Origin of the sequence: Micromonospora sp. RTP1Z1 (assembly GCF_033804685.1) — a bacterium.
Taxonomy (GTDB): Bacteria; Actinomycetota; Actinomycetes; order Mycobacteriales; family Micromonosporaceae; genus Micromonospora.
The window spans coordinates 172,189-227,094 of sequence record NZ_JAPFQV010000001.1 but is presented as its reverse complement, the minus strand read 5'-3'; the positions used below and the strand labels follow the sequence as shown (position 1 = coordinate 227,094).

Below are 54,906 nucleotides of genomic sequence, written 5' to 3'. Positions count from 1 at the left end.
ACGCTGGCCAGCGCCGGCCACCCGGCGCCGCTGATCCGGCGTGGCGCGACGACGGACGAACCGGTCGCCGAGTACGTCGACGTACCACCCGGCCCACCGCTGGGTCTCGGCTGCCAGCCCCGTACGACCACGGTGCCGTTCCGGCCCGGGGACACCCTGCTGTTGTTCAGCGACGGGGTGGTCGAGCGGCGCTGGCAGGATCTGACCGCCGGGCTGGACGGGCTGGCCGCCGCGGTGACCGCCGCCAGCAGCGGCGACCCTCGGGCGCTCTGCGCGGTGGCCACCGCCGCCGTCCCGGGGGCCACCGAGGACGACGTCGCGGTGCTGGCGGTGGAGCACGCGGTCAAGCCGAGCCGGTCGGCCGGCATGGAGGTCCCGGCCGAGCCGACCGCGCCGAGCCGGGTGCGGCACTGGCTGACTGCCCAGCTCACCGAGTGGCGGGTGCCGGAGGCCGTGGTGGGCGCGGCGGTGCTCTGCACCAGCGAGCTGACCACCAACGCGTTGCTGCACGCCGGCACCGCCGCCCGGGTGGATATCGACCTCAGCGCCGAACGGCTGCTGGTGTCGGTCGCCGACTCGGGCACCCGCGGCACGGTGAGCCGGGCGCAGACCGACATGCTGAGCAGCCGGGGACGCGGTCTGGGCCTCATCGAGGAGCTGAGCGACGCCTGGGGCACCGACCCGACGGTGCGCGGCTCGACCGTGTGGTTCGAGATCCTCATTCCCTCCGGGTGAGTCACGCGTCGGCGCGGATTCGGCGGGGTAGGCAGACGGACATGCGCCAGGCCGATCACCGGGCGGCCTCGCTCCTGGACGGCCTCGCCGACAGCGGCAGCGCCACCGCCGGGCTCGGTCGCGGCCGAGGCGCGATGGGTGACGGGTCCCACCCGGGACAAGCCGGACACCGAGGCATAGCGGACGGAGGTACGGGGCACTGGTGACCACCTGCTCGCGCCGCGGGCGGCGGGAGGGTGGTGCGGTGGAACCGGTGGACGTCGCGTTCGCGCTGGTGGGTGTCAGCGCGCTGCTGGCAGGGATCCTGCCGCGCGTGTTGGAACGGCGGCCGCTCTCCATGCCGATCGCCTTCCTCGGCCTCGGCATGCTGGTCTTCCTGCTGCCCACCGGGCTGCCCACGCCGGATCCGCTGCGCTGGCCCGAGCTCACCACCCATCTCACCGAGATCGGGGTGATCGTGGCGCTGATGGGCGCCGGCCTCAAGATCGACCGACCGTTGAGCTGGGCCCGCTGGTCGTCGACCTGGCGGCTGCTGGCCATCGCGATGCCGCTGTGCATCGCGGCGGTGGCGCTGCTGGGCTGGTGGTGGGCCGGACTGGTGCCGGCGGCGGCGCTGCTGCTGGGCGCCGCGCTCGCCCCCACCGACCCGGTGCTCGCCGCCGACGTGCAGGTGGGTGAGCCGACCGACGTGGAGGACTCCGAGGACGAGGTGCGCTTCGCGCTGACCTCGGAGGCCGGGCTGAACGACGCCCTGGCCTTCCCGTTCGTGTACGCGGCCATCGCGATCGCCACCACCAGCCTCGCCCCGGCAGACTGGCTGGTGCACTGGTTCAGCGTCGACGTGCTCTACAAGCTCACCGTTGGCGTGGGGGGTGGCCTGCTCGTCGGCTGGCTGCTCGGCAAGCTCTTCTTCCGGGCGCCGAGTTCGCTGCGGCTGGCCCGGCACGCCGAGGGATTCCTCGCGCTGGCCGCCACTTTCCTGGCGTACGGGCTGGTGGAGGTGGTCGGCGGGTACGGGTTCCTGGCGGTCTTCGTGGCCGCCCGGGCGATCCGGGCCGCGGAGCGGACCCACGAGTTCCACTCGGTGCTGCACGACTTCGCCGAGCAGATCGAGCGGCTGCTGACCGTGCTGTTGCTGCTGCTCTTCGGCGGCGCGGTGATCGGCGGTCTGCTCGCCCCGCTGACCTGGCCGGCGGCGCTGGTCGGGCTGGCCCTGGTCTTGGTGATCCGGCCGCTGATGGGCTGGCTGTCACTGCGCGGGGCGCCCGGCCGGCCGGCCGAGCACTGGGTGATCTCGCTCTTCGGCATCCGGGGCGTGGGCTCGTTCTACTACCTGGCGTACGCCACCAGCAAGACGGACTTCCCGCAGGCCGAGCTGATCTGGGCGACGGTCGGCCTGGTGGTGATCGTCTCGGTGGTGGTGCACGGGGTCGCCGCCACCCCGGTGATGCAGCTGCTCGACCGGGAGGGCGAGCGCACGCGGGATCATTCCGAGCGGGGGCGTACGGAGGAGCCCGCCCTGGGCGGCGCCCGGAGCTGACCGGGGCGGCCGGGCGCCGGAGCCGGTGAGTCCCGCGGGGCGAGCAGCCGGTCGACCAGCGCCCGGCCGAGGTCCCGCCCGGAGAGCCAGGCGCTCTGCACCCGGGGCTTGCCGAACGCGTCGCCGGCGATGCCGATCCCGTCGTCGTCGAGGTGGTACGTCCCGTCCCCGCCCGAGGCGGGCTTCGCGTACGTCCAGCGGTGCACGTGCACCAGCTCGGCCGGTTCGGGGAGGCCGAACAGGTCCCGGACCGCCTGCTCGATGGCGGGGCCCGCGGTGGTGGGCTGCAGCAGGTGACTCGAGGCGAACTCGGGGGTGGTGTGGGCGACCAGCACCGGCGCGCCGTCCCCCCGCCGGTCCCCGTCGTCGCAGATGAGGCTGAGCACGGGATGCCCGTTGACGAAGGCACCGCGGAAGTCGGACCAGCGGCGGCCGGGGAAGCGCAGCACCCCGGCCAGGGTCGGGGACCAGCGCTGGCCGGTCGCCACCCGGGTCGCCGCGCCGAGCGCGGGATCGAGCAGCAGGGCCGCCTGCGGACCCGGCATGGCCAGCGCGACCGCCTCGCAGGCCCGGCCGTCGACCCGGGGCCCCGGCTCGACCGTCAGCACCAACCGGTCGTGGACCACGGGCAGGTCCCGGGCCAGGTGCTCGACCAGCGAGCGGAGCCCGCGCGGGGCGGCCCAACGCGTCGGGCCTGGCAGCTCCTGCCGGCCCTCCGGCCCGTACGCGACCAGGGTGTCGGTCCACTGCCGGGCCAGCCCCGCCGCCCGCCACCCCTCGACCACCTCGGCGAAGTCGGGGTGGCTGACGGTGAGGTAGGCGGCGCCGAGGTCGGCGGGGCGGCCGTCGAAGTGTTTACTGGCCATCCGACCGCCGGTCACCCGGGCCCGCTCCCGGACCTCGACCGGGATGCCGGCGCGGACCAGCTCGGCGGCGCACGCCACCCCGGCGATGCCCGCACCGACCACCACCACACCCGCCCGGTCCACTGTCATCCGATGATCGTATGCGCACCCGGACGGGCGGCATGACGGACGCGAACCCGGGGTATTGGCACAGGTGTTCGAGGATAGGTGATCGAGATGCGGGCAGTGAGTCAGCGCGGGGGCAGGCGGTGCAGTTCGACCTCGTCGAGCCGCCCCGCCGCCACTCGGGCGGTCAGGTAGGTCGCGTACGGCTGGGCCCGCCGGTCGGTGGGCGACCCCGGGTTGAGCAGCCGCAACCCGCCCGGGGCGACGCTGTCCCACGGGATGTGCGAGTGCCCGAAGACCAGCAGGTCGCGGTCGGGGAAGCGGGCCGCGCAACGTTCCGCACGGCGGGTCTTCGGCCCGGTCTCGTGCACGACCGCCACCTGCAGCCCGTCGAGCTCCACCCGGGCCACCTCGGGCAGCCGGGCCCGCAGCTCCGGGCCGTCGTTGTTGCCGTAAACGGCGACCAGCCGGCGGGCCCGCGCCGCCAGCGCGTCCAGCAGCGACACGTCCACCCAGTCCCCCGCGTGCAGCACCACGTCGGCGGCGTCGATCGCGGCCCAGAGCGGCGCCGGCAGGTCGCCCGCCCGCTTCGGTACGTGGGTGTCGGCGAGGATCACCAGCTGCATCCCCCGATCCTCCCCGCCGCCGCCCGATCTGTCGCGCCGGGCCGCGGTCTCCTGACCCGAGGGCGGCTCAGGCGCCCTGGCCCTGGTTCTGCATCAGGCCGCCGTCCATGAAGTACGTCGAGCCGGTCACGTACTCGGCGTCGTCGCTGGCCAGGAAGACGGCCAGCTTGGCGATCTCCTGCGGCTGCGCGGCCCGCTTCCAGGGGATGCTCTGCACCTGTTCCTCCAGGTACTGCGGGTCGTCGATGGCCCGCTGGTTGAACGGGGTGAGCACCATGCCGGGGCCGATGTTGTTGACGTTCATCCGCATCGGGGCCACCTCGAGGGCGAGGCTCTTGGCGAACTCCAGCATGGCGCCCTTGCTGGCGTCGTAGTCGGCGCCGCCGGCCCGGGCCACCTCCTGGTGGATCGAGGTGATGTTGATGATCTTCCCCTGCCCGCCCTGGTCGCGGCGGTGCCGGACGAATCGGCGGGAGCAGAAGAACGTGCCGTAGACGTTGGTCCGGATGGCCCGGTCCCAGGTCTCGGTGTCCAGGTCGGCCACCGGGATGCCGGAGGCGTCCACCCCGGCGTCGTTCATCAGCACGTCCAGCGTGTCGAACTCGGCCAGGGCCTCGTCGAACATCGCCTCCACCTGGTGTTCGACGCTGATGTCGCCCTGCACCACGACGGCGCGGCGGCCGGCCTTCTCGATCTCGGCCCGGGTGTGGTTCGCCCCGGCGTGGTCGTGCAGGTAGTGCACCACCACGTCGGCGCCCTCGCGGCCGAACTCGATGGCGGTGGCCTGCCCGATCCCCGAGTCCGAGCCAGTGATCAGGGCGGTCTTCCCGGCGAGTCGTCCGGTCATCTGCGTGCTCCCTCCGTGGTTCCCGCACCGGTCGGTACGGCTTGTCGCGCGGACGTCCCCAAGCGTTCCTGGGCCTCGGTGAGCTGGCCCGCGGCGTTGATCAGGCCGATGTGCGAGAAGGCCTGCGGGAAGTTCCCCAGGTGCTCGCCGGTGGCCTGGTCGATCTGCTCTGCGTAGAGCCCCAGGTCGTTGACCCGGGCGGCGAGCCGCTCGAAGAGCCGATGCGCCCGGTCCACCTCGCCGGCCTGCGCCAGGCAGCCGACCAGCCAGAACGAACAGATCACGAAGCCGGCCGGATCGTCTTTCCAGCGACGCAGCAGGCCGTCCCGGGAGAGCCCGCGTTCCACCACGTCCATCGTTGAGCGCATCCGGGGGTCGTCGGCGGGCAGGAAGCCGACCAGCGGCATGATCAGCACCGAGGCGTCCAGTTCGTCGGAGTCGAAGGCCCCGGTGTACGCCCCGAGCCCATCGTTCCAGCCGCGGGTCAGCACCGCCTCCCGCACCTCGTCCCGGGCCGCCGCCCAGCGGGCCACGTCACCGGCGTCGCCGATCCGGAGCCCGAACCGCACCGCCCGGTCCAGCGCGGTCCAGCACTGCACCTTGGACGACACGTAGTGCCGCTCGGCGTCGCGGGCCTCCCACATCCCGGCGTCCGGCCGGCGCCAGTCCAGCACCGCCTGATCGGCCAGGGCGTGCAGCAGGTGGTGCACGTCGGGCGTCATGGGGTCGAGGTAGTGCCGCATCAGCCAGGCGGCGTCGAGGATCTCGCCGAGCACGTCGGTCTGCCGCTGCTTCCAGGCGTCGTTGCCGACGAAGACCGGCCGGCTTCCGGCGTACCCGGAAAGGTGGTCCAGCGTGTGTTCGGTGAGGTCCCGCTCGCCTTGGACGCCGTACATGATCGGCACCGGCTCGTCGTCGATCCGGCCCATCGCCCGGGACACCCAACCGAACTGCCGGTTCGCCTCGTCCGGGCAGGCGGCCCGCCAGAGCGCCCGGAGTGTGAGGCTGAAGTCGCGGACCCAGACGAAGCGGTAGTCGTAGTTGCGGTCACCGCCCAGTTCCTCGGGCAGCGACGTGGTGGCCGCCGCCACGATCGCCCCGCTGGGCTGGTAGGTCATGCCCTGCACCACCATCGCGCTGCGCCGCACCTGGTCCCGGTAAAGGCCCCGGTACTGGTCACGATGCAGGTCGACCCAGGACCGCCACCCGGCGATCGCGTCGGCCACCACCCGATCGGCGTCGGGCATAGCCGGCGGACCACTACCGTAGGTCTCGGCGTACCCCAGGGTGAAGTGGTGGCTGGTGCCGGAGCGCGCGGTGAACCGCGCGGTGGCCTCGCCGCCGCCGAGGTCCAACGGAACGTTGGCGCGCAGGCTCAACCGGCAGGCGCCAGCGGTGGCGTCGACCCCTCCGTCGGATCCGGTGAGGTACGCGCGGACCCGTCCATACTCGAAGCGAGGCTCGTACTCCATTCGCATGGGGACCTCGCCGGTGAGTCCCTCGACCAGCCGGGCGAGAACGCGGGGTGAGCGCAGACCGATCTCGTGGCCGCGCGCGTCGGGCTCCAGCGCCAGGGTGTCGGTCACGGCAACCGAACCGGACCGGGTGGTGAAGACGGTACGCAGCACCAGCGTGTCATCCAGATAGGACCGTTCGCTGGTGAAACCGTCCTCCGGGCGAATTGTCCAGTGCCCCGCCTGGTCGTCCAGCAGCCGGCCGAACACGGAGGGAGCGTCGAAGCGCGGCGGGCACCACCAGTTCACCGAACCGGCCCGGTCGACCAGCGCCGCACTGTGTCCGTCCGCCAGGAAGCCGTGCTCACCTATCCGTCCGCTGTCCACGCCCGTGTCTACCCGGGTGCACCGGCGGCATTCGGCGTGGCCGGCATCCGAGCTGCGCCGAGCGCGTGTCCCACCGGCCCACCACCGCCCGGCGGGCATCCGACGCCGGAGGTGCGTTACCGCTCGACGGCGGCGGGAACCCGGGCGGTTGACGAAGGAGGATGCTCATGACCAGACCCTCAACTCCGACCGCGGCCTGGCGACCCGGGATGCCGGGCGGCGACAACCTCCCGTCCGGTCCGGCCGGCCGGCCGGCGGCGCCCAGCGGGGACGGACACGGACCAGAGGCGGGTGCGCCGACCGTGACGATCGGCTCGTACCCGGACTATCCGTCCGCGCAGCGCGTGGTGGACTACCTGGCGGACAACCGGTTCCCGGTGGAACGCAGTGCGATCGTCGGCACCAACCTGACCCTCGTGGAGACGGTGATGGGCCGAATGACCACGGGCCGCGCCGCCCTGGTGGGCGCGGGCACCGGCGCCTGGTTCGGACTCTTCATCGGGTTGCTCTTCGGCATCTTCACCGCCGGCAACTGGGTGGCGGTGATCCTGGTCGGGCTGGTGATCGGTGCGATCTGGGGCGCGGTCTTCGGCGCGGTGGCGCACGCCATGACCGGGGGCCAGCGCGACTTCACCTCGGCCAGTTCGTTGCGCGCCAGCCAGTACGCGGTGACCGTGGACGCCGACGTGGCCGATCAGGCACGGCAGTTGCTCGGTCGGATGCACCTGACCCCGACGGGCGCGACCACCCGTTGACCGCACCGACTGACGCCCCGGCGCCCAGCCCGCGCCGGGGCGTCAGTCGTGGTACGCCAGTTCCCCGGCCCGGATCGGCACGTCCACCCGGTTCTCCGGCGGGGCGAGCGGGCAGGCCCACCGGTCGTCGTACGCGCAGCTGGGGTTGTAGAGGTAGTTGGCGTCGAGCCGGACCCGCCCGCCCGGCAGCACGGTCAGTCCCCGGCCGAAGGTGCCCTTGACCGTGTCGGTCAGGTACCGGCCACCACCGTAGGCCTCGGTGCCGCAGGTCCCGTCGCGCAGCGGCACGAACAGCCCGCCGCCGTACGCCTCGATCCACCAGAGGGTCAGCGGCCCCCACGGAGTCTCCGCGATCGCGACCCGCCGGTAGCGCACCACCCCGTCCGGCCCGCCGGTGTCGATGCTCTCGGTTCCCGAGGCGGGGCGCAGGGGCGCCTCCACCACCGCGTCCGGGTTCGCCGGGTGGTAGCGCAGCCCGGTGAAGCCGGGTCGGTCCTCGGCCGGCAGCGGGCTCTGCGGGTGCCGGCGGAACAGCTCGTCCCGGTCCGCCCGGAACCCGTCCAGGTCGAGGTCGGAGAGGTACAGCCGAGCCACCTGTTCGCGCCAGTCGAGCAGTTCGAGATCGTTCATGACCCGAGCTTAGCCAGCGTCGCGGTCAGGCGTCGGTGGCCAGCCGGGCGTGCAGGTGCTCGTCGTACCGCCGGCCGTCGCCGTACCGGTAGGACTCCCGCAGGGTGCCTTCGGCCCGGTAGCCGGCCCGCTCGGCGACGCGGCAGGAGGCCGGGTTGGCGACCGCGTGGCACAGCTCGATCCGGTGCAGCCGAAGCTGGGCGAACGCCCAGGTGGTGAGGACGGTGACGGCTGCGGAGGCGACGCCCCGGCCGCGGGCCTCGGCGACGGTCCAGTACCCGATCGAGGCGTCGCCAGCGTCGATCCGGTGCAACGACACCGAGCCGAGCGGGGCTCCGCCGTCCGGTCCGGTCACCGCCAGGGAGACGTGGTCGCCGGCGGACCAGTCGGCGCGTCGGCGGATCCAGTCGCGGGCCCCGGGCAGGTCGATGCCGCTGTGCGACGGGTTCCACTGAGTGATGGCCGGCTCCCGCAGCGCGGCGAGGACGGCCGGGGCGTCCTCCTCCCGCCATCGTCGCAGCAGCAGCCCGGGGGCGGTCAGCTCGAGGTGGTCCACGGCCGCAGTGTGGCAGGCCGCGCCGGCCGGGTGCCATCCATCTCCCGTCAGCGGTTTCGTTCAAATTGCAAAGGCTGCCCCCCGGGTTCGCCCTTCGGGGCAGCTCTGGCGGCCGAAGAGGGCTTGTTGAAATTTGAAATAGTGCTACTCTCATACCCGTGACCGACAGCCTGAGCCCCGAGCGGATGGCCTGCTGGCGCGCGTACATCGAGTCGAGCCAACGGTTGTTCACCCAGCTCGAGGAGGACCTTCGCGCGGACAGCGAGCTGAGCTTCGCCGACTACCACGTGCTGGTCCTGCTCTCCGAGGCGCCGGGGCAGCGGCTGCGGATGGGCGAGCTGGCCGGCCGGCTGGTCTTCTCGCCGAGCCGGCTGACGTACCAGATCTCGTCCATGGGTAAGCGCGGGCTGGTCTCCAGGGAGTCCTGCCCGGAGGACCGTCGGGGCAGCGAGGCGGTGCTCACCGCCGCCGGCCTGCTCGCCCTCCGCGACGCCGCGCCGCACCACCTGGCGTCGGTGCGCACCCACCTGATGGACGACCTCGACGACGCCGAGGTCGCCTGCCTCACCCGGGTCTTCGAGCGGCTCGGTCGGCGTCTGCCCGCCGCCCGCGACGCGTCGTCCACCCCGGCCGACAACTAAGGAGCCACGATGCCCGCGATCACCGTCGACGACGTCCTCGTCCTGCCCCGCCTGCCGCGGCTCGACGAGTCCACCAGCTTCCGGCCGGTCCGCCGGCTCACCACCGCGCCGAGCGGCTTCGAGGGCGAGGGCTTCCCGGTCCGCCGGGCCTTCGCCGGGGTGCCGCTGACCGAGCTGGACCCGTTCATCCACCTCGACCAGATGGGCGAGGTGGACTACGCGCCGGGCGAGCCGAAGGGCACCCCGTGGCACCCGCACCGCGGCTTCGAGACGGTGACCTACATGATCGACGGGATCATGGACCACCAGGACTCGCAGGGCGGTGGCGGCACCATCACCGACGGCGACACGCAGTGGATGACGGCCGGCAGCGGCCTGCTGCACATTGAGGCGCCGCCGGAGCACCTGGTGACCAGCGGCGGCCTCTTCCACGGCCTCCAGCTCTGGGTCAACCTGCCGAAGGTGGCGAAGATGAACCCGCCGCGCTACCAGGACATCCGTGGCAGGGAGTCGGCGCTGCTCACCACCCCGGACGGCGGCGCGCTGATCCGGGTGATCGCCGGCGAGGTCGCCGGGCACCGCGGGCCGGGCTCCACCCACACCCCGATCACCATCACCCACGTGACGGTGCAGCCGGGGGCGGAGCTTGAACTGCCCTGGCGGCCCGACTTCAACGCCCTGGTCTACGTGCTGGCCGGCCGCGGCACCGTGGGCACCGACCGGCGACCAATCCACACCGGGCAGCTCGCGGTGCACGGCCCGGGCGATGCGCTGCGGGTGACCGCGGACGCGAAGCAGGACGGCAACACGCCGACCCTGGAGCTCTACATCATGGGCGGCCAGCCGATCCGGGAGCCGGTGGCGCACTACGGGCCGTTCGTGATGAACACCCGGGACGAGCTGATCCAGGCGTTCGACGACTTCCAGGCCGGCAAGCTCGGCGTGATTCCCGCCGAGCGCCTGCCGCACACCGGCGGCCAGGGCTCGCGTCCCTGATCGACCCGCACGAGGTGGGCGTCCCGGTTCGTCCGGGGCGCCCATCCGGCGGTCAGGACACGGCGAAGATGCCGGCCACCCCGAGGATCACCATCAGCAAGACCGCCAACACAGCGCCCCGTTCGCTCTCGACCGCCGGCTCGCGGTACTCGGTCACGGCGTTCGTCGTCTCGGCGGGCATGCTGTGGCCTCCTGGATTGTCGCGTGTCGGGTTCCGGCGGCCACCACGAGGGCTCCGACCTGTGTCGTCGGCGTGCGCACCCGTCGTGGGGGTCCTACCGTGAGGACGGTTGTCGACCTCGGGAGGCTGGAACGTGGCGATGCAGGACTGGTTCCTCAGCGCGCAGGAACGTGCCAACCCGACGTCTGAATTACCCGTCTGGACGACGGGTAACCTCGCCGAGCCGTTGATTCATGGCGCGGCGTACTTCGACCGGCTGGTCAGCGAGGTGGAGGCGCTGAAGGCCGGCGACCATCTCTTCTTCACCGACTGGCGGGGCGACCCGGATCAGCGGATGCGCCCGGACGGCCCGACCGTGGTGCAGCTGTTCGCGCAGGCCGCGCAGCGCGGCGTGGTGGTCAAGGGCCTGATCTGGCGGTCCCACCTCGACGCGCTCTCCTTCAGCGAGGCGGAGAACCGCGACCTCAGCGAGGCCGTCTGCGCGGCCGGCGGCGAGGTGCTGCTGGACCAGCGGGTCCGGCGCGGCGGCTCGCACCACCAGAAGCTCGTGGTGCTGCGCCACCCGGACGACCCGGAGCGGGACGTCGCCTTCGCCGGCGGGATCGACCTGTGCCACAGTCGGCGGGACGACGCCGAGCACCGGGGCGACCCGCAGGCGGTCGGGATGTCCCCGAAGTACGGCGACCACCCGCCCTGGCACGACGTCCAGCTCGCGATCCGCGGCCCGGTGGTCGGCGCGCTCGACACAACGTTCCGCGAGCGGTGGACCGATCCGATGCCGCTGGACTCGGAGAACCCGCTGGCCTACCTGCGGGACCGGCTCCGCGGCTCGGACCTGAGCCCCGCCCCGCTGCCCGACCAGCCCGCCGATCCCCCGCCGTGCGGCCCGCACCAGATCCAGGTGCTGCGCACCTACCCGGCGGTACGCCCCCGGTACTCGTTCGCCCCGGACGGCGAGCGGACGGTGGCCCGCGGCTACACCAAGGCCGTCCGCCGGGCCCGCCGGCTCATCTACCTGGAGGACCAGTACCTCTGGTCGACCGAGGTGGCGGAGCTCTTCGCGGCGTCGCTGCGGGAGCAGCCCGACCTGCACCTGGTCGCCGTCGTTCCGCGCCACCCGGACGTGGACGGCCGGCTCGCGCTGCCGCCGAACATGGTGGGCCGGGAACAGGCGCTGTCCCTCTGCGAGCGGGCCGCCCCGGACCGGGTGCACGTCTTCGACGTGGAGAACCACGAGGGCACCCCGGTCTACGTGCACGCCAAGGTCTGCGTGGTCGACGACGTCTGGGCCAGCGTCGGCAGCGACAACTTCAACCGCCGCTCCTGGACGCACGACAGCGAGCTGTCCTGCGCGGTGCTGGACGACACCCGGGACGAGCGGGCGCCCGTCGATCCGGCCGAGCTCGGCGACGGCGCCCGGGTATTCGCCCGGGACCTGCGGCTGCGGCTGTGGCGGGAGCACCTGGACCGCGACCCGGACGGCGGGGAGGATCGCGACCTGCTCGACCCGGCCGCCGCCGTCGCGGCGATCACCTCGGCGGCCGACGAGTTGCAGCGCTGGCACGACTCGGGGCGGATCGGTCCGCGCCCGCCCGGCCGGCTGCGCCCGCACCGGCCGGAGCGGCTGCCCTGGTACACCCGCATCTGGGCGCTGCCCGCGTACCGGCTGGTCTACGACCCGGACGGCAGGCCGCTGCGGGCCCGGCGGGCCGGCACCTGGTGAGCCGGTTCGGCGGCGGGCGGCTCGTCGAGCGCGTGGGGCCCGGCCGGGTACGCGAACGACACCCGTGGGGAGTAGAAGCCCGAGCAGATGATGAGCGGGTTCGCCGGGCGTAGCGGATAAACCGGGTGCTCGGGTGCGAGGAACTCCACCGACTCGACCTCGAAGGGCGTCACCGGCTCGGCCACGTACGGGTAGTCGGCGCTGGTCAGCTCCCCGTCCCGCCCGGTCAGATAGCGGTGGTGGCCGCCGTGCACGACGTGGCTGGTGTGGCCGACCCGAGCCACGGTCCGGATGATCGGCCGACCGTCGGCGTGGGTCTCCGCCGTGAGCTGCTCGCCCCGCACGTCGACGGTGGTCTCCCCGGCCACCGCCGGGACGCCCCGGCCGGCGGCGTACTCGCGGACCCGGGGGCTGGAGGCGAGGTAGTGGCTCCACCATCCGCCGGGGCCGTCGCCGTCGGCCGGGTCCACGTCGTCCAGCGAGATCCCCAGGTAGGTGAGCGAGTACGCCCCGAAGCCGGTGGTTTGGCTCTCGTCGTCCACCACGTACTGGCAGAGGAAGACCTGCCGGTCCGGGCGGGCCCGCAGCCCGGTCGGCAGCAGCGCCGCAACCGCGTCGGGGTCCGCCGGCAGCCAGCTGAACTGCAGCACCCGGGCGTTGACGACGAGTTGCGGAGCGGCGGGATCCAGCACGTTGCCTCCGTAGACGTGTACCCAGCGACGCTACGGGCGGTCTCGCCGACGGGACAACGACGGATAGCCGACACTGCGCGCCGTTTGTCGGGTTCTTCGTTGACGGTCGGTGAGTGCGGCGGGCCGAGTGGTCACCACGCCTGGGGCGTCCGGCGACGACGGGTCGGGCGGCCGGACCGGTAATCGTGATCACAAACCCGAAGAGTTATGTCCGTTACTAGGCGTTCGTGCCGCAAAATTACTTAAGTACATCGTACTTTCGGCTAGATATCCCAGAGCCGATCAGGTTAAGGTGAGTCCCGAACGGACCAGTTGAAGCTAAACCTAAGCGTCACGTCTTTTATCCGCGGACGAGGTGCAGGGAGGACCACCCATGACCGCGCCAACGATCAGCGAGCAGGCGACCACACCGCCGTCCACCACCGAGAAGCTCGACCCGCGCGCGCTCACCAACAGCGCCGCGGATCTGCTCAACGCGATGGCCGCGCTGCCCGCCAACCACCCGTCGCGCGCCGCGATGCGCGACAAGGCGATCGAGGCCTGGCTGCCGCTCGCCAACCACCTCGCCCACCGCTACAGCGGTCGCGGCGAGCCCACCGACGACCTGGCGCAGACCGCCGCCGTCGGCCTCATCAAGGCGATCGACAAGTTCGACCCCTCCCGCGGCGTCGACTTCGCCGGTTACGCCATCCCGACCATCATCGGCGAGCTCAAGCGGCACTTCCGCGACCGCACCTGGGACATCCGGGTGCCGCGTCGCCTCCAGGAGCTGCGACTGGCCATCTCCGACGCCAACAGCACCCTGCTGCAGAGCCTCGGCCGCTCGCCGACGGTCGCCGACATCGCCGCCCACCTCAAGCTGACCGAGGAAGAGGTCCTGGAGGGCCTGGAAGGCGCCCGCGCCTACAACGCGGTGTCGCTGTCCACCCCGACCGGTGACGGCGACCGGGCCACCGAGCTCGGCGACATGCTCGGCGGCGAGGACAACGAGTTCGAACTGGCCGAGCTGCGGGTCGCCCTGGGCCCCGCGCTGGCCACGCTGGACGAGCGCGAGCAGAAGATCCTAACGCTGCGCTTCTACGGCAACCTGACCCAGTCGCAGATCGCCGAGCAGATCGGCGTCTCGCAGATGCACGTGTCCCGGCTGCTGGCCCGGGCGCTGACGAAGCTGCGCGGGCAGCTCGACGGAACGTACTAAGGGGTGGAGACGTGCGGCCGGGTCGGCGGACCCGGCCGGCGTCGCGTCCGAAAGGCCCGGTCGACGGTTCGCCGACCGGGCCTTTCGCCGTCCTCAGCGCAGCACCAACAGGTCCATCGTGTCGACCACGGGCGCGTCCCGCGTCCGCCGGTCAACATGACAAGACAGACAGGTCAGCCGCGCGGGTCGCGCCACATCGGATGGAAGGCCGTGCCGTCGGGCAGCCGGAACGGCTCGGCGGCCCGGTAGCCGTGCCGGGCGTACAGGTCCCGGCTGCGCTCGCTGCTCGCCTCCAGGTACCCGGGCACCCCCTCCGCGTCGAGCACGGCGTGGTGGTGCCGCAGCAGCGCGCCGCCCAGCCCCCGCCCCTGCCGTTGCGGCGCGACCGCCAGGAACACCAGGTGATGGTGGTCGGCGTGCGGGTGGTTCGCCTCGAACAGCTCGTCCAGGTGCTGGAACCGGGGCGTCCACTCGCCGCAGGCGGCGGCCAGCCGGCCGTCGTAGTCGGCCGGCGGCGGGGCCGGCTCGCCGGCCTGCGGGAACCAGACCGCGACCGCCGCCCGGTCCGCGGTGCCGTGCACGAGCCCGTGCCGCATCGCGTGGTCGACCAGGATCTCGAAGTTCTCGGCGAGCACCGCCTCCCGCTTCGCCTCATCCGGCACCAGCCAGCGGGTGACGTCGAGGAGCCGGAACGCCTCGGCGATCCGCTCGGCGACCGCCCGGGTCTCCGCCGGGCCCAGCCGATCGATGGGCATCTCCGTCACCGCAGCACCTCCGCGCCCGCCGGCGCCGGCTCGTCGGACGCCCGCGGCACGCTGGCGGTGGCGCTCTCCGCACCGAGCCCGATCCGGGCGTACACGTCCGGCCGGCTGCCGCGCAGCATCAGTCCCCAGAGCAGCCCGAGTAGCGCCGCGACCGGGTAGACCGCCGGGATCACCCAGCGCACCGGCGAGTCCGGGGCGACACCGAGCAGGATGGCGAAGTTGTCCACCGCGACCACGATGATGGCGGTGAGGGCGATCGCGGCGAGACCGGGGGCGATCACCCGGCGCCACAACGTCTCCGCCGTCTGCGTCCGGGCGAAGAACGCGATCACCGCGACCGAGGTGATGGCGATCAGCAGCAGCACGCCGAACCCGCCGCCGGTGCCGCCCCAGAAGAACAACTGCACCAGCGGGTCCCAGCCGGCGACCGCGTAGAGCACGATCACGACCAGTCCCAACAAGCTCTGCGCCAGCGAGGCGGCCCGCGGCGCGCCGGTGCGCGGCGAGGTCTGCCCGAACAGCGCCGGCAGCACCCGCTCCCGGCCGAGCGCGAAGGCGTACCGGGCGGTGGTGTTGTGGAACGAGATCATCGCCGCCAGCAGCGAGGTGAGGAAGAGCACCTGGCCGATCGTCACCGCGTTGTCGCCCAGGTGCGCGCCGGCGAGGTTGAAGATGAGCGCAGTGCTCTGCTCGCGGGACGCGTCGACGATCCGGTCCGGCCCGGTGGCGACGGTCATCGACCAGGCCGAGAAGGCGTAGAGCGCGGCGATGATGGCCACCGACAGGTACGTGGCCATCGGGACGGTCCGCTTCGGGTCCTTGCTCTCCTCGCTGAACACCACCGCGGACTCGAACCCGGTGAAGCCGGTGGTGGCCAGCACCAGGATCGCACCGACGCCCGGCACCAGCAGGTTGTCCGGCGACAGGGTGGCGAAGCTGACCGAGCCGCCGGCCGGGTGGGTGACCTGCGCCAGGTCGAAGACCAGGATCACCAGGATCTCGGCGACCAGCAGCACGGCCAGCACCAGGCCGTTCACGTCCACCCGGAGCAGACCCAGCACGGCGACCAGCGCCCAGGCGACCAGGGCCACCACCCACCAGGCGGGCGAGCCGCCGAAGAGCTGCTGCAGCACCGGCTCCGCGGCGGCGCCGATCGCGCCGTAGAGCCCGATCTGGAGCGCGTTGTACGCGATCAGCGCGACCCAGGCCGCGCCCACCCCGGCCGGCCGGCCGAGTCCACGGGCGACGTACGCGTAGAACGCACCGGCGTTGGTCAGCCGGCGGGCCATCGCCACGTAGCCGACCGAGAAGAGCGCGAGCACCACCGCGACCACCAGGAACGCCAGCGGAATGCCGGTGACACCGGTGACCGCGTAGCCGGTGGTGACCACGCCGGCCACCACGGTCAGCGGGGCGGCGGCGGAGAGGACGAAGAAGATGACCGCCGGTACGCCGAGCCGGCCCCGGGCCAGGGCTTCGGAGACGTTGCTCGGACGGTCGACGGTGACTGTAGGGGGCATGGGGGCCGCTCCGGTTCGAGGGGAGGGATGAGGGTTGGTGGATCAGGGGAGGCCGCGCAGCACCGTGGCCCCGACGGCGGCCTCGGTGTGCCCGACAAGTTCCTTCAGCGGAGCCGGCAGCGCCGGGACGAGCACGCTCAGCCGATGGTGGGCCAGCGGCCCGGCGCTCCAGAGCACCTCGCCGGTCAGCCCGGTGGCGGCGACCAGACCGAGCAGCAGGGCGTCCGGCACGGAGGGGGGGTCCGGGCGCTCCAGCAGGGTCCGCAGCCGAGTGGCCGGCCAGGCTGCCGCGTTGAGGTCGACCGGCAGGTAGCTGAGGCTGGTGCGCAGCAGCCGACGGCTCTCCTGCCGGCGGAGCACCCCGGCCCGGGCCAGTCGTTCCCCGACCGAGGTCACGGCGGTCTGCGCCAGATAGCTGAGCCAGGTGCGGACCGCCTGGTGCTGGGGCTCCCCGATGAGCTGGTCGAGCACGGTGTGCGCGAGCGCGTCGCCCGGCGGCCGGCGGTCCAGCACGGTGACCAGTCCGGTGGAGACGGTGATCCGTCCAAAGAGGATCAATTCGCCGAGCAGACCGGCGGCCAGCCCCAGTCCGGTCGCCGCCGGGTGGAGCTTGGCCTTGCCCCGACTGTCGTTGTGGGCAATCAGAAAGAACTCGTCAGCGATGAGCAAACGAGCCTCCGGCCTGTCCACAAACGATCGACACCGAAGAGAGGATGCACCGTGCACCCATGCAATGCAACTCCCGAATTCGAAGGTTGCACTCCGTACGGACGCGACCTGCGGACCTTGGCGTGACAGACTCGGAGGGTGACCGCCAGCCCCACCGTCCGGCGCCGCCGCATCGCCCGGGAACTCCGCCAACTGCGCGAACGCGCAGGGATGATCCTCGATGTCGCCGCCCGCCAGCTCGACATGTCCAAGAGCAACCTCTCCCGGATCGAAACCGCGCAGATCGGCATCAAGCCCCGGGACGTCCGCGCCGCGCTCGCGCTCTACCAGGTGACCGGCACCGACGCCGAGGCGCTGATCGAGATCGCCCGGGGCGCGCAGCAGCGCGGCTGGTGGCAGAACTACAGCGACGTCCTGCCGGAGTGGTTCGAGTTCTACGTCGGGCTGGAGGCCGAGGCGGCCACCCTGCGGACGTACGAGGCCGAGTCGGTGCCGGGGCTGTTGCAGACCGAGGCGTACGCCCGCGAGATCTACCGGATCACCGCGGGCGAGGAGGGCGTCGAACGCAAGGTCGCCGCCCGCCTGCACCGGCAGACCGTGCTGCACCGCGTGTCGCCGGTCCGGCTCTCCGTGGTGCTCAACGAGGCGGTGCTGCTGCGCGCCGTCGGCGGGCCGGCCCTGATGGCCGATCAACTCACCCACATGACGAAGCTCGCTCAACTACCGAACGTAACCATCCACGTACTTCCATTCAGTGCCGGCGGGCACCCGGCGATGAGCACCCCGTACGTCATCCTCGGCTTCGCCGACGCCGCCGACGCCTCCGTGGTCTACCTGGAAAACCTCACCATGGGACTGGCTCTGGAAGAGGTTGCACAAGTGCACGGGTATAGCCTGCTTCATGAGGAGCTGTGCCGGATGGCACTGGATCCGGCGGCGTCGTTGACCCGCCTGGAGCAGGCTTCTCGTAACTTTGCGTGACCGCTCGGCGGCACGCCGACGGAAGACGAGAGGTACGGGGATGACCGCGCTCGACCTGTCCCGGGCGGACTGGCGCACCAGCACCCGCAGCAGTGGCAACGGCAACTGCGTGGAGGTCGCGGCGGTGGCCGATCGGATCGCCGTGCGGGACAGCAAGGACCGCGGCGGGCCGGCGCTGGTCTTCCCGCCGGCGGCCTGGGCGGCCTTCGTCGCCGGCACGGACGGGGTGCGGCCGGCCTGAGCACCGGGTGCGAGAGTGGGACCGTGCTCTCCGACGTACCTCTCGACCTGCCGGTCCGCCCGGTGCTCCCGGCGCTGGTCGGGGCCCTTCGGGCGGCCGGCGACGCGGTCCTGGTGGCGCCGCCCGGCACCGGCAAGACGACCCTCGCCCCGCTCGCGGTGGCCGACGAGGTCGCCGGCCGGGTGCTGATCGCGCAGCCCCGCCGGGTCGCCGCCCGGGCCGCCGCCCGCCGGATGGCCGACCTGCTCGGCGAACGGGTGGGCGAGCGGATCGGATACGCGGTCCGGGGCGAACGCCGGGTCGGCCCGGACACCCGGGTCGAGGTGGTCACCACCGGCCTGCTGCTCCGCCGCCTGCAGCGCGACCCGGAGCTGCCCGGGGTCGGCGCGGTGCTGCTCGACGAGTGTCACGAGCGGCAGCTCGACGCCGACCTGGCGCTGGCCTTCGCGGTGGAGGCGCGCGGCACGCTCCGCCCCGACCTGTGGCTGCTGGCCATGTCGGCCACCCCGCAGGCGGACCGGTTCGCCGCCCTGCTCGGCACCGCCGGGCGGCCGGCGCCGGTCGTCCGGGCGGAGGCCGCGCTGCACCCGGTCACCCGGATCTGGGCGCCGCCACCCCGGGCGCTGGCCGCACCGGGCGCGGGCCGGGTCGACCCGGCGCTGCTGGACCACGTGGCGGCGACCGTCCGGCGGGGGCTGCGCGAGCGGGACGGGGACCTCCTGGTGTTCCTGCCCGGCGCCGGTGAGATCGCCGCGGTCACCGGCCGACTGGCCGACCTGCGGGACTCGCTCGCCCTGCTGCCGCTGCACGGCCGGCTGCCCGGGGCGGCGCAGCTCGCGGCGCTCCGCCCGGCGGGCCGGCGGCGGGTGGTGCTGGCCACCGCGGTGGCGGAGAGCAGCCTGACCGTGCCCGGGGTGCGGGTCGTGGTGGACGCCGGGTTGAGCCGGGTGGCCCGCACCGACCTGGCACGGGGGCTGGGCGCCCTGGTGACCGTCCCGGTGTCCCGAGCGGCGGCCACCCAGCGGGCCGGCCGGGCCGGCCGGGAGGCCCCGGGCGCGGTCTACCGGTGCTGGTCGGAGGCGACGCACGCCCGGTTGGCCCCGCAGCCGGAGCCGGAGATCGCCACCGCCGACCTGACCGGCTTCGCGCTGGAGCTCGCGGCCTGGGGTGTCCCCGACGGCACCGGGCTGGCCCTGCCCGATCCCCCGCCACCGGCCGCGATGGCGGTCGCCCGGGAGACCCTCACCGCCCTCGGCGCGGTCGACCCGGACGGCCGGATCACCGCCCGGGGCCGGGTGATCGCGTCGGCCGGGGCGCATCCCCGGCTGGCCCGGGCGCTGATCGACGGGGCGGACCGGGTGGGGCCGGACCGGGCGGCCGAGGTGGTCGCGCTGCTCGCCGAGGAGACCGTCGCGGGGCCGGGCGACGACCTGACCGCCGCCTGGCGCCGGCTGCGCGGGAGCGCCGATCCGGGCGCCACCGCCCGCTGGCGCGCCGAGGTTCGCCGGCTGCGGTCCGCCCTGCCCGCGCGGGGCGGCGCCGGCGGCGACCGGCTCCCCGACGACCTGGCCGCCGGGCTGCTGGTGGGGCTGGCCTATCCGGAACGGCTGGCTCGGGCGCGGCGGGCCGGAGGCTCGGCGTACCTGATGGCGGGCGGCACCGCGGCGGAGCTGACGCCGGGGTCGGGGCTGGCCGGGTCGGCGTGGCTCGCGGTCGCCGTGGCCGACCGCTCCCCCGGCGCGCCGGCCGCCCGGGTGCGGCTCGCCGCGCCGGTGGACGAGGCGACCGCGCGGGAGGCGGGCGGCTCGCTGCTGCGCACGGAGCGGGAGGTGGGCTGGTCCGGCGGGGACATGGTGGCCCGGGAAGTGGTCCGGCTCGGCGCAATCGAGCTGGTCGACCGGCCGCTGGCCGCGCCGGAGCCGGAGCTGGTCGCCACTGCGGTGCTGACCGGCCTGCGCCAGGGCGGGCTGGGGCTGCTGACCTGGACCCCGGCCGCGGCCGCGCTGCGCGAGCGGCTGGCGTTCAGCCGGCAGGCGCTCGGCGGCGACTGGCCGGAGGTGAGCGACGAGGCGCTGCTGGCCGACGCGCCGCGCTGGCTCGGCCCGGAGCTGGCCCGGGCCCGTCGCCGGGCCGACCTCGCCCGGATCGACGTCGCGTCGGCGCTGCGCCGGCTGCTCGACTGGCGGCAGGCGGCCCGGCTGGACGAGCTGGCCCCGGAGCGGCTGACCGTGCCGAGCGGCTCCCGGGTCCGGGTGGACTACGCCGACCCGGCCGCGCCGGTGCTCGCGGTGAAGCTCCAGGAGACCTTCGGCTGGCGGGACGCGCCCCGGATCGCCGACGGCCGGGTGCCGGTGCTGCTGCACCTGCTCTCCCCCGCCGGCCGCCCGGTCGCGGTCACCGCCGACCTGGCGTCCTTCTGGCGGTCCGGCTATCCGCAGGTCCGGGCGGAGCTGCGGGGGCGCTACCCGCGGCACCCGTGGCCGGAGGACCCGACCACCGCCGAGCCCACCCGGCGCGCCGCGCCCCGGCGCCGCTGAGGCGCTACTCGTCGACGATGTCGGCGATCAGCACGGTGACATTGTCCGGGCCGCCGGCCCGCAGGGCCAGGTCGATCAGCTGGCGGGCGCACGCCTCCCGGTCGGGCTGGCCGGCGAGCACCTCGGCGAGGGTGTCCGGGCGGACCACGTTGGAGAGGCCGTCGCTGCACAGCAGCCAGCGGTCGCCGGCCCAGGGCACCATCGTCGCGTACGACGGAGAGACCTCGTCGCCCTGCAACGCCTGGGTGACCACCGCCCGGCGCGGGTGGCTGCTGGCCTGCTCGGCGGTGATCACGCCCTGGTCGACGAGCATCTGCACGAAGGTGTCGTCCCGGGTGACCTGCTTGAGCACCCCTTCGCGGAACAGGTAGGCCCGGGAGTCGCCGACGTGGGCCAGGGCCAGGCAACTCCCGGTCCGGGCGAAGAGCAGGGCGGTCAGTGTGGTGCCCATGCCCTGGCGTTCCGGATCCTCCTCCACCGCCTGGCGGATCCGCGCGGTGGCCAGCTCGATCCCGCTCTGCAGGGCGGCGACCAGCGCGTCCTCGGGGGTCTCCACGTCCAGCGGCCCGACCGCGTCGATGGCGATCCGGCTGGCCAGGTCACCGGCCGCCATACCTCCCATGCCGTCGGCGACGGCGACGAGCCAGCTGCCGGCGTGGAGCGCGTCCTGGTTCCCGCTGCGGATCAGCCCACGGTCGCTCGCCCCGACGGAACGAAGCTTCAGGGTCATGGGAGGCAGCCTGCCAGGCGAAGGGCGCAGTTGTCTCTAGGAGATCAGGACGATGCCGCGTGGCGCGGTGAATCTCACCGCCCGTCGCATCGCCGACCGTCGATCAGGTCATCGGGTCGGATCGATTGACGGCGGCCGTCGCCGGCGAATCTCACTGCCGGCGCGTCAGTAGAAGTTCTCGTAGAGGCCCTGGATGAACACCGCCTGACCGACCGAGAGCAGCACCAGGCCGGCGACCACGGCGCCCCGCAGCCAGCGCCGGCCGAACCCGGCGGTCCAGCGGTCCACCACCACACCGGCCGTGGCGGCGACCATCGGGTAGAGGAACATCCACGTCCGCTCGACCTCGCCCGGCCGCAGCTTGGTCAGCTGCGCCGGCAGTCCGGCCCAGACGACCATGAAGAGGACTAGCACCAGCACCAGCACCGGCCGCCCGGCCCCCGGCATCTTGCGGAAGAGGCCGTAGATCCCGAGGGCGGCCAGCGGCAGACCGGCGTAGATCAGCCACGCCGCGGGGCTGCCCAGGAGCCAGTACCACTGGTAGGGGTGGCCAATTTTCGGCGACTGCTGGTACGAGGCGAAGATGTCGAGGCCGAGGACGAGCCAGGCCAGGGCCAGCACCGCGGCCCCGCCCGCCGCCGCGGCGGCCAGCAACCGCACCGCAGTCCGCCACCCGGTTTGTACCAACAGCGCGACCGTTGCCGCGAACACGATGAAGGACGTGGCCAAGGTCATCAGGGTGGCCAGCCCCAGCACCGCGCCCGCGGCCGCCGCCACCCGCCACGACCGACGGTCGACGGCGAGCACGAACAGCGCGACGCTCAGGGTCAGCGGCATGGCGAAGACGGTGTCGAGATTGCTGTACGCCATCATCAGCGGCGCCGGGGCCGCCGCGAACAGCACGGCGGCGATCCGGCCGGCCCGCTCCCCGGCGAGGGTGCGACCGATCAGCCAGGCGGAGACCGCCGAGAGGCAGGCGACCACGGCGATCGTCACGGCGATGCGGAGGCTGTGCGACGCGCCGAAGGCGCGGAACAGCAGGTACAGGAAGACCATCACCCCGGCCGGGTGGGTCTTGGTGCTGGCCGAGTGGAACCGCGCGTTCAGTTCGGCGTGCCGCTCGACGAACTCGCGCGGCCCGAGCTCGTACACGAAGTGCAGGTCGGAGGTGTAGTAGGGCGACGTCGGGTCGGTCGAGACGCCCCGGGTGAGGTCGCCCACCTGGCCCCGGACCAGGTTGACCGCGGTGGCGGTGACCACCCCGGCGAGCACCACCAGCGCCAGGGCGAGCCAGGTGGGCATCCGACGCCAGGAGGTGACGATCCAGCCGATCCCGGCCAGCAGCACACCGGCCGGGATCACGGCCAGCGCTAGACCGTCCCAGATCGGGATCAGCTGTCCGTAGATGGGCGGACGGGCGAAGTAGCCGAAGCCGATCGGCGGGAGCGTCTGGCTCCACATCCAGAAGGCGTAGAGGGCGACTCCGGTGGCTGCCATCGCAACCAGGGGCCATAAGCGCCAGCGCGGCCTCGACCCGCCCTCGACCTCGGCCGCGGGCGGGTCGAGGGCGGCCGTGGCCGCCCCGGCGCCGTCACCGCTGTCGGCCACACCATCTCGCCGCCGTACATACACCGCGCTTCCCCCGCCCTCAGCCGCGCCCGCCCTGGTCACACCGGCGACCGACACTTTAGGTGACGGAGGCGGGCCATGGGGACCGCCGGGCAACCACTGTCGGAGAGCTGGGCGGGGCGGCGGCGCGCGGCGGCACGTACGCGAGGGTGGCGGCCATGGACTCCGGCGAGCTGTCCGGCGCGGAGCGTCGGGTATGGACGGCGCTGCCGGCGGGGACGCGCGCCGCGCTGGCCGGTCTGCCCGCCGCAGATCTGCGGACGCTGCTGCTGACGGTTGCCCGGGACCGCGCGGCGACGGTGCGCCCGGCGGACGTGCTGCGGCACTGGCGGGAGGACCGTTTCGTCCGACCGTCCGACGCAGACCCGCGCGTCCGTCGGTTGCGCCCTGCGACTGACCCTTCGCGCCGGAACGTGGGAGGTCGGCGACGGCGGCCTCACCGACTGGACCGCCCGACTGACCGGCGACGCCAAGGAACGCTGCCTGGTCTCCTGCCTCGCCACCAAGCGCCTCGTCACAACCCGCACCGGGCGTAGTAGGGCCCGTTCCAGGGCACGCTCCGGAACGTGGTCAGCGTCAACGCCGGCAGGCCCTTCTCGGCGGCCCAACCGGCTTAGGTACCAACCCCGCCCCCTCGCTCGGGTCGGCGTCGACCGGGGATGTGCCGGCGAGACGCTATGAAGCTGATGACGCAAACGATTCAGCGGCGCGGACTGGCCGGCCGACGGTAGCCGGCCGGCCAGGGTCCGTGATTCACCGACGACATCAGCTCCATAGCGCACCGGCCGTCAGGTCGGTGCCGCCACGGCCCCGCTCGGTCCCGGGGGGAGGAGCCGTTCCGGGCCGGCACCTCCTTCCCGGTCAGCAGGGCCGACGACCGGCAAAGGACGTTGCTGCCCTCTCCAAGAACCGCACCGGCGGCATGCTGAGCCACACTCCGGCCGCCTGGCAGACATTCGTCAGCGGCCTCCCGGCTTCCCGCCACTCCTAGATCAGGGCTGTTCGGCCTGGCGCTTGAGCAGGGCCAGCCGCTCGTCCCAGGTGGCGGCCAGGCTGGTCATCCACGACGCGGTGGCGACCAGCGACTCCGGTCGCACCTGGAACCGCACCTCACGACCGGCCCGTATGCCGGCCACGAGGCCGGAGTCGCGCAGCACGCCGAGGTGCTTGAGGATGCCCTGCCGGGTCACCGGCAACTCCCGGGCCAGCGCGCTGGCCGTGGTCGGCGAGCGCCCGAGCAGCTCGAGCACCCGCCGCCGGGTCGGATCGGCCAGCGCCACGAACACCCGGTCGACGTCGACCGTGGTGGTCATGCCGGCTGCTGCGCCCGGTCGCGCAGGCTGTCCAGCTGCTCACCCCAGCCCTGGGTGTTGCCGTCGAAGCCCTTGCGGCGCACCTCCTCCGGAATGGGCAGGGCGGCGAACCCGGTCTCGACCACGGTCACCTTGACGGCCTCGGCCTCGGTGGCCAGATGGAACTCGACCAGCGTGGTGTTGTCATCGGCGAGGTCCTCCCCCGGGCTGGTGCTGGCCCACCGGAACGCCGCGTAGGTCTTCGGGTCGTAGCTCACCACCTGCACCGGGAACCGGCCCCACTGCTCGGATTCGCGCACCGCGATGGCCCCCGGCGTCCAGTCGGTCAGGGCCGGGGCCTGGCTCGGCACCCACCACCCCGGCTCGGTCACCAGGTCCCAGACCCGGTCCAGTGGCGCCTTGATGAGCACGGAGCGCTCGATGCGGTCACTCATGTGTGGTCTCCCTTCATCCGCAACTCCACAGTTGCACATCATCGGCCAATCTGCAACCCACCGGTTGCACTTAATCGACGGGTTCACCCGGCTGTGGCCCACCCTCGGCCTGGCGGTCGCGCACCTGTCGGCGTTCGGGCTGCTCGCCCTGGCGGTACGGCAGATTCCCGGCGTCGTCGTGCTCAACCTGGGCGGCGCCCACTGAGCCGGTGAGCCGCGGGGAAACCGGTGGACGCGGCTCGGCCCGTCCGCGATGGTGGCGGTCATGCACGCGGGTGAGCTGTCCGGCGCGGAGCGTCGGGTGTGGGCGGCGCTGCCGGCCGGGACGCGCGACGCGCTCGCCGGGATGCCCGCCGCGGACCTGCGTACCCTGCTGCTGACGGTGGCCCGGGACCGCGCGGCCACCGTACGGCCGGCGGACCTGCCGCGGCGGTGGCGCCAGGACCGCTTCGTCCGCCCGGCGCGGGTCGACCCCCGCGCGCTCGCCCAGGTCGAGGCGCGGATGTGGCGGCTGCTTCCGGCCGACGTCGCGGGCGTGGAGCTGTCGCCCGTCGCCCCGCTCGGCACCTGCTCCGCCATCGCCCCGGTGAGCCAGCACCGGATCGTCACCACGATGCGCGCCACCGAGGTGGTGAGCGATCCGACGAACGCCCTCGCCGTCGAGGCCGCCGAGCGCCGGGCCCGGGCCGCCGAGGTACACCTGGCCGCCGCGCACCGGGTGCTCCGGGCACAGGACTTCGGCCCCGGCGCGTCCGCCCACTTCCGGCTCTTCACGCTGGTGTCCAGCGCCCGCGACGCCGGTTCGGGGCGTACCGAGGCGCGACTGCTGATCCGCCACCTGACCTACTGGCGTACGGTCCTCGCCGAACTGGCGCCCTCGGCTGCGCCCCGGCTGCACGTCACCGCCTTCGACGCCCCGGTCCTGCGGGACCGGCTCGCCGACACTGTCCACCCGGCACTCGCCGCCGACCGAATCCCCCTGCTCGACGAGCCGGAGCGGGACCGGGGGCGGGGCTACTACGCCGGTGCCGCGCTGCGGCTCACGCTCCACGACGGGACGCTGGAGGTGGGCGACGGCGGCCTCACCGACTGGACCGCCCGGCTGACCGGTGACGCGAAGGAACGCTGCCTCGTCTCCTGCCTCGCCACCGAACGTCTCGTCACCCACCCGGTGGACCGATGACGGCGCTGGTCGTCCCGGCTGCACGGCGGTCCGGGGGCGTCGCTGAGGGCCGGTCAGCCGGCAGCGCGACGCATGGCGACCCGGTCGACGGGGTCCAGACCGATCGCCGTCTCGGCAGCCAGGATCTCGACCAGCCCCGGGGTGAGCTCCGTCGGCGCGAGCTCCCGGAAACCGCAGCGCGCGTAGTACGGCCCGTTCCACGGCACGCTCAGGAACGTCGTCAGCGTCACCGCCGGCACACCACGCTCGGCGGCCCAGCCGGCCACGTGGTCGAGCAATCCCCGCCCGATCCGCCGCCGCGCGTACGCCGGGTCGACGCTGAGCTGCTGGACGTGGGCGCAGCCGTCGACCAGATCGACCACCGCGAACGCGACCGGCCGGTCCTCGGCGTCCACCGCGACCCAGACCTGGCCGGCCTCTTGGCCCCGGGCGAGCACGTCCAGCGGGAGTGGCGGCATGTCGGCGACGTCGGTCATCCCGATTTCCCGGAAGGCCTCCCCCGAGGCCACCTCGATCCGTTGCAGCTCGGCCAACTCGGCCGGCCCGGCGATCCTGGTGCGTTCCACGGTCCCCGAGTCAACCAGAGCGGGCGCGGTCCGGGCCAGCGCTTTTCCGGCCCGGCGCCGTACCCTGCACCCCTGGGCGTACGTGCTTGTCGATGACGTCGAGCCCGCCGACGCGGTGCTGCTCGCCTGCGACCTGCTGGCCGCCGGCGTGGACGACGCGGCGGTCGTCGCCCTCGCCATCGAGTCCACGCGTTCCCTCCCGGAGCACCAGGCCGACCGGCTGCTGCGCGACATGCTCACCACGCTGGGTGTGCCGGAGCCGGGCCAGGCCACCGCCGCCCGCCTGGCCACCGTGGGCACCTGTGAGCGGCTGGCCGCCGGGACGCTGGCCGTGGAGCGCGGCGCCCACCGGCTGCTGGGCACCCTGACGCAGGAGCCGGACGACGCCGCGGTCACCCGGCTCCTCACCCTCCTCGACCGCTTGGAGTGCGACCTGCGCGGCCAGGCCGACCCGGCGCTCCGCGCGGAGATCCTCCACTTCGCCCGGGAGGTACGCGCGCGGCGTCCGATGTGACCGGCGTCGCGTCACTCGGGACCACCGGCCCCGCCCGGCCTGCCTAGGGTCGGCGTTATGACCGGCAACGAGGACGTCACGATCGAGGTCGACGCGCTCCGCGCCGCCGTCGCCCGGCAGGCCGAGCGGGTGACCGAGGGCGTCGACGACATGGCCCGGTACCTGGCCGCGCAGGTCGCCGACGAGTCGCACCGCGAGGTAACCGGTCCGCTGCGGTCCGGCTCCGGGGCGAGCGGCGTGATCCGCCACCGAGGCGAGGTCGTCGCCACCCGGGGCGACCCGACCACCCCGGAGATGCTGTTCAGCGGCACCAAGGCCGTCGTCGCCACCCTCGTCGGGGTGGCCTTCGACCGGGGCATGCTCGACCCGGCCGCGCCGCTGCTCGCCACCGTCGACCACCCGTCCCTTGCCGCCCTGCGGGTCGACGGGATCACCTGGGAGCACCTGCTCCAGCAGACCAGCGGCTGGACCGGCGAGCTGTGGGGCAAGCCGACCGGGGTGGACGCGCAGAGCCGGCGGGAGGGGTTCGAGCGCGAGGGCGCCCCCGGCACCGGCTGGGCCTACAACGACGTACGGGTGAACCTGCTCTGCCTGGCGCTGACGCTGCTGTTCCGCCGCCCGCTCGGCGACGAGGTCGCCGCACTCATCACCGAGGTCTCCGCCGCCGTCCCGGCCGCGGGCCGGCGCTGATGCGGCGGGACGGCTTCTCGCCGATCCCGCCGCCCGGGCGGCTGCGCACCCTCTCCCTGGCCACCCTGGCCAACACCGTCGGTTCGGGGCTGTGGCTGGCCGGCGCCGCGCTCTACCTCACGCGCGACGTGGGGCTCTCCGCCGCCTCGGTCGGCGCCGGGCTCACCGTCGCCGGGCTGGTCGGGCTGACCGCCAGCGTGCCGCTCGGCGGGCTGGCCGACCGGCACGACCCGCGTACGCTCCGGGCGGTCCTGCAACTGGGCCAGGCGGCGGTCGCCGCGGCGTACCTGCTGGTCGGCTCGTTCCCGGTGTTCCTCGCGGTGGCGGTGCTCGACGCGCTGCTCACCTCCGGCAACCTGGCCGTCCGTGCCGCCCTGGTCGCCGCCGTGGGCGGTCCCGACGGACGGGTGCACGCCTTCGCCACGCTGCGGGCGGTGGCGAACCTCGGCATCGCGGTGGGCGCGGGGCTGGCCGGGTTCGCGCTGGCCGCCGACACGCATCTGGCGTACCAGGTGCTGGTGGCCGGCAACGCGACCACCTATCTGGTGTCGGCGGCGCTGCTGCTGCGCTTGCCGGCCTACCCGCCCGCCCCGCAACCCCGGACGGCCGCCGCCCCGCGCCGGGCGCGGGCGCTGCGCGACGGACGCTTCCTCGCGGTGAGCGGGGCGTCGGCGGTTCTCGCCCTGCACTGGACGGTGCTCACGCTCGTCGTGCCGCTGTGGGCGGTGACCCGCGTCGGCGCGGCACCGCCCGTGGTGTCGGCGGTGCTGCTCACCAACACGGTGCTCACCGTGCTGCTGGCGGTACGGCTGAGCCGGGGCGCGGACGCCGCCGCCCCGGCGGCCCGGCAGCTCCGCCGGGCCGGCCTGGTGCTGGCCGCGGCGATGCTGCTCTACGCCGCCACCGCCGGGCTGCCCGCCGTCCCGGCGGTCGCGCTGCTGCTGGTCGCCACCGTCGTCTACACGGTCGGCGACCTGTGGCACGGCACGGCCGGGGCGGGGTTGGCCTACGACCTGGCCCCGCCGGACGCCGTCGGTGCCTACCAGGGGGCGGACGGGATGCTCGCCGGCCTGGCCCGGGCGGTCGGCCCGGCCCTGCTCACCCTGGTGGTGCTCGACGGCGGCGTGCCCGGCTGGTTGGCGGTCGGCGCGCTCTTCGCCATCGTCGGCCTGGCCACCCCGGCGCTGGTCCGGCGGGCGCTCGCCACCCGCCCGGCACCCGACGCGGAGGCTGCGGCGCCCACGCCGGCCGGCCGTGCCGGCTGAGCGTCGGTCTGTCCCGCCGCGCCGGCCGCCGGTGGCGGCCATCCGATGATCGACGGTCCGCGCCGGTGTAGCAGCATGGTCGGCATGACGGACCAGCAGACGATCGCCATCCGGCCTGGCGGGCCGGCCGACGCCGCCACGGTGCTGCGGCTGCTCGACCGCGCCACCGCCTGGCTGGTCGGGCGCGGCCGGACCGGCCAGTGGGGCACCGAGCCGGCGTCGACCGATCCGCGCCGGATCGCCCAGGCCGACGACTGGGCGGGGGGCGGCGGCCTGCACCTGGCGGTGCTCGGCGACACCCCGGTCGGCGCGTTGGTGGTCGGCGCCGCCACGGACTACGTGCCCCCGGCCACCGAGCCGGAGCTGTACGTCAACCTGCTGGTGACCGACCGGGCGCACGCCGGCCTGGGGATCGGGGTGCGGCTGTTGGAACACGCGGCGGAGCTGGCCCGGGCGCGCGGGCTGGGGCTGCTCCGGGTGGACTGTTACGGCGGCGACGACCGGGCGCTGGTCCGCTTCTACGAGGCCTGCGGCTTCACCGCCACCGACCCGTTCACGGTCGAGCGCCCGGGCCGGGAGCCCTGGCCCGGCCAGGTCCTCGCCCGCCGGCTCGACTGAGCCCGACGCTCAGCCGATCTCCTCGTCCACGAAGCACCAGCGCCACGCCTCGCCCGGCTGGACGGAACGCATCACCGGGTGCCCGGTGGACTCGAAGTGCTTCGTCGCGTGCTGGTACGGAGAGGAGTCGCAGCAGCCGACGTGCCCGCAGGTCAGGCAGGCCCGCAGGTGCACCCAGTCGGCGTTGCCGATGGCGACGCAGTCCGGACACTCGTCGGTGGTCTTCGCTTCGGCCGTGCCCGGCTCGGCCAGATGCTGGCAGCTCATCGGTCATCCTCCCGCTCGGCTCGCCGGCTCACTCGTCGGTCTCCTGACGCAGCAGCGACTCCTCCAGGTCCAGGTCGCGGTACGCGCGCACCAGCACCTCCTCGGGGATCTTCCCGGAGTCGCGGGCGGCCCGGAAGACCTCCCGCTCGGCGTCGATCATCTCCTGCCGCAGCCGACCGTACGCCTGGGACGGGGTTTCCCGCTCGGCACCCCCCAGCCGCTCCCAGGCCAGGTTGGTGCGGCTCTGCACCAGGCCGCGCAGCCGCTCGACGACGGCCGGGGGCGCCCCCTCGGAGAGCGCGTCGAGGCGTTCCCGGGCGGCCCGGCCGGCCTGCTGCTGCACCGCCGCGGCGGTGAGGGCGTCCTGCACCGGGTCGTCCGGCGGCAGCTTCAGCCGGCGGGCCACCGCCGGCAGGGTGGCGCCCTGCACCACCAGGGTCACCACGATCACCGCGAACGCCAGCCAGATGAACAGCGCCCGCTGGTAGGGCCGGTTCCCGGCGAGCGTCAGCGGCAGCGCCAGTGCGGCGGCGAGGGTGACCACGCCCCGCATTCCCGCCCAGCCGATCACGATGGGCACCTGCACCGGCGGGGACGGGTCCCGGCGGCGGACCCGGGGCACCAGGCGGCCCAGGTAGGTGGCGGGGAACAGCCAGGCGAACCGGGTCAGGAAGACGGCGAGCAGCACCGCGGCGGTGATCCCGACCAGGAATCCGGTCGGCTCGTCCAGTTCGCGTACCACCTCGCGCAACTGGAGGCCGACCAGCAGGAAGACCAGCCCCTCCAGCAGGAACCGGGCCAGTCGCCAGAACGCGCCGATCTGCAGGCGGGAGGCGGCCGACAGCAGCAGTGGCATCTTGTGGCCGATGCCCAGCCCGGTCACCACCACCGCGACCACCCCGGAGGCGTGGATCCGCTCCGCGGCGAAGACCACCGCGAACGGCACGATCAGCGACAGCGCGTTGTCCAGCAGCGGGTCGGTGGTGTGCTTGTGCAGGAAGCCGAAGAGCACCACGCCGAGCAGCCCGACGAGGATGCCGCCGCCGGTGGCGACCACCACCTCCTTGGCGACGTACCCGGAGCCGACGCTGCCGCCGGCCGCGCCGGCCGCGGCGATCGCCACCCGCAGCAGCACCAGCGCGGTGGCATCGTTGACCAGGCTTTCGCCCTCCAGGATGGTCACGATCCGGCGGGGCAGACCGACCTTCCGGGCCACCGCGGTGGCGGCGATCGCGTCGGGCGGCGCCACCACCGCGCCGAGCGCCAGGCAGATCGCGTACGGCAGGTCGGGCAGGAACAGGTGCACGACGGTGCCCACCACGAACGCGGTGAACAGCACCAGCCCGACCGCGAGCAACAGGATCGGCCGCAGGTTGAGCCGGAACGCCGGCACCGAGGTCTCCAGGGCCGCGACGTAGAGCAGCGGCGGCAGGATGCCCACCAGCACCAGGTTCGGGTCCAGCCGCACCTGCGGGAAGAACGGCAGGAAGGAGAGCCCGAGGCCGAGCACCACCAGCAGGATCGGGGCGAGCAGACCGAACCGGCGGGCCAGGGCCGCGCCGAACGTCGCGATCGCGAGGAAGACCACGACCTCGAACAGAGCTTCCATGGGGTACGAGCCTAGGGGTCGCGGCGGCGCCCGGTGATCAGGCGGCCGTCCGCAGTTTCGGCAGCACCTCGGCGCCGAAGGTGTCGATGAACGCCCGCTGCTCCTGCCCGACATGGTGCAGGGCGATCTGGTCGAAGCCGAGCGCCAGGTACTCCTCCAGCCAGCCGACGTGCCGGCCCAGGTCGGCGGAGACATGCACGGTGGAGGCGATCTTCTCCATCGGCACGTCCTCGCTGACCACGTCGAAGTGCTCGGCGGTGTCCAGGTCCCAGCAGATCGGCGGCGGGAAGACGTTGCTGCGCCACTGGTCGTACGCGATCGTCTCAGCCTCGGCCTGGTCGGGTGCCCAGCTCAGGTGCGCCTGGAGGTGCAGCGGCCCCCGCCCGCCGGCGTCCCGGTACGCGTCGATCATCCGGCGGAGGTGGTCGACGGGCGCGTTGACGGTGATCAGGCCGTCGGCCCATTCGGCGCACCAGCGAGCGGTGGCCACGCTGACCGCCGCGCCGATCAGCGCCGGGGGCTGCTCGGGGCGGGTCCACAGCTTCGCCCGGTCGACCCGGACCAGGCCGTCGTGGCTGACCTCCTCGCCGGCCAGCAGCGCCCGGATCACGTCGACGCACTCGCGCAGCCGCGCGTTGCGGACGTCCTTGCGCGGCCAGCCGTCGCCGGTGATGTGCTCGTTGCTCGCCTCGCCGGTGCCCAGCGCCGCCCAGAACCGGCCCGGGTACATCGCGCCGAGGGTGCCGATGGCCTGCGCGATGATCGCCGGGTGGTAGCGCTGCCCGGGCGCGTTGACGACGCCGAACGGCAGGTTGGTGGCCTGCAGGGCGGCGCCCAGCCAGGACCAGGCGAAGCCGGACTGGCCCTGGCGGGCGCTCCAGGGTGAGAAGTGGTCCGAGGACATGGCGGCGTCGAAGCCCGCCCGTTCGGCGTGGACCACCGCATCCAGCAGCTTGCCGGGGTGGATCTGCTCGTGGGACGCGTGGAAGCCGAACACCGTCATGGGGCCACCTCCTACCCATGACGGTGTCCGGCCAATCGCGGCTACTCGGAGTGCGCGCCGGCCCCGGCGGAGGCGACGCCCTCCCCCACCCAGACGGTCTTGGTGTTGCAGAACTCCCGCATGCCCACGGCGGACAGCTCCCGGCCGTAGCCCGAGTTCTTCACACCGCCGAAGGGCAGCTCCGGGAAGGACGTGGTCATCCCGTTGATGAAGACGTTGCCGGCGTCCAGATCGGTGGCGAAGCGCTCCTGCTCGGCCGGGTCGGCGGTCCAGGCGTTCGAGCCGAGGCCGAACGTGGTGCCGTTGGCCACCTCGATCGCCTCGTCGTACGACGACACCCGGTAGAGCCCGGCGACCGGGCCGAAGACCTCTTCGGACCACATCCGCATCCGCGGGGTCAGGTCGGTGACCACGGTCGGCGGGTAGTACCAGCCGTCGCCGGCGGGTTTCTCGCCGCCACAGAGGATGGTGGCGCCGTTGTCGACCGCGTCCTGCACCTGGGCGTGCACCTCGTCGCGGCCGTGCTCGCTCGCGAGGGGACCGACGTCGGTGCTGCCGTCCATCGGATCGCCGACCTTCAGCGCCGCCATGTTGGCGGTGAACTTCTCGGCGAAGGCGTCGAAGGCGTCGGTGTGCACGATGAACCGCTTGGCGGCGATGCAGGACTGGCCGTTGTTCTGGCAGCGGGCGGTGGTGGCGACCTCGGCGGCCCGGTCCAGGTCGGCCGACGGCATCACCACGAACGGGTCGCTGCCGCCGAGCTCCAGCACCGTCCTCTTCACCTCCCGGCCGGCGATCTGGGCGATCGAGCGGCCGGCGCTCTCGCTGCCGGTCAGGGTGGCGGCGCGGACCCGGGGGTCGCTGAGGATCCGGTCGACGGCCTCGGAGCCGACCAGCAGGGTGGTGAACGCGCCCTCCGGGAAGCCGGCCCGGCGGAACAGGTCCTCCAGGTAGAGGGCGGTCTGCGGCACGTTGGAGGCGTGCTTGAGCAGGCCGGTGTTGCCGGCCATCAGGGCCGGCGCGGCGAACCGCAGCACCTGCCAGAGCGGGAAGTTCCAGGGCATGACCGCGAGCACCGGGCCGATCGGCTGGTAGCGGACGAACGCCCGCTTCGCCTTCACCGCGGCGGCGTCGGCCGGCTCGTCGGCGAGCATCTGCTCGGCGTGGGCGGCGTAGAAGCGGCAGGCGGTGGCGCATTTGGTCACCTCGGCCTTGGCCGCGGCGTACGTCTTGCCCATCTCGGTGGTCATCAGCCGGGCGGTGTCGTCGCGTTCGGCGTCGAGCAGGTCCGCGGCGGCGTTCATCCACTGCGCCCGTTCGGCGACGGTGGTGCCGTGCAGGTCCCGGAAGGCGAGGTGGGCCCGCTCGATCGCGGCGTCGATCTGCTCTCCCGACATCGGGTCGTACGTCTTGAGGACCTGTCCGGTGGCGGGGTTGGTGGTGGCGATGGGCATTCTCGTACTCCTGTCACTCGAACAGCGAGTGCCGCGCGCCCGGTTCCTCGCGGTGGCGGGCGGCGCGTCGGCGCTGGATGACGATCAGGTCGACCACGGCCACGACGGCGAGGACCGCGCAGACGACGCCCAGCCAGGCCAGGCCGACCCAGAATGCCACCACCGCGAAGACGGTCATGGTCACCAGCCCGAAGGTGGCGAGCGCGAGCCGCAGGTTCAACGCGCTGTACGCGGCGTTGACCCTCCGGCGGGGCTGTGATCGCGTCATTGCTCCGACCTACCCGGCCCCCGTGGCGGCTAACCTGCGCCCGACGCCGTGCCGGCGCCCACCCCGCCCCCGGAGCCGGAGCCGGACGCCGGAGCTGGTGATACCGGCCACCGAGCGGGTATCCGGCGGAAGCGACCGCCCGGTGGGTTGCGTTACACCGGTACGCCGCGACCGGGCCGATCCGGACGGCGGCGGGAAGGATTGAGGGCATGACCATGACCCACACGGTGCCGGTGACCGTCGCCATCGCCCGGCGTGCCGATCCGGCGCGCACCGACGAGATGGTGGCGTGGATGCGGGCCGGCACGGCGCTGGCCGAGAGCTTCCCCGGCTTTCTGGGCGCCGGGTTCGTGCAGCATGCGCCCGGGTCGCCCGAGTGGCACATGCTGTACCGCTTCGCCGACGACGAGACGCTGCGCCGGTGGGAGGAGTCCCCGCAGCGGCACTGGTGGCTCACCTCGGCCCAGGGCATCGTCGAACACACCCGGGTCGAGCGGCGGACCGGCATCGAGGGTTGGTTCGACCCGCCGGTCGACCACGTGGTGGAGACCCTGGTCCCGGTCGACGCCGAGCCGGCCGTTCCGGTCACCCCGCCCCGGTGGAAGCAGGCGGTGACGATCTGGCTGGCGTTCTTCCCGCTGAGCCTCACCGCGACCCTGCTCACCGCCCGGTTCATCGCCGACGTGCCGCTGGCGGCGCGGACCCTGCTGATGACGCTCTGCCTGACCCCGCTGATGACCTACCTGGTGCTGCCCCGGATCACCCGGGCCCTGCACTGGTGGCTGCACGGCCAGCCGGCCCCGTGGCGGAACGGTCGGGTAGCACGCTGATTTTAACGACAGTTGTCAATGCCTGAAAGCTGACAGGAGCCGCTTCCCGCCCGTCGGCGCGCATAGGGTCACCGTGCCGTTGCTCTGCGCCGCCGGACGGGGGACGTGATGCCTCGACGCTGGGTCGCCGCCCTCGCCTGCCTGGCGGCGCTGGTCGCGATCGCCTGCGACGGGGCGGACGCCTCGCCGCGACCGTCGGGTTCCGCGCGTCCCGGCTCGCCGACGGCGATGTCGGCGCTCGGCGACTCGATCACCACCGGCTTCGCCTCCTGCCTGGTGCTGGTCACCTGCGAACGCAACTCCTGGTCGACCGGGAACGGCGTGCGGGTGAAGAGCCACTACCGGCGGCTGCGCGAGGGAAACCGGGAGCTGCGGGCGTACGACCGGGCAGAACCGGGGGCCCGGGCGACCGCGCTGGCCGGGCAGGCCGGCGCGGCGGTCCGCGACAAGGCGGACTACGTCACGGTGCTGATCGGCGCCAACGACGCCTGCCACGGCGGCATCGACGCGATGACCCCGGTCGCCACCTTCCGCGACCAGGTCGACCGGGGCCTGCGGGTGCTGCGCAAGGGGCGGCCCAAGGCGCGGGTGCTGGTCGTCAGCATCCCCGACCTGCACCGGCTCTGGGAGGTGGGGCAAACCGAGCCCCGGGCGGTACGGGCGTGGGCGCACGGCATCTGCCCGGCACTGCTGGCCGACCCGACCTCGACGGCGCCCGCCGCGGTGGCCCGCCGGACCCGGTTCCGGCAGCGGATCGACGACTACAACGCGCAACTCCGCGCGGCCTGCCGGGCGTACGGGTCACGCTGCCGGTGGGACGGCGGTGCCGCGCACCGGCTCCGCTTCGGTCTGGACCTGGTCAACACCCTGGACTGGTTCCACCCGAACGCCTCCGGCCAGGACCGGCTCGCCGACGTGAGCTGGCCGGCCGCCGGCTGGTCGGACTGACCGACGCGGCGCCGCCCGGCTCGACCGGGAGCGGCGCGGGAACCCGGCGGCCGGGTCAGGGGCGGCGCTGCCGGGGCAGGCCGTCCGGGCCGTTGCGGTAGAGGGCACGGGCCCGCTCGGCGAGTTCCTTGGTGGCCGAGGAGTTGGCCCAGGTGCCCAGGATGATCGCGGCACCGGGCACCACCTTGGCGACGACCCGCTTCGCCGCCCGCATCCCGGCCATCTGGGCCAGCCGGACGCCGAGCTGGAGCATCACCTTGCCCAGCGGGCGTTCCCCGGCCATCCCGAAGAGCACCCCGGCGCGTTCCCGCCCGGCGGCCACCCCGAGGGCGATCCGGGCGCTCTCGGCGACCTTGTGCACCCGCTGCAGCACCAGCAGGTCGGTGGCCCGGTCCGGGTGCACCGGGTCGACGCCGTACGCCGCCGCGACGTGCAGCACCAGCCGGGCCTGGGTCCAGGCCAGCACGCCCACGTCGATCACCGCGCCGGGCAGCCCGGCGGCGCCGGAGACCGCGCCGGAGAGCCGGGCCCGGTTGACGAACCGGCGGACCGCCTGGTCGGCCAGCTCGTCACCCGGGACGTCGGGCCGCTCCGAGCGCTCCCGGGCGGCCCACTGCGCCGCCTCCGGCCCGAGTCGCCGGACGGCCTCCAGGGCCAGGTGCTCGGGGGCGTACTGCGGGTCGTCCCGCATCCGGTCCCAGAGCGTGGCCGGCGGCGCCTCGGGGGCGTCGGCCGGCGCGGTGGTCGGGGTCGGGACGGTGGGCTCGCCGTCGACGGGCGCGGAGTCGGTCACCAGGGCTCCCGAGGTCGGTTCGCGGCGTACGGGGTCAGCGCCGGCGGCCGGACAGCCGGGCGGCGAGCTGCTTCAGCTTGCGCTGGTTCTCCGGCTTCGCCACCTCCCGCTGACCGCGCTCGACGAGCTGCTGACCGCGCGGCGAGCGCAGGAACGTGCTGATCCGTTGCACCAGTGACATGTCGTCCTCCTGTGGGCGGTCCCCATCATGTGTACCCGGAACCGGCAATACCTGGTACCCGGAACCGCCCTCCGGTAGGCGTCCACAGTAGGCGCCGACAGCGGCCCGATCAGCCGAGGATCGCGCCGACGACTTCCTCGGCCCGCCACTCGTGCTGGGCGTACGCGTCGGGGAACCCCGAGACCTGGACGGCCTGGGCGGCGACGGTCAGCGGCAGGTCCTGCCAGCCGGGGATCTGCTCCAGTGCGGCGAGGAACTGGCGGGTGGCGAACTTCGGGTCCATCAGGTCCCCCACCGCCCCCCAGCCGCTGCTGGGGCGCTGCTGGAACAGCCCGACCGAGTCGTGGTCCCAGCCGATCGCCTGGTGCGGGTAGTTCTGCGACTCGGGCAGCACCGCGCTGGCGTAGTTGTAGAGGTCGCTCTCCTGCATCGCGGTGGCCACCGCGATGACCAGGCCCCGGCGGGGCACGCCCATGTCCCGCCCGGCGCGCACGATCGCCTTGGCGTTGTCCATCTGGTCCTCGTCCAGGCCGGCCACCGGGGCGATCCGCGTCGGCTTGGGCTTGGGCTTGGGCTTGGGCTTCGGCTTGGCGACGGGCTTCTTCGTCGCCGACGGGGAGACGTCCGGGTCGGCGGTCTGCGCGACCGGCGCGGGCGTCTGGCGGGCGCTGCCCCGGGAGGCCGCGTCCGGGGTCGCCCGCAGGGCGACCTCCGCCGGCTGGGCGGGGGCCTCGGTGCCACCGACGGCGTCGGCGCCGACCTGGGTGAAGCCCACCAGTCCGAGGCAGCAGACCAGGCCGGTGGCGGCGGCCATCCGGGTTCGGCCGGGTCGGGCGCTGAGGGGGTTAGCGAACCCGCCGAGGCGGGTACGGAGGGAGTTGAGGCCGGAGAGCCGGGGGGCGGGGGGCTCAGAGAGGCTGGTTGACCGGTCGGCGGATGGGGTATCGTCCGAACGGTCAGCCGAACCGCCGAGGCCGTACTGGTCGTCGAGGGTGCCGTCGTCACGCATTTGACGAGGCTAGGCAGGGGGAGCGCCGGTCACCCAGCGCCATGGAGTGGCTCTTCCCACAGTTGCCCCCTCCCGAACCGGACCGGCCAGCCGACCTCGGGCGCGGCCGGGGCGATCCTCGCGGATCGGTCAAACCTCCGCCGGCTCACGAGTCGCGCCGCTCCGGGGAGGTAGCACGCGCCCGACGAGGACCCGGGCCATGAACGACTAACTAGTCCTTTCGGACGATCCACCGATCGACCGTACGGCGGCTGCGCGGTACAAGATCAGCCTATTGGCCCCGATTTGATCATCCGAGGCGCCGAATTGTGATCATCCAGCGGCTGCCGAGCTGGGTGCTGCCGGAATGGATCAGGATGGCGGGTACGTTGCCCGAACCGGGTGCCGTGCACGCACGGTCACCCGTACGCGCGTATCCAGGGAGGTCCGAACCGGTGCTCGACCCACACGAGCTCTACGAACTCACCGACGAACTGCCCGACCTCGGGCAGCCGGTGCTGATCCAGGCGCTCACCGGCTTCGTCGACGCCGGCAGCGCCACCCGGCTGGCCCGCGAGCAGCTGCTCACCTCCCTGGAGGCGCGCCCGATCGCCCGCTTCGACGTCGACCAGCTCTTCGACTACCGCTCCCGCCGCCCCGTGATGACCTTCGTCGAGGACCACTGGGCCGACTACGACGCCCCGGCGCTGGAGCTGCACCTGCTGCGCGACGACGACGACACCCCGTTCCTGCTGCTCACCGGCCCCGAACCCGACCTGCAGTGGGAGCGCTTCGCGGCCGCGGTCGCCGGGCTCGCCGCCCGGCTGGACGTCCGGCTCACCGTCGGGCTCAACTCGATCCCGATGGCGGTGCCGCACACCCGCCCCGCCGGGGTCACCGCGCACGCCACCCGCCGGGAGCTGATCGCCGGCTACGAGCCGTGGCTGCAGCGGGTGCAGGTGCCGGGCAGCGTCGGCCACCTGCTGGAGTACCGCCTCGGCGAGCAGGGCCGCGACGCGCTCGGCTTCGCCGCGCACGTGCCGCACTACGTCGCCCAGACCGAGTACCCCGCCGCCGCCGAGGCGCTGCTCGCCTCGGTGTCCCGCAGCACCGGGCTGCTGCTGCCCCGGGACGGGCTGCGCGCGGCCGCCGAGGTGGTCCGGGTGGAGATCGACCGCCAGGTCGCCCAGACCGAGGAGGCGGCCACCCTGGTCCAGGCCCTGGAGGAGCAGTACGACGCGTTCGCCCGGGGCCGCGGCGAGAAGAACCTGATGGCCGCCGAGACCGGCCCGCTGCCCACCGCCGACGAGCTCGGCGCCGAGCTGGAACGCTTCCTGGCCGAGCAGACCCGCCCGGGCGACACCCCGGGGAGCTGACCCGGGCCTCGGCCGGGCACTGATCGACGCCACGTGCGGCACCCGGCACCCCCGGCCGGCGGATACCGCCACCGGCCGCACGCGGAGTCGATCGCGACCGCCCGCGCGGGTCGGCGCGAGATGCGGCAGGCTGGAGGCATGCGCCTGGCGACCTGGAACGTCAACTCGGTGAAGGCCCGCCTGCCCCGGCTGCTCGACTGGCTGGCCACCACGAAGCCCGACGTCGTCTGCCTGCAGGAGACCAAATGCCCCGACGGGGCGTTCCCGGTCGCCGAGGTGGGCGTGCTGGGCTACGAGGTGGCCAGCCACAGCGACGGCCGGTGGAACGGCGTGGCCATCCTGTCCCGGGTCGGGCTGGCCGACGTGGCCGTCGGGTACCCCGGCGAGCCCGGCTTCCCCGAGCCGGAGGCCCGGGCCATCTCGGCGACCTGCGGCGGGCTGCGGGTCTGGTCGGTGTACGTGCCGAACGGCCGCACCCCCGACGACCCGCACTACGCCTACAAGCTGGCCTGGTTCGCCGCGCTGCGCGACGCGCTCGAACCGGAGCTGGCCGGCGGGTCGCCCCTCGCCGTCTGCGGCGACTTCAACGTCGCCCCGACCGACGCCGACGTCTGGGACCCGGCGCTCTTCGCCACCTCCACCCACGTCACCCCCGCCGAGCGGGCGGCCCTCGCCGCGCTGCGCGACCTCGGGCTCAGCGACGTCGTTCCCACGCCGATGAAGGGGCCGCACCCGTACACGTACTGGGACTACCGGGCCGGGATGTTCCACCAGAACAAGGGCATGCGGATCGACCTGGTGTACGCCTCCGCCCCGTTCGCCCGCGTCGTCCGCTCCGCGTACGTGGACCGGGAGGCGCGCAAGGGCAAGGGCCCCTCCGACCACGCCCCGATCGTGGTCGACGCCGACCTGGTGCCGGCCGTCGAGGCGTTCTGAGTCGCCCGTCGGCGCGGCCCGGCCCGTCGGCCGGGCCGGTCGTTATGGTGGAGCCATGGCAGTCGTGAAGATCAACGCGATCGACGTCCCGTCCGGCGCCGGCGAAGAGCTGGAGAAGCGGTTCGCGGCCCGGGCCGGCGCGGTGGAGAACTCCCCCGGCTTCCTCGGCTTCGAACTGCTCCGCCCGGTCGCCGGGGAGAGCCGCTACTTCGTCTACACCCGCTGGGAGTCCGAGGAGGCGTACCAGACCTGGGCGGCCGAACCGTCCCGGGCCGCGCACGGCGGCGGCGCGGGTGGCGAGCAGCGCCGACCGGTCTCCAGCGGGGCGACGCTGCTGGAGTTCGAGGTGGTCCAGCAGGTGCCCGGCAAGGGCTGAGCCCGATCAGGGCTTCCGGGTGTCGACCAGTGAGGCGAACGCGATCACGTTGTCCGCGTAGCCGGTCCTCCCGCCCCGCCAGTCGCCGCCGCAGGTGATCAGGCGCAGGCCGGGCGGCCCGTCGTCGCCGTACACCCGGTCGGCCGGCAGGTTCGCCTTGTCGAAGTGCTCGACCGTGTCGACCTTGAAGGTCACCACGCTCCGGTCGGACCGGGTCACCTCGACCCGGTCACCGGGCTTGAGCTTGCCGAGCTCGTAGAAGACCGCGGGGCCGCTCTTGGTGTCCACGTGTCCGACGATGATCGCCCGGCCCGGCTCCCCCGGGGTCGGGCCGCGGTCGTACCAGCCGGTCTCGTTGTGTCTGCTCAGCGGAGGCACGGCGACCGAGCCGTCCTTGGCCTGCCCGACCGGCGTCACCGGCGCGCTGACCTTGATCGCCGGCACGGAGAGGCTCACCGGGCGGCTGGCCGGCGGCCGGCCCTCCGACTGCCGGTCGCTCGGCGCGGGGCGCGCCGCGTCGGCGGCCCAGTCGAACGGCCCGGCGGTGCGGCCGAGCCCCGCCCCGGTGGCGAAGACCCCGATCAGGACCAGCACCACGGCCAGCGGCGCCGACCAGGGGCCGCGCCCCGGCCGTCGGTCACGCGGTGCCCGGGCGGCCGGCTGCGGAGCGGGATGCGAGGCCATGGCGGGAGTCAGCGGCGGGCAGCGCCACGGACGGTACGGGGCCGGCGGGCCGCCACCACACCGACGGTCGCCCCGGCCAGGGTCAACGCGAGTCCCATCGGCACGAGCAGCCCGCCGAGGCCGATGCCGGCGGTGCCGCCGAAGCCGGTCGCCGGCCCGCGGCTCGGCTCGACCCGCTTGACCACCTGCAGCATCGTCGAGGCGGTCTGCCCGCTCGGGCACTCCAGCTTGACCCGGTAGTTGCCGGGACGGGTGCGCTCGTTGACCATCGGCGAGGCGGTCAGCAGCCCCCGCTGCGGCTGCACCTGCACCCGGCCGAAGGCGTCCGACACCACCGTGGCCGGCACCGAGTTGTCCCGGCAGCTCGCCCGGATGCCGACCAGGAAGCCGGGCTCCACGGTGCTCGGGGTGACCTCGACGAAGATCACGTCACCGGGCTGCGACTGGCCGGGCGCCGGCTCGACGACGGGAGGCGGGGCACCCAGGGCGGGGACCGCCCCGACCAGCGGGGCGGCGAACGCGGCAGCCGCGATCACCAACGCCGCGCGGCGCGTGACTGACACCATGACCCCTCCCGGCGCCGTAGGGCGATACCGGACAGCGGGCCGCCCGTCCTGCCGTACGGGATGAATCCTCTCACCCCCGGCCGCACCTCACATCCGATCGGCCGAACCCTCGCGTACGCTCGAACCGCTGTGACCTCCACCGACCAGAACCCCGCTGCCCCGCCCGCGCACACCGCGCGGATCCGCACCTTCCACCCCCGCCGGGGCCGGATGAGCGACCGCCAACTCGACGCGCTGGACCGGCTCTGGCCGGCGTACGGCCTCGACATCGCCGACCTCGACGGGCCGTTCGAGCCGACGGCGCTCTTCGGCCGGCAGGCCCCGCTGGTGCTGGAGATCGGTTCCGGCATGGGCGACGCCACCGCCGCGATGGCGGCGGCCGACCCGGACCGACACTATCTGGCGGTCGAAGTGCACACGCCCGGAATCGCCAACCTCCTCGACCTGGTGGAACGGCAGGCGCTGGGCAACGTCCGGGTGGCCCAGGGCGACGCGTTGGACCTGGTCCGGGCGCTGCCGGAGGGCTCGCTGGACGCGGTGCACATCTTCTTCCCCGACCCCTGGCCGAAGACCCGGCACCACAAGCGCCGGCTGATCCAGCCCGGCCATGTGGCGCTGCTGCGCTCCCGGCTCGCCCCCGGCGGGACGCTGCACTGCGCCACCGACTGGGCCGAGTACGCCGGGTCGATGCGGGAGACCCTGACCGCCGACCCGGAGCTGGTCGACGCCCACCACGGCTTCGCTCCCCGCCCCGCGCACCGCCCGGTCACGAAGTTCGAACGCCGCGCGCTGACCGCCGGCCGGCCGATCTTCGACCTGATCCACCACCGCCGACCGGGCACCCCGGACGCCACCGCCGGGCGGGGCTGACCGCCGGGGCGTACCCCCGGATCGTCGGCGGCCCCCGGCGGCACCGGGACGCGCGGGACGAACCGCGCGCCGGGCCCCGGCCGCGGGCACCCGGTTGGCGCCGCGGCCCATGATCCGGGCACGATGGACGGGCTATGACGCTCACTGCCGCGCTGCCTCGAAGCGCCGACCCCGACACCCTCTACGACGCGTTCGCCGGCTGGGCGAAGGAGCGCGGCCTCGACCTCTACCCCCACCAGGAGGAGGCGGTCATCGAGATCGTCTCCGGCGCGAACGTGATCATGAACACGCCGACCGGCTCGGGCAAGAGCCTGGTCGCGATCGCCGCCCACTTCGCCGCCCTGGCCGACAGCCGGACCACCTTCTACACCGCGCCGATCAAGGCGCTGGTGTCCGAGAAGTTCTTCGCCCTCTGCGAGGTCTTCGGCGCGGAGAACGTCGGCATGCTCACCGGCGACGCCAGCGTCAACGCCGACGCACCGATCATCTGCTGCACCGCGGAGATCCTGGCCAACCTCGCGCTGCGCGAGGGCGCCCGGGCCGACGTCGGCCAGGTGGTCATGGACGAGTTCCACTTCTACGCCGAGCCGGACCGGGGCTGGGCCTGGCAGGTGCCGATCATCGAGCTGCCGCAGGCGCAGTTCGTCCTGATGTCCGCCACGCTCGGCGACACCACCCGGTTCGTCGACGACCTGACCCGGCGCACCAGCCGGCCGACCGCCGTCGTCCGCACGGCCGAACGGCCGGTCCCGCTCCTCTTCTCGTACCTGACGACCCCGATGCACGAGACCCTGGAGGAACTGCTCCAGACCAAGCAGGCCCCGGTGTACGTCGTGCACTTCACCCAGGCCGCCGCTCTGGAACGGGCCCAGGCGCTGATGAGCGTCAACGTCTGCACCCGCGCCGAGAAGGACATGATCGCCCAGGCGATCGGCAACTTCCGGTTCACCTCCGGCTTCGGCAAGACGCTGTCCCGGCTGGTCCGGCACGGCATCGGCGTGCACCACGCCGGCATGCTGCCCAAGTACCGGCGCCTGGTGGAGACCCTCGCCCAGGCCGGACTGCTCAAGGTCATCTGCGGCACCGACACCCTCGGCGTCGGCATCAACGTGCCGATCCGCACCGTGCTCTTCACCGGCCTGTCCAAGTACGACGGGACGCGTACCCGGCTGCTCAAGGCCCGCGAGTTCCACCAGATCGCGGGCCGGGCCGGCCGCGCGGGCTTCGACACCCTCGGCCGGGTCGTCGTGCAGGCGCCCGAACACGTCATCGAGAACGAGAAGGCCCTCGCCAAGGCCGGCGACGACCCGAAGAAGCGCCGCAAGGTGGTCAAGAAGAAGCCGCCGGAGGGCTCGATCGGCTGGGGCGAGCCGACATTCCAGCGCCTCGTCGACGCCGAGCCGGAGCCGCTCACCTCCAGCTTCCAGGTCAGCCACTCGATGCTGCTCAACGTCATCGGCCGCCCCGGCGACGCGTTCGCCTCGATGCGGCACCTGCTCACCGACAACCACGAGGACGCCGCCGCCCAGCGCCGGCACATCCGCCGGGCCATCGCCATCTACCGGGCGTTGAAGGCCGGCGGCGTGGTCGAGCAGCTCGACGAGCCGGACGAGACCGGCCGGCGGGTCCGCCTCACCGTCGACCTCCAGCTCAACTTCGCCCTCAACCAGCCGCTCTCCCCCCTCGCGCTGGCCACGATCGAGCTGCTGGACACGGAGTCCCCGTCGTACGCCCTCGACGTGCTCTCCGTCATCGAGTCGATCCTCGACGACCCGCGCCAGGTGCTCTCCGCGCAGCAGTTCAAGGCGCGCGGCGAGGCCGTCGCCGCGATGAAGGCCGAGGGCATCGAGTACGAGGCCCGGCTCGAACTGCTCGACGAAGTGACCTGGCCCAAGCCGCTCGCGGAGCTGCTGGACGGCGCGTACGAGATGTACCGGCAGGGCCACCCCTGGGTCGCCGACCACCAGCTCTCCCCCAAGTCCGTCGTCCGGGACATGTACGAGCGGGCGATGACCTTCACCGAGTACGTGCAGTTCTACTCCCTCACCCGCTCCGAGGGCCTGGTGCTGCGGTACCTCGCCGACGCGTACAAGACGCTGCGGCAGACCGTGCCCGAGGACGCCAAGACCGAGGAGCTGGTCGACCTCATCGAGTGGCTGGGCGAGCTGGTCCGCCAGGTCGACTCCAGCCTGATCGACGAGTGGGAGCGGCTGCGCAACCCGTCCGACGTGGCGGAGGTGGCCCAGGCCCACGCCGCCCTGGACGACCGGCCGCCGGCCGTCACCCGCAATGCCCGGGCGTTCCGGGTGCTGGTGCGCAACGCGCTCTTCCGCCGGGTCGAGCTGGCCGCCCTGCGCCGCTGGGACCTCCTCGGCGAACTCGACGCCGGCGACGGCTGGGACGCCGACGCCTGGGCGGACGCGCTGGAGCCGTACTTCGAGTCGTACGACTCGATCGGGGTCGGGTCGGACGCGCGCGGGCCGGCGCTGCTCATGATCGAGCAGGGACGGGAGCGCTGGACCGTGCGGCAGATCCTGGACGACCCGGAGGGCGACCACGACTGGGGCATCAGCGCCGAGGTCGACCTGGCCGCCTCCGACGAGATCGGTGCCGCGGCCATCCGGATCACCTCCGTCGGGCAGCTCTGAATTTTCTTTCCGAAGGGCCGTCCGGTGCATCCGGACGGCCCCCTTTTCTTCCCTGGGCGATGTCAGACCCGTCGATTAGAATGTATGTACTAATCGAGTTCCTGACCTGGGAGGATGCTCGTGACCGCGCCCATCTCCACCCCCCTCACGCCGTACGCCACCCTCCTCGGCTTCACCCGGTACGTGGACCGCACCGGGCCCACCAAGGCCACCTTCGTCGGGGGCCTGCGCAAGCAGCGGGCGAGCCGCTCCGGCTTCAACCCGCACGGTCAGTTCGTCAAGGCGCTCAAGGCTGACATCGCGTTCCACACCGGCGGCACCCACCTCGCCCAGGTGGCCGACCTGGTCAAGCCCCGGTGGCGCCCGCTCTACCAGGCTCTGGTCCCCGGGGCGACGGCGTGGCTGGAGTCCCTCGGCGAGCCCGCCGGCGTCGACCTGGCCCAGACCCGCGACGCCCTGGCCATGCTCGGCGACCTGCCCGTCAAGATCAACCCCCACTTCGGCATCCGGTACGCCGACGGCCGCGCCGAGGCGGTCCGCCTGCACTTCGACGAGACCCCGCCCAGCGAGGAGGCGACCCTGGCCACCCTGCACCTGATGACCCGCCACATGGACGCGGTCCTCCCGCACGCCGAGCCGGTCCTGGTCGACGTCCGGCGCGGCGAGTCCCACCGCATGCCCGACACCGCGAAGCCCGACCAGATCGAGCACTGGCTGGCCGGCGAAGCCGCCGCCTTCCGCGCCATCTGGTCCACCGCCGCCTGACCCCACCCCCCACGCCCATCTCGAGCACGCACTTTCACGGAAAGAGTGGCTATTCCCACCTAGATACGCACTCTTTCCGTGAAAATGCGCTGATCTTGACCTCGGGTGGTCTCCGGGTTTTCCACAGGGGGTTTTGTGGGGAAGGGGTTTTCGTCAGGGTGGGGGCGTGGCTCGTATTCCTCGACGGCCGGCCGAGTTGGCCGGGAAGGTGTTTTTTGCGCCGGACGCGGTCCGTCGCGGCCTGCTCAGCAAGAACGACCTTCGTAGCAGTGCCTGGCGGCAACTGTTCCACCACGTGTATGCCGACGCGCGCCTGGAGATATCGCACCGGACCCGGTGCTGGGCTGCCGCATCCTGGCTCTTCCCGCCGGGATGCGCAGTGGCGGGCCGGTCGGCCGTCGCTCTGCTGGGCGGACCGGCACCGGGCGCCCAGCAGCCGGTCGAGGTGCTGGTGGATCCCCCATCTCGATTCGGCCCTTTGACGGGGCTGCTCATTCACGTGGCGCATTGGCGCGAGGGCGAGGTCCAGCGGATCGACGGAATGCCGGTCACGGCGGGAGTTCGGACCTGCTGGGACCTGGCCTGTTGGCTCGACGTGGTTGAGGCGGTGGCGTTGATCGACGCGCTGCTGCACGGCGGCGTGGTTCACTCCGCCGACCTGGCGTCGTACCTCGTCTCCCGCCACGGCGATCGGGGCGCTCGCAGATTCGCCGAGGCGGTGAGCCTGGTGGACGGCGGCGCAGAGTCACTGCCCGAGTCCCGGCTCCGGGTGCGGCTGGTTCGGGCTGGCCTTCCCCGACCAGTGACTCAACATGTGATCAACCGCAACGGCCGCTTCGTGGCGAGAGTCGACCTCGCCTGGCCGGCATTCAAGGTCGCCGTCGAATACGACGGCGTCTGGCACCACGATCCGGAACAGTTCCACCGCGACCGGCAGCGCCTCAACCGTCTGCTCGGCGAGGACTGGATCGTTCTGCACGTGACGAGCAAGCGCATGAAGGAAGACTTCGACGGCGTCCTCGCGGAGATCCGCTCCGCTCTTCACGCCCGCCGCACCGGGCGCTGACTCCACTCCTACAGAGAAAGAGTGGCCATTCCGCCGAGAATAGCCACTCTTTCCGTGAATTTGCGTGGATCTTGGGCGCGGGAGGGGCGGGTCAGGCGGGGAGGTGCTTTTCGAGGTCGTCGAGGATCTTGTTGGCGGCGGTGACGCCGATGCCGGTCATCCAGGTCTCGTCGGAGACGACGTAGGCCCGGGCGGCCTTGACCGCGGAGAGACCCTGCCAGAGGGTGCCACCGGTGGTCTTCGTCTGCTCGGCAGCGGCCTTCTCGCCGTACGCGGTCACGAAGATGACGTCGCCGTCGACCTCGCTGATCCGCTCGGGGCTGACCAGGTCGAAGCGCTTGTCCTCCTTGCCGTCGAGGCGCTGCCGTGCGGGGCGGCCCAGCCCCGTGTCGCCGACGACGATGCCGGAGAACGAGTCCGGGCCGTACACCCGGATGTTGCCCGGGATGAAGCGCACGATGGAGATCTCCCGCGCCGCGGCGTCGCCCAGCTTCGCGCCGAAGTCCCTGGCCCGCTTCTCGTACCTGGTCAGCAGGTCGCGGGCCTGCTGTTCCCGGCCCAGGGCCTGCCCGTCGAGGAGCAGGTTCTCCTTCCAGGTGATGCCGACCTTCTCGGTGAAGACGGTCGGGGCGATGGCGCTCAGCTCGTCGTAGAACTTCTCCTGGCGGAACTTGCTGCCCAGGATCAGGTCCGGCTTGAGCGCGGTGATCGCCTCCAGGTCGGGCTCGGTGAGCACCCCGACCTCCTTGATGCCGGCGAGCTTCTCCGCGCCGAAGTAGGTCGGCCAGCTCCTGGCCTCGCCAGCGGTGGCGGCGCCGACCGGCGTGACGCCCAACGACAGCGCCGTGTCGATCTTGTCGGTGTCGAGCACCACGACCCGCTGCGGGTCCGCCGGGACCTTCGTGACGCCCATGGCGTGGGTGATCTCCCGAGTTTCCCCGGTGGCGGCACCGGGGGCCGGGTCGCTCTCACCGCAGGCGGTGAGGCCGACGCCGAGAGTCAGGGCCGCGGTGAGGGCGGCGGCGAGACGACGCATCAGTGTCCTTTCGAAGGGTACGGGCCGGCGAGCGGGTCAGCCGCGTCGCCGGCGGAGGAACCGGCCGGGGCCGGTGTGGTGGCCGGGACGGCCGGAGCTGGGATGACGGGGTCTCCCGCCAAGGAGTGGGCCGGCGCGGCCGAATCTCCGCCCGGGGAGTGGACCGGCACGGCAGGGCCCGCCGCGGTCGGGGCGAGGTGCGGGCTGGTGAGGCCGGGCACCACCAGCGGCGCGCCGGTGACCGGGCAGGGCACGACCACGCAGTCGAGGCCGAAGACGTCGCGGACCAGGTCCGCGGTGAGGATCTCGCGCGGCGGACCGGCCGCGACCACTTTGCCCTCGCGCATCGCGATCAGGTGGTCGGCGTACCGGGCGGCCTGGTTGAGGTCGTGCAGCACGGCGACCACGGTCCGGCCACGTTCGGCGCGCAGCCGGTGCAGCAGGTCCAGCACCTCGACCTGGTGGGCCAGGTCGAGGAAGGTGGTCGGCTCGTCCAGCAGCAGCGCCTCGGTGTCCTGCGCCAGGGTCATCGCGATCCAGACCCGCTGCCGCTGCCCGCCGGAGAGGGTGTCCACCGGACGGTCGGCGAGCCCGGCGACGTCGGCCTGGGTCATCGCCCGGTCGACGGCGGCGGCGTCCTGCTCCGACCACTGCCGCCACCACCGCTGGTACGGCTGGCGACCCCGACCGACCAGGTCCGCCACGGTGACCCCCTCGGGCACCAGCGGACTCTGCGGCAGCACGCCGAGACGGCGGGCGACCTCGCGGGTGGGCAGGTCGCGGATCGCCGCGCCGTCGAGCAGCACTGCGCCGCGGCGTGGGGTGAGCAGCCGGGCCATGGTCCGCAGCAGGGTGGACTTGCCGCAGGCGTTCGGCCCGACGATGACGGTGAAGGCGTCGGCGGGCAGGTCGAGGTCGAGCCCGTCCAGGACGGTCCGCTCGTCGTAGCCGACGGTCAGGTCGCTGGTCGAGAGCATCACGCCTCGGCTGTCAGGGGTGCGGTTCACGCGAACCTCCGCCGACGTCGGACCAGCAGGAACATCAGGTACGGGCCGCCGATGGCGGCGGTGAGCACGCCCGCCGGCAGTTGGGTGGGGGCGAACAGCCGCCGGCCGGCCAGGTCGGCCAGCACCAGCAGCAGCGCGCCGACCAGGGCGGCGCAGGCCAGCGGGGGCCGCTCGGCGCGGACCAGCCGGCGGGCCACCTGCGGGGCGACCAGCGCGACGAAGTCGACCGCGCCGACCTGGGCGGTGACGGTGGCGGCCAGCACGACGCCGGTGGTGGCCAGGCCGACCCGTCGGGCGCCCGGGCGCAGCCCGATCCCCCGGGCGGTGTCGTCGTCCAGCGCGGTGCCGTTCAGCGCCCAGCCGGCCCAGGCCAGCACCGGCAGCAGGACGGCCAGGGTGAGCGCGATCCACAGCGTCTCGGACCAGCCCCGGCCGGCCAGGGTGCCGATCAGCCAGATCTGCGCCCGCAGCCCGTCGATCGGGTCGGCGGAGAGCATGACCACCTCGGTCAGCGCCCGCAGGGCGAACGCGACGGCCACCCCGGCCAGCACGAACCGCTGGGCGGCCAGGCCGTGCCGGGCGCCGAGGGCGAGCAGCAGCAGCGCGGCGCCCAGCCCGCCGAGCAGCGCCGCCGGGGCGACCAGCACGGCGGCGGCGCCGGTGGTGATCGCCACGGTGGCGGCCAGGCCGGCGCCCTGGGTGATCCCGATGACGTCCGGACTGGCCAGGGGGTTGCGGGCGACGCTCTGGATGAGCGTGCCGGCGATCCCGAAGGCCGCCCCGGCCGTCGCGGCCAGCACGATCCGGGGCACCCGCAGGTCGCGTACCACCAGGTCGTACGGGGTGCCGGCACCGGAGAGCGACCGGAGCACGTCGGCCGGGGCGACGTACGGGGTGCCGAGGGAGAGGCTGAGCACGACGGCGGCGGCGAGCAGCACGGTCGTCACGGCGGCGACGAGCATCGCCCGGCGGCGGACCTGCACGCTGACCGGCCCGAGCCGCACCAGCGACCGACCGGGCAGTCCGGCGGCCGTCGGGCGGGACGACTGGACGGCGGTCACGCGGTCACCACCTTCGCGCGACAGACCAGATACGCCAAGAGCGGGGCGCCGATCAACGCGGTGACGATCCCAGCCGGCACCTCGCCGGGCGGGGCGACCAACCGGCCGACGACGTCGGCGCCGAGCAGCAACGCCGGCCCGAGCAGGGCGGAGACCGCCAGGGTCCACCGGTGGTCGGCGCCGACCAGCGCCCGGGCCAGGTGGGGCACGGCGAGCCCGACGAAGGCGATCGGCCCGGCGGCGGCCACGGCGGCGCCGGTGAGCAGCACGGCGGCGGCACCGCCGCCGAGGCGTACCAGGCCGATCCGGTGACCGAGGCCGCGGGCGACGTCGTCGCCGAGGGCGAGCGCGTCCAGGCCCCGGGCGACCAGCGCGGCCAGCGACAGCCCGACGAGGACGAACGGCAGCACCTGCCCGGCAACGCCGACGTCCCGGCCGGTGAGCCCGCCGACCACCCAGAAGCGGTACTCCTCGAAGGTGCGCGCGTCGATGCTGAGCATGGCGTACACCGCTGAGGCGAGGCTGGCGTCGAGGGCCGCGCCGACCAGCGCGAGGGTGACCGGGCTGGCGCCGTCGCGGGTGCCGCCGGCCACGGCGAGGACGAGCAGGCCGGCGGCGAGCGCGCCGGCGACGCCGAACCAGACGTACCCGGCGAGGCTGCCGACGCCGAAGACCGCGATGGCGAGCACCACGCCGAACGAGGCGCCGGCGCTGACGCCGAGGATGCGCGGTTCGGCCAGGGGGTTGCGGGTGAGCGCCTGAAAGAGCACCCCGGCGACGGCGAGCGCAAGCCCGACGGTCAGCCCCAGGGCCGTACGCGGCAGCCGCAGCTCGCGGACGATGGTGGTGGCCTCGCCGCCGTCCGGGGCGGTGAGCGCCTGCCACACCTGGTCGACGGCGAGCGGACGGCTGCCGAGGGCGAGGCTGGCCAGCAGGGCCACGGCCAGCAGCAGCGCCGCCGCCCCGGCGACCGCCGCCCGGCGGCCGTCCCGCCGGCGGCTCGGGACGCCGACCCGGTCAGGTCGGGTGGCGACGGTGGTCACGGCAGTTTTCCGCCCCTTCAGCTTAGGATCGCCTTACCTTAGCTGTGCGGGTTAGGTATGCCTAACTCGGGCTCGTCGATGCGGGGTCCCAACCGGCCGGAACGGGGCGGTCGCCGCCGCCCGCGCCGCCGGGAAAGCCGGAAAAGGGTCTGCTACCCGCGAGAGCGGCGACCAGCGGAGGTGCCGCCCCTAGGCTGGCGGCATGCGATTCGACCAGCACACCGTCGTCCTCCTGGTCCGTCCGGCGGACGCGCCCGAGCTGCCGCTGGACGCGATCGACCGCCTGCAGGACGCGCACCTGGCCCACCAGGCCGGGCTGGTGGCGCAGGGCGCGGTCCTCGCCGCCGGCCCGTTCCTCGGCGCGGACGACGAACGCCTGCGCGGCTTCGCTGTGCTCTCGGTGGACCCGGAGATGGCCCGCGAGCTCTACGCCAACGACCCGGCGGTCCGGGCCGGGCGGCTGGTCGCCCAGGTGATGAGCTGGATGGTGCCGGAGGGCAACGTGCGCTTCGATGAGGTGCCGGTCCCCCGGTCGATGCTGGAGGCGGCGTCGGGCGACTGACCCCGCTCAGTCCTCCGCGGCCGAGCGACTGGCGGGCACCACGGGCATCGGCCACACCCCGGTCCGCGGCACGGTCGCCAACTCCACCTGCTGGTCGGCCCAGACGTACGTCTCGGGCAGCAGGTCGGCCACCGGGACCGCGCGCAGCCCGTCCGCCGGGCCGACGATCACCTTGATCGACGGGAAGTAGTCGAGCAGCACCTGCCGGCAGCGGCCACACGGTGGGATGACGCCCCGACCCCGGTCCCCCACCGCGACAATGGTCTCCAGCTCGGTCACGCCCTGGGTGGCGGCGGCGCCGATCGCCACCACCTCGGCGCACGGTCCACCGGTGAAGTGGTAGACGTTCACGCCGGTGAAGACGCGCCCGTCGGCGCTGCGTGCGGCGGCGGCGACGGTGTGGTTCTCGCTGCGGCAGCGCAGCTTGGCGACGGCCGTGGCCGCCTGCACCAGCGCCCGGTCGGTGTCCCGCATGATCATCCCGTCCCGTCGAGAATGTGGGTCGGCGGCCACTCTAGTGCGGTGTCCACTGACGTTCACCGGTTTGCGGTGGGTGTTGTGGATCCTCGCCTATTGGGCGAGCTGGCCCAGGGACCGGCCCCGACCTGGGAGGGCACGCGAGGGTGTGGTCCGCCGCGCCGGCACCACCCGCGCCCGGCATCGCCCGCGCCGGCCAGCTGCCGGTAACCCGGCGGCGCTTCGCCGCGGGCCTGCCTATCCTTGGCGACGACATGCAGAATCCAGCCGTACCCGCCGCGCCCGACACCGTCCGCGAGCTGCACCGCCGCCTCCCCGCCCTGATGTTCCGCGACCAGCGCCGGCTGGAGCGGCGGCTGGACGGGGTCCGCAGGCTGCGCGACCCGCAGCGCCTGGAGGCCGCGCTCGCCGAGATCAGTGCCGACGTCACACGCGCCGAGGCGCGGCTGGAGAGCCGGCGGGCCGCCGTGCCGGTGATCAGCTACCCGGCGCAGCTGCCGGTCAGCGAGCGCAGGGAGGACATCGCCGCCGCGATCCGGGACCACCAGGTGGTGATCGTGGCCGGCGAGACCGGCTCCGGCAAGACCACCCAGCTGCCCAAGATCTGCCTGGAGCTGGGGCGTGGGGTGAACGGCCTGATCGGGCACACCCAGCCGCGCCGGCTCGCCGCGCGTACGGTCGCCGACCGGATCGCCGAGGAGCTCGGCACCGAACTGGGCGACGTGGTCGGGTACAAGGTCCGCTTCACCGACCAGGTGGGCGAGAACAGCCTGGTCAAGCTGATGACCGACGGCATCCTGCTGGCCGAGCTGCAGACCGACCGGATGCTGCGCCAGTACGACACGCTGATCATCGACGAGGCGCACGAGCGCAGCCTCAACATCGACTTCATTCTGGGCTACCTCAGGCAGCTCCTCCCGCGCCGCCCCGACTTCAAGGTGATCATCACCTCGGCGACCATCGAGACCGACCGCTTCGCCCGGCACTTCGCCGGGCCGCCCACCGAGGACGCGCCCGACGGGGTCCCCGCGCCGGTCGTCGAGGTGTCCGGGCGGACGTACCCGGTCGAGGTGCGGTACCGGCCGCTGGTCGAGGTCACCGACGGCGAGGACGAGGAGGGCGACGACGAGGAGAACGTCCGCGACCAGATCCAGGCGATCGGCGACGCGGTCGAGGAGCTGGCCGCCGAGGGGCCCGGCGACATCCTGGTCTTCCTCAGCGGCGAGCGGGAGATCCGGGACACCGCTGACGCGCTCGGGAAGCTGGTGCAGAAAAAGCGGTCGCTGCTCGGCACCGAGATCCTGCCGCTGTACGCCCGCCTCTCCACCGCGGAGCAGCACCGGGTCTTCGCCCCGCACAGCGGACGCCGGGTGGTGCTCGCCACCAACGTCGCGGAGACCTCGCTGACCGTTCCCGGCATCAAGTACGTCGTCGACCCGGGCACGGCCCGGATCTCCCGCTACTCAAGCCGGCTGAAGGTGCAGCGGCTGCCCATCGAGCCGGTCTCCCAGGCCTCGGCCAATCAGCGCAAGGGACGCTGCGGTCGTACCTCGGACGGCATCTGCATCCGGCTCTACGGCGACCAGGACTTCCTCTCCCGCCCGGACTTCACCGACCCGGAGATCCTGCGCACCAACCTGGCCTCGGTCATCCTCCAGATGACCGCGATCGGGCTGGGCGACATCGGCGCGTTCCCGTTCCTCGACCCGCCGGACCGGCGCAACGTCACCGACGGCGTGAACCTGCTGCACGAGCTGGGCGCGCTGGACCCGACCGAGACCGACCCGGCGAAGCGGCTCACCCCGCTGGGCCGGCGGCTGGCCCAGCTCCCGGTCGACCCGCGGCTGGCCCGGATGGTCGTCGAGGGCGAGCGCAACGGCTGCGCCACGGAGGTGGTGGTGATCGCCGCCGCCCTCTCCATCCAGGATCCGCGGGAGCGGCCGGCGGAGAAGCAGGCCCAGGCCGACCAGGCGCACGCCCGGTTCGCCGACAAGGAGTCGGACTTCGTCGCCTTCCTCAACCTCTGGCGCTACCTGCGGGAGCAGCAGCGGGACCTGTCGTCCAGCGCGTTCCGCCGGATGTGCAAGGCGGAATACCTGAACTACCTGCGGGTCCGCGAGTGGCAGGACATCGTCAGCCAGGTGCGCCAGGTGCTGCGTACGCCGGATGGAGGGCGACCGGCGCGCGACGCCGACGGCGGCCGGCGCGGGGTCGGCGCGGACCTGCCGGAGGAGATCGACACCCCGAAGGTGCACCAGTCACTGCTGCCCGGCCTGCTCTCGCACATCGGGCTCAAGGACGCCCAGAAGCACGAGTACCTGGGTGCCCGGGGGGCGAAGTTCGGGCTCTTCCCCGGCTCGGCGCTGTTCAAGAAGCCGCCGCGCTGGGTGATGGCCGCCGAGCTGGTGGAGACCGCCCGGCTCTGGGGCCGGGTGAACGGCCGGATCGAGCCCGAGTGGGTCGAGCCCCTGGCCCAGCACCTGGTCAAGCGCAGCTACAGCGAGCC

The 54,906-nt window shown here is 73.5% G+C and carries 58 protein-coding genes (2 of these 58 cut by a window edge); 27 read left to right on the top strand and 31 right to left on the bottom strand.

What is annotated here, in order from left to right:
- Window positions 1-735 carry the final stretch of a SpoIIE family protein phosphatase gene (locus SLP03_RS01035; protein ID WP_319458548.1) on the top strand. The gene continues 1,407 nt to the left of window position 1, outside the view, so the window shows 735 of its 2,142 coding nt (coding positions 1,408-2,142); the start codon falls outside the window, past its left edge; it ends in the stop codon at window positions 733-735.
- 244 nt (window positions 736-979) lie between these two features.
- Complete coding sequence (locus SLP03_RS01030; protein WP_319458547.1) at window positions 980-2,275, top strand: cation:proton antiporter; 1,296 nt, start codon at window positions 980-982, stop codon at window positions 2,273-2,275.
- Here the strand turns inward: SLP03_RS01030 and SLP03_RS01025 are convergent.
- The 4 genes from SLP03_RS01025 to SLP03_RS01010 form a co-directional block, all read right to left on the bottom strand.
- On the bottom strand, window positions 2,221-3,249 hold the full coding sequence (locus tag SLP03_RS01025; RefSeq protein WP_319458635.1) for an NAD(P)/FAD-dependent oxidoreductase: 1,029 nt from the start codon (window positions 3,247-3,249) through the stop codon (window positions 2,221-2,223). The two genes, SLP03_RS01030 and SLP03_RS01025, sit on opposite strands and share 55 nt — an antisense overlap.
- A gap of 122 nt (window positions 3,250-3,371) precedes the next feature.
- The gene (locus SLP03_RS01020) at window positions 3,372-3,872 is read right to left on the bottom strand and encodes a YfcE family phosphodiesterase (RefSeq protein ID WP_319458546.1); all 501 of its coding nucleotides are present in this window, start codon (window positions 3,870-3,872) and stop codon (window positions 3,372-3,374) included.
- Between the two features lie 67 nt (window positions 3,873-3,939).
- The gene (locus tag SLP03_RS01015; RefSeq protein ID WP_319458545.1) at window positions 3,940-4,719 is read right to left on the bottom strand and encodes a glucose 1-dehydrogenase; all 780 of its coding nucleotides are present in this window, start codon (window positions 4,717-4,719) and stop codon (window positions 3,940-3,942) included.
- A complete protein-coding gene (locus SLP03_RS01010) occupies window positions 4,716-6,560 on the bottom strand; it encodes a glycoside hydrolase family 15 protein (protein ID WP_319458544.1) in 1,845 nt (614 codons plus the stop codon). Before SLP03_RS01010 ends, SLP03_RS01015 begins: the two co-directional genes overlap by 4 nt.
- Window positions 6,561-6,727: 167 nt before the next feature.
- On the opposite strand from SLP03_RS01010, the gene SLP03_RS01005 reads away from it, so the two are divergent.
- Window positions 6,728-7,315, top strand: coding sequence for a general stress protein (locus SLP03_RS01005; protein ID WP_319458543.1), 588 nt, complete (start codon window positions 6,728-6,730; stop codon window positions 7,313-7,315).
- A gap of 42 nt (window positions 7,316-7,357) precedes the next feature.
- Here the strand turns inward: SLP03_RS01005 and SLP03_RS01000 are convergent, their stop codons facing one another.
- Entirely contained in the window at window positions 7,358-7,945 is a 588-nt protein-coding gene (locus SLP03_RS01000) for a DUF1684 domain-containing protein (protein WP_319458542.1), read from the bottom strand.
- Between the two features lie 25 nt (window positions 7,946-7,970).
- Window positions 7,971-8,501: a GNAT family protein gene (locus tag SLP03_RS00995; protein WP_319458541.1), complete on the bottom strand. Its 531-nt coding sequence runs from the start codon at window positions 8,499-8,501 to the stop codon at window positions 7,971-7,973.
- A 158-nt stretch (window positions 8,502-8,659) separates the two neighbouring features.
- On the opposite strand from SLP03_RS00995, the gene SLP03_RS00990 reads away from it, so the two are divergent.
- Together SLP03_RS00990 and SLP03_RS00985 are read left to right on the top strand one after the other, a co-directional pair.
- Window positions 8,660-9,142 carry a MarR family winged helix-turn-helix transcriptional regulator gene (locus SLP03_RS00990; protein WP_319458540.1) on the top strand — a complete coding sequence of 161 codons (483 nt, stop codon included), beginning with the start codon at window positions 8,660-8,662 and terminating at the stop codon, window positions 9,140-9,142.
- Window positions 9,143-9,151: 9 nt separating this feature from the next.
- On the top strand, window positions 9,152-10,138 hold the full coding sequence (locus SLP03_RS00985; protein ID WP_319458539.1) for a pirin family protein: 987 nt from the start codon (window positions 9,152-9,154) through the stop codon (window positions 10,136-10,138).
- A gap of 52 nt (window positions 10,139-10,190) precedes the next feature.
- On the opposite strand, the gene SLP03_RS00980 is transcribed toward SLP03_RS00985, so the two are convergent.
- On the bottom strand, window positions 10,191-10,319 hold the full coding sequence (locus SLP03_RS00980; RefSeq protein WP_319458538.1) for a hypothetical protein: 129 nt from the start codon (window positions 10,317-10,319) through the stop codon (window positions 10,191-10,193).
- Window positions 10,320-10,452: 133 nt separating this feature from the next.
- Between SLP03_RS00980 and SLP03_RS00975 the strand changes: the two genes are divergently transcribed.
- Window positions 10,453-12,042 (top strand): phospholipase D family protein, encoded by a 1,590-nt coding sequence (locus SLP03_RS00975; protein WP_319458634.1) that lies wholly within the window; start codon window positions 10,453-10,455, stop codon window positions 12,040-12,042.
- On the opposite strand, the gene SLP03_RS00970 is transcribed toward SLP03_RS00975, so the two are convergent.
- Window positions 11,991-12,734 (bottom strand): acetoacetate decarboxylase family protein, encoded by a 744-nt coding sequence (locus SLP03_RS00970; RefSeq protein ID WP_319458537.1) that lies wholly within the window; start codon window positions 12,732-12,734, stop codon window positions 11,991-11,993. The two genes, SLP03_RS00975 and SLP03_RS00970, sit on opposite strands and share 52 nt — an antisense overlap.
- 373 nt (window positions 12,735-13,107) lie before the next feature.
- Between SLP03_RS00970 and SLP03_RS00965 the strand changes: the two genes are divergently transcribed.
- Entirely contained in the window at window positions 13,108-13,932 is an 825-nt protein-coding gene (locus SLP03_RS00965; protein WP_319458536.1) for a SigB/SigF/SigG family RNA polymerase sigma factor, read from the top strand.
- 173 nt (window positions 13,933-14,105) lie between these two features.
- Here SLP03_RS00965 and SLP03_RS00960 read toward each other — a convergent pair whose 3' ends face one another.
- The 3 genes from SLP03_RS00960 to SLP03_RS00950 are packed head-to-tail and all read right to left on the bottom strand — an operon-like array spanning window position 14,106 to window position 16,885.
- The gene (locus tag SLP03_RS00960; RefSeq protein ID WP_413644133.1) at window positions 14,106-14,687 is read right to left on the bottom strand and encodes a GNAT family N-acetyltransferase; all 582 of its coding nucleotides are present in this window, start codon (window positions 14,685-14,687) and stop codon (window positions 14,106-14,108) included.
- A 5-nt stretch (window positions 14,688-14,692) separates the two neighbouring features.
- Complete coding sequence (locus SLP03_RS00955; RefSeq protein WP_319458534.1) at window positions 14,693-16,216, bottom strand: APC family permease; 1,524 nt, start codon at window positions 16,214-16,216, stop codon at window positions 14,693-14,695.
- Window positions 16,217-16,258: 42 nt separating this feature from the next.
- The gene (locus SLP03_RS00950; RefSeq protein WP_319458533.1) at window positions 16,259-16,885 is read right to left on the bottom strand and encodes a GOLPH3/VPS74 family protein; all 627 of its coding nucleotides are present in this window, start codon (window positions 16,883-16,885) and stop codon (window positions 16,259-16,261) included.
- A gap of 138 nt (window positions 16,886-17,023) precedes the next feature.
- Between SLP03_RS00950 and SLP03_RS00945 the strand changes: the two genes are divergently transcribed.
- From SLP03_RS00945 to hrpB, 3 genes are read left to right on the top strand one after another with little or no spacing between them, the layout of a single operon-like run.
- A complete protein-coding gene (locus SLP03_RS00945) occupies window positions 17,024-17,866 on the top strand; it encodes a helix-turn-helix transcriptional regulator (RefSeq protein WP_319458532.1) in 843 nt (280 codons plus the stop codon).
- 40 nt (window positions 17,867-17,906) lie between these two features.
- A complete protein-coding gene (locus tag SLP03_RS00940) occupies window positions 17,907-18,107 on the top strand; it encodes a DUF397 domain-containing protein (protein ID WP_319458531.1) in 201 nt (66 codons plus the stop codon).
- A gap of 23 nt (window positions 18,108-18,130) precedes the next feature.
- A complete protein-coding gene (hrpB, locus tag SLP03_RS00935) occupies window positions 18,131-20,644 on the top strand; it encodes an ATP-dependent helicase HrpB (protein WP_319458530.1) in 2,514 nt (837 codons plus the stop codon).
- Window positions 20,645-20,648: 4 nt separating this feature from the next.
- Here the strand turns inward: hrpB and SLP03_RS00930 are convergent, their stop codons facing one another.
- The 4 genes from SLP03_RS00930 to SLP03_RS00915 form a co-directional block, all read right to left on the bottom strand.
- Window positions 20,649-21,374, bottom strand: a complete 726-nt coding sequence (locus tag SLP03_RS00930; RefSeq protein ID WP_319458529.1) for a PP2C family protein-serine/threonine phosphatase — start codon at window positions 21,372-21,374, stop codon at window positions 20,649-20,651.
- 165 nt (window positions 21,375-21,539) lie between these two features.
- The gene (locus SLP03_RS00925; RefSeq protein ID WP_319458528.1) at window positions 21,540-22,871 is read right to left on the bottom strand and encodes a glycosyltransferase family 39 protein; all 1,332 of its coding nucleotides are present in this window, start codon (window positions 22,869-22,871) and stop codon (window positions 21,540-21,542) included.
- A gap of 1,124 nt (window positions 22,872-23,995) precedes the next feature.
- Entirely contained in the window at window positions 23,996-24,316 is a 321-nt protein-coding gene (locus SLP03_RS00920) for a metalloregulator ArsR/SmtB family transcription factor (protein ID WP_319458527.1), read from the bottom strand.
- Window positions 24,313-24,750, bottom strand: a complete 438-nt coding sequence (locus SLP03_RS00915; RefSeq protein WP_319458526.1) for an SRPBCC domain-containing protein — start codon at window positions 24,748-24,750, stop codon at window positions 24,313-24,315. The genes SLP03_RS00920 and SLP03_RS00915 overlap by 4 nt, the downstream gene beginning before the upstream one ends.
- Window positions 24,751-24,814: 64 nt before the next feature.
- On the opposite strand from SLP03_RS00915, the gene SLP03_RS00910 reads away from it, so the two are divergent.
- Window positions 24,815-24,955, top strand: coding sequence for a hypothetical protein (locus SLP03_RS00910; RefSeq protein ID WP_319458525.1), 141 nt, complete (start codon window positions 24,815-24,817; stop codon window positions 24,953-24,955).
- A 60-nt stretch (window positions 24,956-25,015) separates the two neighbouring features.
- The gene (locus SLP03_RS00905; protein ID WP_319458524.1) at window positions 25,016-25,933 is read left to right on the top strand and encodes a hypothetical protein; all 918 of its coding nucleotides are present in this window, start codon (window positions 25,016-25,018) and stop codon (window positions 25,931-25,933) included.
- A 53-nt stretch (window positions 25,934-25,986) separates the two neighbouring features.
- Here SLP03_RS00905 and SLP03_RS00900 read toward each other — a convergent pair whose 3' ends face one another.
- Window positions 25,987-26,499, bottom strand: coding sequence for a GNAT family N-acetyltransferase (locus SLP03_RS00900; protein WP_319458523.1), 513 nt, complete (start codon window positions 26,497-26,499; stop codon window positions 25,987-25,989).
- On the opposite strand from SLP03_RS00900, the gene SLP03_RS00895 reads away from it, so the two are divergent.
- The 4 genes from SLP03_RS00895 (at window position 26,489) to SLP03_RS00880 (ending at window position 29,586) form a co-directional block, all read left to right on the top strand.
- A complete protein-coding gene (locus SLP03_RS00895) occupies window positions 26,489-27,013 on the top strand; it encodes a hypothetical protein (RefSeq protein ID WP_319458522.1) in 525 nt (174 codons plus the stop codon). The genes SLP03_RS00900 and SLP03_RS00895 overlap by 11 nt on opposite strands.
- A 57-nt stretch (window positions 27,014-27,070) precedes the next feature.
- Window positions 27,071-27,703, top strand: a complete 633-nt coding sequence (locus tag SLP03_RS00890) for a serine hydrolase (RefSeq protein WP_319458521.1) — start codon at window positions 27,071-27,073, stop codon at window positions 27,701-27,703.
- The gene (locus SLP03_RS00885; RefSeq protein WP_413644131.1) at window positions 27,700-28,968 is read left to right on the top strand and encodes an MFS transporter; all 1,269 of its coding nucleotides are present in this window, start codon (window positions 27,700-27,702) and stop codon (window positions 28,966-28,968) included. The genes SLP03_RS00890 and SLP03_RS00885 overlap by 4 nt, the downstream gene beginning before the upstream one ends.
- Before the next feature lie 84 nt (window positions 28,969-29,052).
- Window positions 29,053-29,586 (top strand): GNAT family N-acetyltransferase, encoded by a 534-nt coding sequence (locus SLP03_RS00880; RefSeq protein WP_319458519.1) that lies wholly within the window; start codon window positions 29,053-29,055, stop codon window positions 29,584-29,586.
- Between the two features lie 9 nt (window positions 29,587-29,595).
- Here the strand turns inward: SLP03_RS00880 and SLP03_RS00875 are convergent, their stop codons facing one another.
- The 5 genes from SLP03_RS00875 to SLP03_RS00855 are packed head-to-tail and all read right to left on the bottom strand — an operon-like array spanning window position 29,596 to window position 34,187.
- Window positions 29,596-29,853 carry a UBP-type zinc finger domain-containing protein gene (locus SLP03_RS00875; protein ID WP_319458518.1) on the bottom strand — a complete coding sequence of 86 codons (258 nt, stop codon included), beginning with the start codon at window positions 29,851-29,853 and terminating at the stop codon, window positions 29,596-29,598.
- 28 nt (window positions 29,854-29,881) lie between these two features.
- A complete protein-coding gene (locus tag SLP03_RS00870) occupies window positions 29,882-31,462 on the bottom strand; it encodes a Na+/H+ antiporter (RefSeq protein WP_319458517.1) in 1,581 nt (526 codons plus the stop codon).
- A gap of 37 nt (window positions 31,463-31,499) precedes the next feature.
- Window positions 31,500-32,465, bottom strand: coding sequence for a TIGR03885 family FMN-dependent LLM class oxidoreductase (locus SLP03_RS00865; RefSeq protein ID WP_319458516.1), 966 nt, complete (start codon window positions 32,463-32,465; stop codon window positions 31,500-31,502).
- Window positions 32,466-32,506: 41 nt separating this feature from the next.
- Entirely contained in the window at window positions 32,507-33,919 is a 1,413-nt protein-coding gene (locus SLP03_RS00860) for an NADP-dependent succinic semialdehyde dehydrogenase (RefSeq protein ID WP_319458515.1), read from the bottom strand.
- 13 nt (window positions 33,920-33,932) lie between these two features.
- Window positions 33,933-34,187 (bottom strand): DUF6343 family protein, encoded by a 255-nt coding sequence (locus tag SLP03_RS00855; RefSeq protein ID WP_319458514.1) that lies wholly within the window; start codon window positions 34,185-34,187, stop codon window positions 33,933-33,935.
- 209 nt (window positions 34,188-34,396) lie between these two features.
- On the opposite strand from SLP03_RS00855, the gene SLP03_RS00850 reads away from it, so the two are divergent.
- Window positions 34,397-35,017: an antibiotic biosynthesis monooxygenase gene (locus SLP03_RS00850; RefSeq protein WP_319458513.1), complete on the top strand. Its 621-nt coding sequence runs from the start codon at window positions 34,397-34,399 to the stop codon at window positions 35,015-35,017.
- A 108-nt stretch (window positions 35,018-35,125) separates the two neighbouring features.
- Window positions 35,126-35,965: a GDSL-type esterase/lipase family protein gene (locus tag SLP03_RS00845; RefSeq protein WP_319458512.1), complete on the top strand. Its 840-nt coding sequence runs from the start codon at window positions 35,126-35,128 to the stop codon at window positions 35,963-35,965.
- 55 nt (window positions 35,966-36,020) lie between these two features.
- Here the strand turns inward: SLP03_RS00845 and SLP03_RS00840 are convergent, their stop codons facing one another.
- The 3 genes from SLP03_RS00840 to SLP03_RS00830 all read right to left on the bottom strand — a co-directional run bounded on the left by SLP03_RS00840 (window position 36,021) and on the right by SLP03_RS00830 (window position 37,948).
- Window positions 36,021-36,758 carry an EcsC family protein gene (locus SLP03_RS00840; protein ID WP_319458511.1) on the bottom strand — a complete coding sequence of 246 codons (738 nt, stop codon included), beginning with the start codon at window positions 36,756-36,758 and terminating at the stop codon, window positions 36,021-36,023.
- A gap of 34 nt (window positions 36,759-36,792) precedes the next feature.
- Entirely contained in the window at window positions 36,793-36,939 is a 147-nt protein-coding gene (locus SLP03_RS00835; RefSeq protein ID WP_319458510.1) for a hypothetical protein, read from the bottom strand.
- 109 nt (window positions 36,940-37,048) lie between these two features.
- A complete protein-coding gene (locus SLP03_RS00830) occupies window positions 37,049-37,948 on the bottom strand; it encodes a peptidase M23 (protein WP_319458509.1) in 900 nt (299 codons plus the stop codon).
- A 434-nt stretch (window positions 37,949-38,382) separates the two neighbouring features.
- Between SLP03_RS00830 and SLP03_RS00825 the strand changes: the two genes are divergently transcribed.
- The 3 genes from SLP03_RS00825 (at window position 38,383) to SLP03_RS00815 (ending at window position 40,615) form a co-directional block, all read left to right on the top strand.
- A complete protein-coding gene (locus SLP03_RS00825; protein WP_319458508.1) occupies window positions 38,383-39,303 on the top strand; it encodes a PAC2 family protein in 921 nt (306 codons plus the stop codon).
- Between the two features lie 138 nt (window positions 39,304-39,441).
- A complete protein-coding gene (locus SLP03_RS00820) occupies window positions 39,442-40,239 on the top strand; it encodes an exodeoxyribonuclease III (RefSeq protein WP_319458507.1) in 798 nt (265 codons plus the stop codon).
- A 55-nt stretch (window positions 40,240-40,294) separates the two neighbouring features.
- Window positions 40,295-40,615, top strand: a complete 321-nt coding sequence (locus SLP03_RS00815; RefSeq protein ID WP_319458506.1) for an antibiotic biosynthesis monooxygenase — start codon at window positions 40,295-40,297, stop codon at window positions 40,613-40,615.
- A gap of 6 nt (window positions 40,616-40,621) precedes the next feature.
- Here SLP03_RS00815 and SLP03_RS00810 read toward each other — a convergent pair whose 3' ends face one another.
- On the bottom strand, window positions 40,622-41,299 hold the full coding sequence (locus tag SLP03_RS00810; protein ID WP_319458505.1) for a class F sortase: 678 nt from the start codon (window positions 41,297-41,299) through the stop codon (window positions 40,622-40,624).
- Window positions 41,300-41,307: 8 nt separating this feature from the next.
- Window positions 41,308-41,865: a hypothetical protein gene (locus tag SLP03_RS00805; RefSeq protein WP_319458504.1), complete on the bottom strand. Its 558-nt coding sequence runs from the start codon at window positions 41,863-41,865 to the stop codon at window positions 41,308-41,310.
- A gap of 129 nt (window positions 41,866-41,994) precedes the next feature.
- Here SLP03_RS00805 and trmB point away from each other — a divergent pair, with 129 nt between their 5' ends.
- From trmB to SLP03_RS00785, 4 genes are all read left to right on the top strand, one after another.
- On the top strand, window positions 41,995-42,735 hold the full coding sequence (trmB, locus tag SLP03_RS00800) for a tRNA (guanosine(46)-N7)-methyltransferase TrmB (protein WP_413644085.1): 741 nt from the start codon (window positions 41,995-41,997) through the stop codon (window positions 42,733-42,735).
- 134 nt (window positions 42,736-42,869) lie between these two features.
- The gene (locus SLP03_RS00795) at window positions 42,870-45,383 is read left to right on the top strand and encodes a DEAD/DEAH box helicase (RefSeq protein ID WP_319458503.1); all 2,514 of its coding nucleotides are present in this window, start codon (window positions 42,870-42,872) and stop codon (window positions 45,381-45,383) included.
- 120 nt (window positions 45,384-45,503) lie between these two features.
- Entirely contained in the window at window positions 45,504-46,148 is a 645-nt protein-coding gene (locus SLP03_RS00790; RefSeq protein WP_319458502.1) for a hypothetical protein, read from the top strand.
- Between the two features lie 196 nt (window positions 46,149-46,344).
- On the top strand, window positions 46,345-47,214 hold the full coding sequence (locus tag SLP03_RS00785) for an endonuclease domain-containing protein (protein WP_319458501.1): 870 nt from the start codon (window positions 46,345-46,347) through the stop codon (window positions 47,212-47,214).
- A gap of 91 nt (window positions 47,215-47,305) precedes the next feature.
- Here SLP03_RS00785 and SLP03_RS00780 read toward each other — a convergent pair whose 3' ends face one another.
- Genes SLP03_RS00780 through SLP03_RS00765 form a run of 4 tightly spaced genes read right to left on the bottom strand, consistent with a single transcriptional unit; the run spans window position 47,306 to window position 51,361 of the window.
- Window positions 47,306-48,250 (bottom strand): iron-siderophore ABC transporter substrate-binding protein, encoded by a 945-nt coding sequence (locus tag SLP03_RS00780; RefSeq protein WP_319458500.1) that lies wholly within the window; start codon window positions 48,248-48,250, stop codon window positions 47,306-47,308.
- Window positions 48,250-49,227: an ABC transporter ATP-binding protein gene (locus SLP03_RS00775; protein WP_319458632.1), complete on the bottom strand. Its 978-nt coding sequence runs from the start codon at window positions 49,225-49,227 to the stop codon at window positions 48,250-48,252. The genes SLP03_RS00780 and SLP03_RS00775 overlap by 1 nt, the downstream gene beginning before the upstream one ends.
- Window positions 49,228-49,253: 26 nt before the next feature.
- Window positions 49,254-50,318, bottom strand: a complete 1,065-nt coding sequence (locus tag SLP03_RS00770) for an iron ABC transporter permease (protein ID WP_319458499.1) — start codon at window positions 50,316-50,318, stop codon at window positions 49,254-49,256.
- Complete coding sequence (locus SLP03_RS00765) at window positions 50,315-51,361, bottom strand: iron ABC transporter permease (RefSeq protein ID WP_319458498.1); 1,047 nt, start codon at window positions 51,359-51,361, stop codon at window positions 50,315-50,317. The genes SLP03_RS00770 and SLP03_RS00765 overlap by 4 nt, the downstream gene beginning before the upstream one ends.
- Window positions 51,362-51,563: 202 nt before the next feature.
- On the opposite strand from SLP03_RS00765, the gene SLP03_RS00760 reads away from it, so the two are divergent.
- Window positions 51,564-51,923, top strand: a complete 360-nt coding sequence (locus SLP03_RS00760) for a YciI family protein (RefSeq protein WP_319458497.1) — start codon at window positions 51,564-51,566, stop codon at window positions 51,921-51,923.
- Between the two features lie 6 nt (window positions 51,924-51,929).
- On the opposite strand, the gene SLP03_RS00755 is transcribed toward SLP03_RS00760, so the two are convergent.
- Window positions 51,930-52,397, bottom strand: a complete 468-nt coding sequence (locus SLP03_RS00755; protein WP_319458496.1) for a cytidine deaminase — start codon at window positions 52,395-52,397, stop codon at window positions 51,930-51,932.
- Between the two features lie 257 nt (window positions 52,398-52,654).
- Between SLP03_RS00755 and hrpA the strand changes: the two genes are divergently transcribed.
- A protein-coding gene (gene hrpA, locus SLP03_RS00750; RefSeq protein ID WP_319458495.1) for an ATP-dependent RNA helicase HrpA crosses the window boundary here: on the top strand, window positions 52,655-54,906 show its 5' portion. It continues 1,783 nt past the right edge of the window; the window shows 2,252 of its 4,035 coding nt (coding positions 1-2,252); its start codon is at window positions 52,655-52,657; its stop codon lies beyond the right edge, outside the window.

Excerpts from the sequence above, each read along its gene's own strand:
- SLP03_RS01020 (WP_319458546.1), bottom strand. The coding sequence starts at position 3,872 with ATGCAGCTGGTGATCCTCGCCGACACCCACGTACCGAAGCGGGCGGGC.
- SLP03_RS01015 (WP_319458545.1), bottom strand. The coding sequence starts at position 4,719 with ATGACCGGACGACTCGCCGGGAAGACCGCCCTGATCACTGGCTCGGAC.
- SLP03_RS01005 (WP_319458543.1), top strand. The coding sequence starts at position 6,728 with ATGACCAGACCCTCAACTCCGACCGCGGCCTGGCGACCCGGGATGCCG.
- SLP03_RS01000 (WP_319458542.1), bottom strand. The coding sequence starts at position 7,945 with ATGAACGATCTCGAACTGCTCGACTGGCGCGAACAGGTGGCTCGGCTG.
- SLP03_RS00985 (WP_319458539.1), top strand. The coding sequence starts at position 9,152 with ATGCCCGCGATCACCGTCGACGACGTCCTCGTCCTGCCCCGCCTGCCG.
- SLP03_RS00980 (WP_319458538.1), bottom strand. The coding sequence starts at position 10,319 with ATGCCCGCCGAGACGACGAACGCCGTGACCGAGTACCGCGAGCCGGCG.
- SLP03_RS00965 (WP_319458536.1), top strand. The coding sequence starts at position 13,108 with ATGACCGCGCCAACGATCAGCGAGCAGGCGACCACACCGCCGTCCACC.
- SLP03_RS00960 (WP_413644133.1), bottom strand. The coding sequence starts at position 14,687 with ATGCCCATCGATCGGCTGGGCCCGGCGGAGACCCGGGCGGTCGCCGAG.
- SLP03_RS00955 (WP_319458534.1), bottom strand. The coding sequence starts at position 16,216 with ATGCCCCCTACAGTCACCGTCGACCGTCCGAGCAACGTCTCCGAAGCC.
- SLP03_RS00940 (WP_319458531.1), top strand. The coding sequence starts at position 17,907 with ATGACCGCGCTCGACCTGTCCCGGGCGGACTGGCGCACCAGCACCCGC.
- SLP03_RS00930 (WP_319458529.1), bottom strand. The coding sequence starts at position 21,374 with ATGACCCTGAAGCTTCGTTCCGTCGGGGCGAGCGACCGTGGGCTGATC.
- SLP03_RS00925 (WP_319458528.1), bottom strand. The coding sequence starts at position 22,871 with ATGGCAGCCACCGGAGTCGCCCTCTACGCCTTCTGGATGTGGAGCCAG.
- SLP03_RS00920 (WP_319458527.1), bottom strand. The coding sequence starts at position 24,316 with ATGACCACCACGGTCGACGTCGACCGGGTGTTCGTGGCGCTGGCCGAT.
- SLP03_RS00915 (WP_319458526.1), bottom strand. The coding sequence starts at position 24,750 with ATGAGTGACCGCATCGAGCGCTCCGTGCTCATCAAGGCGCCACTGGAC.
- SLP03_RS00905 (WP_319458524.1), top strand. The coding sequence starts at position 25,016 with ATGCACGCGGGTGAGCTGTCCGGCGCGGAGCGTCGGGTGTGGGCGGCG.
- SLP03_RS00890 (WP_319458521.1), top strand. The coding sequence starts at position 27,071 with ATGACCGGCAACGAGGACGTCACGATCGAGGTCGACGCGCTCCGCGCC.
- SLP03_RS00880 (WP_319458519.1), top strand. The coding sequence starts at position 29,053 with ATGACGGACCAGCAGACGATCGCCATCCGGCCTGGCGGGCCGGCCGAC.
- SLP03_RS00875 (WP_319458518.1), bottom strand. The coding sequence starts at position 29,853 with ATGAGCTGCCAGCATCTGGCCGAGCCGGGCACGGCCGAAGCGAAGACC.
- SLP03_RS00870 (WP_319458517.1), bottom strand. The coding sequence starts at position 31,462 with ATGGAAGCTCTGTTCGAGGTCGTGGTCTTCCTCGCGATCGCGACGTTC.
- SLP03_RS00865 (WP_319458516.1), bottom strand. The coding sequence starts at position 32,465 with ATGACGGTGTTCGGCTTCCACGCGTCCCACGAGCAGATCCACCCCGGC.
- SLP03_RS00860 (WP_319458515.1), bottom strand. The coding sequence starts at position 33,919 with ATGCCCATCGCCACCACCAACCCCGCCACCGGACAGGTCCTCAAGACG.
- SLP03_RS00855 (WP_319458514.1), bottom strand. The coding sequence starts at position 34,187 with ATGACGCGATCACAGCCCCGCCGGAGGGTCAACGCCGCGTACAGCGCG.
- SLP03_RS00850 (WP_319458513.1), top strand. The coding sequence starts at position 34,397 with ATGACCATGACCCACACGGTGCCGGTGACCGTCGCCATCGCCCGGCGT.
- SLP03_RS00845 (WP_319458512.1), top strand. The coding sequence starts at position 35,126 with ATGCCTCGACGCTGGGTCGCCGCCCTCGCCTGCCTGGCGGCGCTGGTC.
- SLP03_RS00835 (WP_319458510.1), bottom strand. The coding sequence starts at position 36,939 with ATGTCACTGGTGCAACGGATCAGCACGTTCCTGCGCTCGCCGCGCGGT.
- SLP03_RS00830 (WP_319458509.1), bottom strand. The coding sequence starts at position 37,948 with ATGCGTGACGACGGCACCCTCGACGACCAGTACGGCCTCGGCGGTTCG.
- SLP03_RS00820 (WP_319458507.1), top strand. The coding sequence starts at position 39,442 with ATGCGCCTGGCGACCTGGAACGTCAACTCGGTGAAGGCCCGCCTGCCC.
- SLP03_RS00815 (WP_319458506.1), top strand. The coding sequence starts at position 40,295 with ATGGCAGTCGTGAAGATCAACGCGATCGACGTCCCGTCCGGCGCCGGC.
- SLP03_RS00810 (WP_319458505.1), bottom strand. The coding sequence starts at position 41,299 with ATGGCCTCGCATCCCGCTCCGCAGCCGGCCGCCCGGGCACCGCGTGAC.
- SLP03_RS00805 (WP_319458504.1), bottom strand. The coding sequence starts at position 41,865 with ATGGTGTCAGTCACGCGCCGCGCGGCGTTGGTGATCGCGGCTGCCGCG.
- SLP03_RS00795 (WP_319458503.1), top strand. The coding sequence starts at position 42,870 with ATGACGCTCACTGCCGCGCTGCCTCGAAGCGCCGACCCCGACACCCTC.
- SLP03_RS00780 (WP_319458500.1), bottom strand. The coding sequence starts at position 48,250 with ATGCGTCGTCTCGCCGCCGCCCTCACCGCGGCCCTGACTCTCGGCGTC.
- SLP03_RS00775 (WP_319458632.1), bottom strand. The coding sequence starts at position 49,227 with ATGCTCTCGACCAGCGACCTGACCGTCGGCTACGACGAGCGGACCGTC.
- SLP03_RS00760 (WP_319458497.1), top strand. The coding sequence starts at position 51,564 with ATGCGATTCGACCAGCACACCGTCGTCCTCCTGGTCCGTCCGGCGGAC.
- SLP03_RS00755 (WP_319458496.1), bottom strand. The coding sequence starts at position 52,397 with ATGCGGGACACCGACCGGGCGCTGGTGCAGGCGGCCACGGCCGTCGCC.